Source organism: Amycolatopsis sp. lyj-90 (genome assembly GCF_046549035.1).
Lineage (GTDB): Bacteria > Actinomycetota > Actinomycetes > Mycobacteriales > Pseudonocardiaceae > Amycolatopsis.
In genome coordinates, this window is record NZ_JAJPWP010000016.1 from 1 (window position 1) to 56,745 (window position 56,745).

A 56,745-nucleotide genomic window follows, 5' to 3' on the forward strand; every position below is an offset into this window, starting at 1 on the left:
CCGCGACACCTGGACCAACAACCACCCCCACGCCACCACCAAAGCCGCACTCCGAGCACTCAAACGACACCTCACCAACACCATCTACCAAGCACTCAAAACAGACTTGACATAGAAGCTTCTTTCGCAACTTTCAACGTTGCGAAAGTGGCTTTCGCAACACCTGTCTTGAGGTTGGAAGCCAAAGGGCGGCACCTTACGGCTCACGACCGCTTGGGAAGGTCCGCTTCTCTTAGCGAGCGCAGAACGCCGTGTCCAGCGCCTTGACGAGATGCGCCGACGCCCCGTCCGGCAGCGGGTCCATGTTGGCGACGACGTTCACTCGCTTCCCGTGCGGAACCGCCCCCGAGATGTTCGCGAAGCCGCGGAGATTCCCGCCGTGGCCCCAGAAAGTGCCGCCACAGGACAGCGGGACCGACGCGATCCCGAGTCCGTACGCGGCGCCGGGGATGCCCAGGTTCGCGGGAACGGTCCGCTGCAGCTCCGCCTGCTGTGCCCGGGGCAGAAGACGGCCGTCGGTGAGCGCGCCGTAGAAACGGTTCAGGTCTTCACCGGTCGAAACGATGCCGCCGGAAGCGCCGGCGAGCGACGGGTCCATTTCGGTGTAGTCGACGAGACCGGGCGCGTAGCCCCTGGCGTGCGGTGACGGCAGGCGCTCGTCGCCCCGCGGCGGCAGATAGGTGTCGCGCAGGCCGAGCGGCTTGGCGATCCTGCTCCGGATCTCCGCGGCGACCGAACGGCCGCTGAGCTTTTCGATGAGCATCCCGGCGATGACGTAGTTCGTGTTGGAGTACGCCCACTTCGTGCCGGGGTCGAAGTCCGGCGGATGCGCGAGGCCGACCGCCAGCAGCTCTTCGGGTTCGGCGCCGCGATGACGCCATTCGTCGACGTCGAGGTCGCGCACGTAGTTGTAGAGCCCGCTGGTGTGCTGGAGGAGCTGCCGGACGGTGATCTTGGTGCCGTCGTTGCCGTTCCCGCGCACGAGACCGGGCAGATACCGGTCGATCGGCGTGTCCAGCCGGACCTTTCCTTCGGCCACCAGTTGCAGCACCACCACGGCGACGAACGTCTTGGTGACACTGGCCGCCCGGAACTTCGCGTCGCGGGGGAACGGTGTCCGGGTTTCGACGTTCCCGACGCCTTCGCGCTCCGACCACGTCCGCCCGGACGCGCTCGTCACCGTCGCCTGCGCGCCCGGGACCCCGTCTTGCACCAGCGTCTTCAGCGCCTTGTCGACTTCGTCGCGCGGTCCGGTCACGGCGAGCGCCGGTGCGGCGGTGGTGGTGGCCAGCAGTGCGATCAGCGAGCCGACGGCGACGATCTTCTTACCTGGCAAGGTTTTCCGCATGATTCAAAGTTAGGGAGGCCGCGATCTGGCGGCCATGGGGCAGGCCCCCACCCCTCAACGGGGGCCTGCCCCACCTCGTCAGCGGAGGCGCAGAGCGCGCTTCAAGGTGCCGAAGAGGTCGGTCTGGTTGGTCAGTCCGACGATGTTCGCCGCCTGCGGTCCGTAGCCCGCGACGCGGATCTGCGTGCCGGTGTGGTCCTGCGACGAGCCCGGCATCCCGGTGCCGTAGTTGATCGTCATGTTCGCGCCCTCGTTGGTGACGAGGGTGGCGGTCTGGCCGGGGCTGACCGTGCCGTTGCCGATGATCTGGCTGGTGTGACCGTGGTCGCCGGTGACGATCACCAGGGTGTCGGGGTTGCTGCGGGCGTAGGCGAGCCCGGCCGCGACGGCCTGGTCGAAGTCGATCGTCTCACCGATCTGGCCGCACGGGTCGGCGGCGTGGTCCTGCTTGTCGATGCTCGCGCCCTCGACCTGGAGGAAGAAACCCTTGTCCTTGCGGCGGTCGTCGAGCAGCGAGATCGCCTTGCGGGTCTGGTCGGCCAGCTTCGGCTGCGTCTTGGGCAGCGCCGGGTTCGGGGTGCAGCGGGTCGGCGGGGTGCCGCCCTGCTTCGCGGCCGGACCGGTCCAGTTGACCGGCAGGTTGCCCGAGGCGAACAGGCCGAGCAGCGGCTTGCCGGGCTTGGCCGCGGCGAGGTCGGCCGCGGTGTTCACCACCTGGTAGCCCGAGGACTTCGCCTGGTCCAGCACGGTCTTGCCGGCGAACTTCCCGGCCTTCACCTGCTGGTCGAAGTACTTCGCGCCGCCGCCGAGCAGGACGTCCGGCTTGGTCTGGACCAGCTGCTCGGCGATGGACCCGGCGCCGCCGTTCTCCTTGGCGTTGGCCGCGCACTTCTTGCTGGTCTCGTCGGGGCCCTTGCAGTCGCGGTTGACGACGTGCGCGCCGAGCACCGCGGGGGTGGCGTCCTGGACCTCGGCCGTGGTGACGTCGCCGGTGCGCAGCCCCGAACGCTTGGCGATCTCGAGGATCGACGGGACCGCGTTGCCGTACGGGTCCACGGAAATCGCGCCGTTGTAGGTCTTCACGCCGGTGGCCCACCCGGTGCCGGAGGCGGCCGAGTCGGTCACGTAGTCGGGCTTCGACGGGTTGTTCTTCTCGACCGCGTACGTCGTGTAGTCACCGGTGAGCGGCAGTTCGTCCATCGCGAGCCGCCCGGCCGCGCCGCGTTCGTAGTTGCGCGCCGAGGTGATCTCGGACTGGCCCATGCCGTCGCCGATGAACAGGATGACGTTGCGGGCGCTGCCGCCCTTGATCGCGGCACGCACGTCCTGGGTGCGGTCGCCCTGCGCGGCCGCGAGGCGGGCGTCGTCGCCGGCGGCGAGCGCGGCGGGCGCCAGCGCGATCAGCGTGACGCCGAGCGCCCCGCCCGCGAGCCATTTGCGCCGTCCGGTGAACAGCGAAGCCATCGAAAATCTCCTTGGGATTACTGAGGATCAGGGCAGTCCCATTAGTCACCGCGCATGTGTGCGGCCGGGGATTTCCGGGTGAACACGGGAAGAACAGCGGCCGTCCGCTAGCGCAGGCTGTGACCCGGTGCGACGATGCCTGTCTCGTAAGCGAACACGACCGCCTGGCTGCGGTTGGCGGCGCCCAGTTTGCCGAAGATGTTGCCCACGTGGGTTTTGACGGTTTCGAGACTGATGACCAGATCGGCCGCTATGTCCACATTGGACATCCCGGTGGCGATGAGGCGCAGCACCTCGGTCTCCCGTTTCGTCAGCGAAGACGGACGGGGCGCGAGGCCCGACGCCGCCGGGCGTGCGGTGACCAGCCGCCGGATCGCGTCGGGGAACAGCAGCGTCTCCCCGGCGGCGATGGTCCGGATGGCGTGCGCGAACTCCTCCTTGCGCGCCCGCTTCAGCAGGAACCCGCTCGCGCCCGCCAGCAGCGCGTCGTAGATGTAGTCGTCGTTGTCGAACGTGGTGATCACGAGGACCTTCGGCGGTTCGGGCACTTCGGCCAGCACCCGCCGGGTCGCCTCGATCCCGTCGACGCCGGGCATGCGGACGTCCATCAGGATCACCTCGGGATGCGTCCGCCGCACCAGGTCGACCACCTCGCCGCCGTCGCCCGCCTCGCCGACCACGGTCAGATCGGGCTGGTTGTCCAGCAGCGAGCGCAATCCGGCGCGCAGCAACGGTTCGTCGTCGACGATCAGGACCCGCAGTGTCATGAGCGCGACCGTAGCGGGATCGTGGTGACCAGGCGCCACAGCGGTTCCCCGTCGATGGCGGGGCCCGCGACGAGTTCGCCGCGCAGCGCCTCGACGCGTTCGGTGAGCCCCGGCAGCCCGTTGCCGCCACGGCCGGACACGACCGCCTGCTCCATGAGCGGGTTCACGATCTCGATCCGCAGCGCGTCGGCGAGGACCGCGACCCGCACGGTCACCGGACCGGGGTGGGCGTGGCGCAACGCGTTCGTCAGTCCTTCTTGGACGATCCGGTACGCCTCCCGCGAAAGCGTCGCGGGCAGTTCGGCGGCGGGGCCGGTCAGCTCGTAGTCGATCACCGCTCCGCCGGATCGCGCCCGCTCGGCCAGCGTCGCGACTTCGATGAGGCGTCGTTCGGGTTCGCGGGACGACCGGTCGTCGCGCAGCAGGCCGAGCACGTGGTCGAGGTCTTCGAGCGCCGCCCGTGACGACTCCTCGATGGTGCCCAGGGCCTTGCGCACCAGCTGCGGTTCGGAATCGACCAGTTCGGCGGCCGCGGCGGCCTGGATGGTCGACGTCGTCAGCGTGTGGCCGATGGAGTCGTGCAGCTCGCGGGCCAGCCGGTTGCGCTGCTCGAAGTGGTTCGCCCGGACCTCGGCCGCGGCGACGCGCTCGGCGGCCGACGGCCCCAGCAGCGCGACCGCGCTGTACTGGAAGAGCTTGGTGAACCCGGCGAGGACGTACGCGATCACCACGAGGGTGAAGAACGCGATCGGCAGTGTCCACGCTCCGGCGACGCCGGGCTCGATCGTCACCTGCTCGCCGAAGATCGCGATGGGACTGCCGCCGCCTCCCGCCCACACCAGGGCCAGGACGACACCCAGGAACAGGAAGCAGCCGAGGCCGAACAGCACCCAGCCGAGCAAGGTGTGCACGAGCAGCCAGCCCGCCGAGCGCCAGCGCTCCGCCCAGGCGACCTTCGTGTTCGGCAGGGGCGAGGCGATCCGGGTGCCCAGCATCTGGTTGGAGAACCAGATGCCGACCCGCCGCATCGGTCCCGGCAGCCCGGCGAGCCCGACCAGCAGGCCCATCGCGAGCATGCCGTAGACCATCTTCGCCGTCGTGTCGCCCGGGGTGAGGACGGCGGGGATGATCGCGATCGGGAACGGGATCGCCGTGATCGCCATGCCGAGGAGCCCGAACGGCACGCTCCGGTAGCTGCCGATCCGCACCAGGGGTTTCAAGGGGTTGACCATGACGGGAACGCTATTCGGCGCCGCGTGCGCGCACCTCCCACTGCGGTGCCATTTCACGTCATCCTCAAGTCCTCCGACGACGGTCACAGCCGGTTAGCGGGCGTTAGCGGCGTCCTCCTACACTCGGGCGCGTGGCTCACCGACCTTTGATCGCACCCAGCATCCTCTCCGCGGACTTCGCCCGGCTCGGCGACGAGATCCGCGCCGTCGCGGGGGAGGGGGACACCCGCGCGGACTGGGTCCACGTCGACGTCATGGACGCGCACTTCGTGCCGAACCTGACCCTCGGCCTGCCCGTCGTGCAGTCGCTGATCAAGGCCACCGACGTCCCGATCGACTGCCACCTGATGATCGAGAACCCCGACAAGTGGGCCATCGGGTACGCCGAGGCGGGTGCCTACAACGTCACCGTGCACGTCGAGGCCGCGCACGACCCGATCGCGCTGGCGAAGAACCTCCGCGCCGCCGGGGCGAAGGCCGGCCTGTCGATCAAGCCGAACACCCCCATCGAAGACCACCTCGACACCCTCAAGCACTACGACACGCTGCTGGTGATGTCGGTCGAGCCCGGCTTCGGCGGGCAGTCGTTCATCGCGAGCGTCCTGGACAAGGTGCGCACCGCGCGGCGCCTGGTCGACACCGGTCACCTCAAGCTCGTCGTCGAGATCGACGGCGGGATCAACGCCGACACGATCGAGCAGGCCGCCGAGGCCGGTGTGGACTGCTTCGTCGCCGGTTCCGCCGTCTACGGCGCCGAAGACCCTGGTAAGGCTGTCGCGGCGCTGCGCGAGCAGGCGGCCCGCGTCCGCGGCTGATCCCGCCTCTTGATCCGCCATCGGGTCAGGAGAAGGAATCGGCCCGAGTGGGTGTTGGATGGGGGGAGCACCGTTTCCAGCGACGGTGCGACGCAGGAGGAGGGCAGCAGGAGTGTTCACCGGCATTGTCGAGGAGCTCGGCGAGGTCACCGCGGTCGAGCAGGTCCCGAACGCCGCGCGGCTGACCGTACGGGGGCCGCTGGTGACCAGCGACGCCGGTCACGGCGACTCCATCGCGGTGAGTGGCGTGTGCCTCACCGTGGTCGCGGTGGCGGGCGGTGAGTTTACCGTCGATGTCGTGCACGAGACCCTGCAGCGCTCCAGCCTCGCGAAGGTGAACGTCGGCGACGTCGTCAACCTGGAACGCGCGACGCCGGCGGGCGGCAGGCTCGGCGGGCACATCATGCAGGGCCATGTGGACGGAACCGGCGTCTTCCTCAAGCGGGACGAGCAGGGACTCACCTCGTTCGCCCTGCCGGGCAGACTGGCCAGGTACGTGGTCGAGAAGGGGTCGATCGCGGTCGACGGCATCTCCCTCACGGTCGCCGCGGTGACCGACGAGGAGTTCTCCGTCGCCCTGATCCCGACCACGCTCGAACTGACCACCCTCGGCCGGAACCAGCCGGGTGACCTGGTGAATCTCGAGGTCGACGTGGTCGCCAAGTACGTCGAAAAGCTGGCCATGCCGCACCTGCGCACGCAGGGGGACAATGGCGGTACGGAGGAGCGGGCGTGAGCGAGACGAGTGCGATTCCGGGGTCGGCTGATCTGACCCCCTGTGGAGGCGGGGTGGCCGTGAACGCCGATGCCATCGAGGCGGCGATCGCCGACATCAAGGCGGGCCGTCCGGTCGTCGTGGTGGACGACGAGGACCGCGAGAACGAAGGCGACCTGATCTTCGCCGCGGAGAAGGCCACGCCGGAGCTGATGGCCTTCATGGTGCGCTACACCTCGGGGTACGTCTGCGTGGCGCTGACCGAGGCCGAGGCGGACAGGCTCGACCTGCCGCCGATGTACCACACGAACCAGGACCAGCGCGGCACCGCGTACAGCGTCACGGTCGACGCAGCCGAGGGCATCACCACCGGCATCTCCGCGGCCGACCGCTCGCACACCGTCCGCCTGCTCGCCGACCCGGCGTCCACGGCGTCGGACTTCCGGCGTCCCGGTCACGTGGTCCCGCTGCGTGCCAAGCAGGGCGGCGTCCTGCGGCGGCCCGGGCACACCGAAGCCTCCGTCGACCTGGCCCGCCTCGCCGGGCTTTCGCCGTCCGGCGTGCTCTGCGAGATCGTGTCGCAGAAGGACGAGGGCGACATGGCCCGCCGCGACGAACTCGAAGTCTTCGCCGCGGACCACGACCTCAAGATGATCACCATCGCCGACCTGATCGCGTACCGGCGGCGGACCGAGAAGCAGGTCGAGCGGGTCGCCGAGGCGCGCATCCCGCTGGCGGCGGGCACGTTCCGCGCGGTCGGGTACGACAGCCTGCTCGACGGCATCGAGCACATCGCGTTCGTCTACGGCGAGATCGCCGACGGCGAGGACATCCTGGTCCGCGTGCACTCCGAATGCCTCACCGGCGACGTCTTCGGCTCGCTGCGCTGCGACTGCGGCCCGCAGCTGGAAGCGGCTTTGGAGGCCGTCGCCAAGGAAGGCCGCGGCGTCGTGCTCTACATCCGCGGTCACGAGGGCCGCGGCATCGGGCTGCTGCACAAACTGCAGGCCTACCAGCTGCAGGACGCCGGCGCGGACACCGTCGACGCGAACCTGCAGCTCGGCGTCCCCGCCGACGCGCGTGACTACGGCACCGGCGCGCAGATCCTGTGCGACCTCGGCGTCCGCTCGATGCGACTGCTGACGAACAACCCGGCCAAGCGCGTCGGGCTCGAGGGGTACGGCCTGCGGGTCAGCGGCCGGGTGTCGCTGCCGATCTCGCCGAACCCGGAGAACCTGCGCTACCTCAAGACCAAGCGGGACCGGATGGGGCACGACCTGTCCCAGCTGGAGCACTACGACCAGGTCGGCGCCGAGGTCGACAAGGGCAACGGAGGTGGCACGCGGTGAGCGGCGAAGGCCGTCCGGACGTCGAACTCGACCTGTCCGACTGTAAGAACATCCGGCTCGGGATCGTGGCCACGCGCTGGCACACGAAGATCACGAGTGCCCTGCTGGACCGCGCCCTCGAGGCGGCCAAGGCGGCCGACCTGGAGGAAGAGCCGACCGTCGTCCGCGTCGCGGGCGCCGTCGAACTGCCCGTCGCCGCGCAGGCACTCGCCCGCACGCACGACGCCGTCGTCGCGCTGGGCGTGGTCGTCCGGGGCGGGACACCGCACTTCGAGTACGTCTGCGACGCGGTCACCGCGGGCCTGACCAGGGTGGCGCTCGACGAGAGCACCCCGGTCGGCAACGGCGTGCTCACCTGCGATACCGAACAGCAGGCCCTCGACCGGTCCGGCCTGCCCGGCTCCGTCGAGGACAAGGGCTACGAAGCGACCGTCGCCGCACTGGACGCCGCGCACGCCTTGCGGAACCTGCGCCAGCCGTGGACCGAGCGGGGCTTCGTGTGAGCGTCGAGGCGGATGTGATGACAGAGTCCGAGGTCGTGGTGGTGCGGCCCCGCCGCGCCATGGTGATGTGCTCGGTTCTGGCGGTGATCCTGCTGGCGACGTTCGTGGTCGTCGCGGTCCTGCTGCGCGGCTCGGACACCGGCGTGATCTTCCAGCCGTCCGACCAGGCGGCGATGATCGGCATCGGCGTCCTGCTCGCCGCGGGCACGATGCTGTTCGCGACCGCGCGCGTGAAGGCCGACGCCGACGGCATCGAGGTCCGGAACGTGCTGATGACCAAGAAGTTCGCGTGGAGCGAAGTGCTTTCGGTGAGCTTCCCCGACGGCGCTTCGTGGGCGCGGCTGGAACTTCCGGACGACGAGTACTACTCGGTCATGGCCGTGCAGGCGGTGGACCGGGACCGCGCGGTGGCCGCGGTGCGGGCGCTGCGGCGGCTGCACAAGGCGGCGTGGAACGGCTGACGCCTTTCCCGCCTTCTCCGGCGTGCTATGAAAGGCCCGTTACTTGCAAAATTTGCAAGTAACGGGCCTTTCATAGCGTTCGGGACCTTCAAAGCGCGAAATCCACCACGACCGGAGCGTGATCCGAGGGACCCTTCCCCTTCCGCGCGTCACGGTCCACATAGGAATCCGTCACCCCGCCCGCGATCCGGCTGTCGGCGTACACGAGGTCGATCCGCATTCCCTTGTTGTTCGGGAAGTTCCCGGCCCGGTAGTCCCAGTACGTGAACGGGTGGTCGTACTTCAGCGGCCGCGGGAACACGTCGGACAACCCGAGGTCCCGCAGGGCCGCGAGCGCCTTCCGCTCCGGTTCGGTCACGTGCGTCGATTCGGCGAACACGCCGATGTCCCAGACGTCCGCGTCGGCGGGCGCGATGTTGAAGTCGCCGAGCACCGCGAACGGCAGCCCGCGCGACTGCTCCTCGCGCACCGTCGCCTCCAGTGCCGAGAGCCAGGCGAGTTTGTAGTCGTAGTGCGGGTTCTCGAGGTCGCGCCCGTTGGGCACGTACACCGACCACAGCCGCACCCCGCCGCAGGTGGCGCCGATGGCGCGCGCGTCGGTCTTGTCCTCGAAGGTGGGCTCGCCGGTCAGCCCGCGTGTGACGTCCTCCAGCCCGACGCGGGACACGATGGCGACGCCGTTCCATCGCCCGATGCCGTACGCGGCCGTCTCGTAGCCCGCCTCCCGCACGGCGTCGAACGGGAAGGCGTCCGTGCCGCTCTTGAGTTCCTGCAGGCACAGGACGTCCGGTTGTACCGAGCCGAGCCACTCCAGCACCCTCGGCAGCCGGGGCCCGATCGAGTTCACGTTCCAGGTCGCGATCCGCATGCCCGCGAGCGTCCCACACCCCACCGACACGTCCACGCGAAAGGGCCCCTCCGAGACGGGTCGCGTCTCGGAGGGGCCCCACCGGGGTGTGAGGTCAGACCCCGGCGGTCGTGCGGATCCAGGAGCGGGCCGAAGCGACGCTGCCGTAGTTGTTGGTGCCGCGGGTGTTCGAGCCGCTCTGGTTCTGCACGGTCGAAGCGACGCCGACCTGGACGCCGTTGGAGACCTGGGGGCCGCCCGAGTCGCCCTTCCACGCCGAACCGTTGATGCCGACGCTCTGGATGGCCGGGCCGCCGTAGGCGTCGGACGAGCTGCCGCTGACGCGGACGTTGGCCACCTTCAGCGCCGAGGCGGGCGGGCCGGTCGGGGTCTCACGGCCCCAGCCGTAGAGCTGGTTCGTGCTGCCGACCGACGGGTTCGAGCTGGCCAGGGTGATCGGCGTGACACCGGCGTCCGAAGCCAGGTGCAGCAGCGAGATGTCGGAACCGGCGGGCGAGGACACCTTGCGGTCGACGGCGATCACGCGGCCGCCCTGCAGGGCGTTGCTGCCGACGCGGACACGCATGCCGCTGCCGTCGGAGTCGAGGCAGTGCTTGGCGGTCAGCACCCAGCGCTGGGCGATGACACTGCCGGAGCAGTTGAACCCGTCCCACTGACGGCCGGGGGTGTTGACGTAGACCTGGGCGCCCCAGCTCACGGTGGGGGCGGTGCCGCCGCCCACGATGTTGGGCTGGACACCGGTGGGGGTGCCCGCGGAGGCGACCGCGCCGGCGGTCATGGTGAGGGCTGCGGCGGCGAGGGTGGCGGCGCCCAGCGTACGAAGACGGCTCACGGTGCAGGAGTCCTTTCGAGCGTCATCTGACGAAGAACCGAGTGAAGTGGAACTGGGACGGAAAGTAATCACCCTGTTCACCCGCTAGGAACCAACGAACGTCGGTTCCGGCCGAATACCCGACTTAGGTCGGTATGGGTGGCGAAAGACTTACCGGATCGTGGGAACGGCCACTCGAAGGATTGACCGGAGCCGGTCTAAGGGCGGGGGCCCGTAAGACTGTCGGTGCTGCCCCATAGGCTTGACGGCGTGGCTGACCCGACCACCTACCGTCCCTCGCCGGGGAGCATCCCGGACGCCCCTGGCGTGTACAAATTTCGTGACGCCACGAAGAGGGTCATCTATGTCGGCAAGGCGAAAAGCCTCCGCAGCAGGCTGAACTCCTACTTCGCCGACATCACGGGCCTGCACCCGCGCACGCGCCAGATGGTGACGACGGCGGCGAGCGTCGAGTGGACCGTGGTCGGCACCGAGGTCGAGGCACTCCAGCTCGAGTACAACTGGATCAAGGAGTTCGACCCGCGGTTCAACGTCCGCTATCGCGACGACAAGAGCTATCCGATGCTCGCCGTCACGATGAACGAGGAGTACCCGCGCCTGCACGTCTATCGCGGCGCGCGCAAGAAGGGCGTGCGGTACTTCGGGCCGTACGCGCACGCCTGGGCCATCCGCGAAACGCTCGACCTGCTGCTTCGCGTATTCCCGGCGCGCACCTGCTCGGCAGGCGTCTTCAAACGGCACGGCCAGATCGGCAGGCCCTGCCTGCTCGGCTACATCGGCAAATGTTCCGCGCCCTGCGTCGGCAAGGTCTCCGCCGACGAGCACCGCGGCATCGTCGAGGACTTCTGCGACTTCCTCGCCGGCCGCACCGACGCGCTGATCCGCCGCCTGGAACAGGAAATGGCGGCCGCGTCCGAAGAGCTCGAGTTCGAGCGCGCCGCCCGGTTGCGCGACGACCTCGGCGCGCTCCGGCGGGCGATGGAGAAGCAGGCGGTGGTGCTCGGCGACGGCACGGACGCCGACGTCGTCGCCTTCGCCCACGACGAACTCGAGGCCGCGGTCCAGGTCTTCCACGTGCGCGGCGGCCGGGTCCGCGGCCAGCGCGGGTGGGTGATCGACAAGGCCGAGGAAATGGACGTCAAGGACCTCGTCGACCATTTCCTCACACAGTTCTACGGCGAAGAGGCCGAACGCGCGGACGATCCCGAACTCGGGTCGCCGGTGCCGCGCGAGGTGCTCGTCCCCGAACTGCCCGCGGACGCGGAAGCGCTCGGCGAGTGGCTTTCCGGGCTGCGCGGTTCGAGGGTGAGCCTGCGGGTGCCGCAGCGCGGCGACAAACGCGCCCTCGCCGAGACGGTGACGCGCAACGCCGGCGAGGCCTTCACCCAGCACAAACTGCGCCGCGCCGGTGACCTCACCGCGCGGTCGGCCGCGCTCGCGGAACTGCAGGACTACCTGGCGCTGGAAACCGCGCCGCTGCGCATCGAATGCGTCGACATCAGCCATATCCAGGGCAGCGACGTGGTCGCGTCGCTCGTGGTGTTCGAGGACGGCATCCCGCGCAAGTCCGAGTACCGTCGCTTCGCCCTGCGCGAGGCCGCGGAGGAAGGCGACGTCGCGTCGATCGCCGAGGTCGTCCGCCGCCGCTTTTCCCGTTATCTCAAGGAAAACGCCGAAGCGGTCGACCCGGATCGTCCGGGCATCGACCCGGAGACCGGTAAGCCGCGCAAGTTCGCCTACGCGCCGAACCTGCTCGTCGTCGACGGCGCGGGCCCGCAGGCCACCGCGGCCGCGGACGTCCTCTCCGAACTGGGCGTCACCGATGTCGCCGTCGTCGGCCTGGCGAAGCGGCTGGAAGAAGTGTGGCTGCCGGGCGATCCCGATCCGGTGATCCTGCCGCGCACCTCCGACGCGTTGTATCTGCTGCAACGGCTGCGCGACGAGGCGCACCGATTCGCCATCCGTTACCACCGGGAGAAGCGGTCCAAGCGGATGCAGGTGTCCGCATTGGACGGTGTGCCGGGACTGGGGCAAGCTCGTCGTACCGCGCTGATCAAGCATTTCGGCTCGGTGAAGAAACTCCGCGAAGCAAGACTCGAGGAGATCGAGGCGGTGCCCGGCTTCGGCAGGCGCACCGCCGAAGCGGTCGTCGCGGCGCTGGCAGGGGAGCCGGCGCAGACGGCGGGGGAGTCCAGTACGTGATCGGGGAAAGGACCATCGTGAGTGCGCAAGAAGAAGGCCGCGGTTCCGGAATGGAGGTCGCGGTCGTCTCAGGACTGTCCGGAGCAGGCCGCAGTACCGCCGCGAAATGCCTGGAGGACCTGGGCTGGTTCGTGGTGGACAACCTGCCGCCCGAGCTGATCGCCACCATGGTCGAGCTCGGCGCGCAGGCGCGGGGCGCGATCACCAAGGTCGCCGTGGTGATGGACGTGCGCTCGCGCGCGTTCACCGACGACCTGGCGTCGGTCATCAAGGATCTCGACGCCCGCGGGTACAAGCCGCGCGTGCTGTTCCTGCAGGCCACCGACGCGGTGCTGGTGCGCCGGTTCGAGGCCGTCCGCCGCGGGCACCCGATGCAGGGTGACGGCAGGCTCGCCGACGGCATCACCGCCGAGCGCACGCTGCTGGAGCCGCTGCGCGAAGAAGCCGACCTCGTGCTCGACACGTCGTCGCTTTCGGTGCACGACCTGCGCGCCAAGATCGAGGACGCCTTCGGTTCCGAGGCCAGCACGCAGACTCGCGTCACCGTGCTCTCGTTCGGGTACAAGTACGGCCTGCCGATGGACGCGGACCTGGTGATGGACGTCCGGTTCCTGCCGAACCCGTTCTGGATCCCGGAACTGCGCGACCACACAGGTCTCGAAGGCGAAGTCCGCAACTACGTGCTCAGCCAGGAAGGCGCGGACGAGTTCCTCGACCGCTACCACCAGCTGCTGCGCCTGATCGGCGCGGGCTACAAGCGCGAGGGCAAGCGCTACCTGACGCTGGCCGTCGGCTGCACCGGCGGAAAGCACCGCAGTGTCGCCATTTCCGAAGAACTCGCCCAGCGTCTGTCCAATGAGGACGGTATGGCCGTGAAGGTGGTGCACCGCGACCTTGGCCGCGAGTGAGCCGCGAGCGGTCGCACTGGGTGGCGGGCACGGCCTGCACGCCACTCTCACCGCGTTGCGCCGGGTGACCTCGCAGGTCACCGCCGTGGTCACCGTCGCGGACGACGGGGGCTCGTCGGGCAGGCTGCGCCGGGAACTGGGGCTGCTGCCGCCGGGTGACCTGCGGCAGGCCTTCGCCGCGTTCGCCGCCGAAGACGGCGGAACCCTGTGGGCGGAGGTGTTCCAGCACCGCTTCGGCGGTGACGGCGCGCTCGCCGGGCACGCGGTCGGGAACCTGCTGCTGGCCGGATTGTTCGAGGTGCTCGGCGATCCGGTCGCGGCGCTCGACGAGGCGAGCAGGCTCATGGGCATCTCCGGCCGCGTCCTGCCGATGTCACCCGAACCGCTGGAAATCCAGGGTGAGGTTTCGGGTCTCGACGTCGAGAACCCCGAGGCGCTCCGGCGGATCCGCGGTCAGGTGGCGGTGGCGACCACGCCCGGTCAGGTGCACCGGATCAGCCTGCACCCGGCCGGACAGGCCGACCGGCCGCCGCGCGGATGCCCGGAGGCGATCGAAGCCGTGCTCGGCGCGGACGTCGTCTTCCTCGGCCCGGGGTCGTGGTTCACCAGTGTGCTGCCGCATCTGCTGGTGCCGGATCTGCACGACGCGCTGCTCCGGACGGACGCCACGAAGGTGGTCATCCTCAATCTGATCCCCCAACCGGGGGAGACGGCGGGATTCTCTCCGGAGAAGCATTTGGACGTACTCTTCGAACACGCCCCGCGATTGCGGGTGGACGCGGTCATCGCGGATCGGGACTCGGTGCCCTCACCAGCCCGGTTGCGGGACGCGGCCGGGAAACTCGGCGCGCGGGCGTTGCTGGGGGCGGTGGCTGACCCGGTCGTGACGGGGCGGCATGATCCTGATGCGCTCGCGAGCTGTATGCGGGACGCTCTCGGTCTCACCGGGGGAGGAGCTGAAGGTATGGAGGGGCAGCGATGGCGATGACCGCCGCCGTGAAGGACGAGCTGAGCCGGCTTGAGATCACCAAGATCGGCCCGCGCCGCGCGGAGGTCGCGTCGATGCTGCGATTCGCGGGCGGGCTGCACATCGTGGCCGGCCGCGTCGTGGTGGAGGCCGAACTCGACACCGGATCGGTGGCGAGGCGGCTGCGCAAGGAGATCCACGAACTGTACGGACACCAGTCCGACGTCCACGTCATCTCTTCCAGCGGGTTGCGCAAGGGCACGCGGTACGTCGTCCGGGTGGTCAAGGACGGTGAGGGCCTCGCCCGGCAGACCGGCCTGATCGACCAGCGCGGCCGCCCGGTGCGCGGACTGCCCGCCGCTGTCGTGTCCGGTGGCGTCGCCGACGCGGAGGCCGCCTGGCGTGGCGCCTTCCTGGCGCACGGTTCGCTCACCGAACCCGGCCGCTCGTCGTCACTCGAAGTCACCTGCCCCGGCCCCGAGGCCGCGCTGGCGCTCGTCGGCGCCGCCCGGCGGATGGGCATCCAGGCCAAGTCGCGCGAGGTCCGCGGCGCGGACCGCGTCGTCGTGCGCGACGGTGACGCCATCGGTGCCCTGCTGACCCGCCTCGGCGCCCACACGAGCGTGCTCGCGTGGGAAGAGCGGCGGATGCGCCGCGAGGTGCGCGCCACCGCGAACCGGCTCGCGAACTTCGACGACGCCAACCTGCGGCGCTCGGCCCGCGCGGCCGTCGCGGCGGCGGCCAGGGTCGAGCGGGCGCTGGACATCCTCGGCGAGTCCGCCCCGGATCACCTGCTCGCCGCGGGCAAACTGCGGCTGTCGAACCGGCAGGCCTCGCTCGAAGAGCTGGGCCAGCTGTCCGACCCGCAGATGACCAAGGACGCCGTCGCCGGCCGCATACGCCGCCTGCTGGCGATGGCCGACAAGAAGGCGAAGGAACAGGGCATCCCGGACACCGAATCCGCCGTGACCCCGGACATGCTGGAAGAAGACGAAGCCTGACCCACCCCTCGCGTTTAGTCCTCTAGTTGCGATAGATGCACACGCGATCATCGCAACTAGAGGACTAAATGCGAGGCTCAGGGCTCTCGGGGGCGCCAGTGAGCGAGCTGTTCCCGGACCTTTTCCGTTTCCGGATGCCGATCGCCCCGGACCTCGAGCGAGTCGTCGAGGAGTAACGCCCACTCCGAGAGCGCTTCGGTGATCTGACCGGCTTTGGCGCGAACCAGCGCCTGGCCGAATCGGAGATCGAGGACGTCGGGATGCCGGTCGCCCAGTCGTTCCCGCGCTTCGGCCAGCAACTGTCCGTACTCCAGCACCGCTGAGGGCGCGTCCTCGGTCAGTGCGCTCCAGAAAGCGATGTTGTGCCGGACGTGCATCACGATCACGTCATCGCCCAACGCGTTCTTCGCCCGTGGCAACAGTTCCCGGCTCAAGCGCAGAGCTTCCGCGCCATCGCCGGTCTTGCCGGTCGCCACGGCGAGGAAATGCCGGGCATGGATCGTCTCGCGGTGACTCGGGCCCAGTGTGCCGGTCGCGTCCTGGACCAAGGTCTCGAAAGTGGCGCGAGAATCCTCCGGGCGGCCCAGCTCGCCCAGCAGATGACCGACGTTGTTGCGGAGGCTCAGTACGTCTTCGTCGCCCGCGCCCACCGCTTCGACGGCGACCGGCAGCAGGGCCTCGAACCGCGCGAGCGCCCCGGTCAGGTCACCCGCCTTGCCTACCCAGGTCGCGTGCCGGGCCTTGCACCGCAAGGTGATCCGGTGCGTCTCCCCGAGTTCCCGTTCCGCCCGCCGGGCCCACGCCGCCCAGCTTTCCCGGTTCTCCACCGGGATCCCCGACGCCCGGCGCTCCACCGAGGCGAGCGCGTCCTCGTGCAGCCCGGCGAGCCACAGGAACTCGGCTTCGTTGGTGGCCGCATACGCCTGTTCCAATGTCGGCTCCTCGTCCCCGGCCGCCGGTTCCACGTCCGCGGTCGCGCCCGCCAACCGGGCATGCAGAGGGGGCGTCACGTCGGGCTGGGGACCGGTCCACAGGACGGTCTCGGTCGGCAGTCCGGGCTGCGTCCGGCGGATCGCGGTGCGGAGACCGGCGAGGACGTCGCGGACGTGCACCGCCTTGGCCGGGCCGCCGCTCGCGGCGCTCGCCTCGGTCAGGATCGAGATCGGGATCGGGCCGCGGTCGGCCGCGAGGCACAGCAGGTCCAGCAGGACCGCCCGCTCGGGCCGGGGTGAGGGCAGCGAGCCGGTGTCCTCATCGGCCTCCGGCCACTGCTCCTCCAGGCCGACGCTGATGAAGGTGACCGTCGAGTCGCCGAGCCGGACCACGTCGCGGTGCGCCAGCTCGGCGTTCAGGACCCGCCGCTTGTTGACGAAGGTGCCGTTGGCGGAATCGAGATCGGTCAGCCACGCGGTCATGCCGTCCCAGCGGATTTCGCAGTGCATCCGGGAAACACGCGAGTCGCCGAGGTGCAGCGTGGCGCGACGGCTGCGGCCGAGTGTCGTGAACCCGTAGGAGAGTTCGTGATGAACGGTCGCCTTGCCGGGGACGTCGGCGATCAGCGTCGCGGGGGTGAGTCTCGGCGAAGTCGGCGAGTCGTCTCCCTGCTGAGACCGGATCTCGCGCGCCGGTCGTGGTGCGGGCTTGCCGGGCCGGTCCGACGGCCGGATCACCGGATGCGGGACGGGCAAGGGGATCAGGCGGACCACGGTTGCCCCCGGAAGGTCCTCCGGGGTCCGCGTCGCCACCACCGTCTTGACCCACGGCAACTTCGGATCGGTGGACAGGCTCCGCAGGAGGCCGGTCAGGCGCGAGGCGACGTCGGGGTCGAGATCGTCCAGGCCGTCCACCGCGATCCGCACCGGGCTGGCGGTCCACTGTGGAGTGATCGTCTTCAGCGGGCCGAGGATCGCCAGATCGAAAGCGCTTGCGCCGCTTCGCGTGCTGTCATCGAGGCCGTTCAGGAACTTCTCACGGGACTCGGCGAACCACGGGACCGTGTGCTCGAGCTGGCGGGCCAGTTCCCGCGCGATCCGTTCCGCGGTCTGCCCGCGGGCGGCGAACAGGACGGCGTGCAGGAAGTCCGGCGGCACATAGGATCCGGCCACGGACGGCCGGGCGAGCGCGGCCAGCATGGCCGACTTCCCCGCACCGGCGCCCCCGGCGATCGTGACCAGGCGGGCGCCGGTGAGCAGATGCCCGACGGTCTCCCCGAGTTTCGGATTCTGCCGGTAGCCCGCGGTCAGCCGTTCGATGTCGGGAGCCGCGGGGTTGCCCGCCAGCGGCGAACGGCGCCACGCGGGGGAGGAGTTGAGCGCGAGCCACAGTCCCTGATCGGCGCCGATCACCTCGCGGGTGCCGTCGAATCCGAGGTGGACGGCGGTCTGCGCCGGGCACAGGCCGGTGATGACCCGCTTGAGATCCGCGCAGCGGACGTGCTCGCCGAAACTCGTGTGCCCCGAGCGCAGCACGGTGACCAGCGAGCGGCTGAAGCAGCCGTTGGCCGCCACGCGATCGTCGGACGCGGTGAGCAGGTCGAACCGCCTGCCCGCTTCGCCGACGATCCGCAGCCATCGCCTGCCCGCCTGGATCGCGCCGATGCCCGCGTGGCACGTGTCAAGCAGGATGACCAGGCCGTCGAGCGTGGAGTAGCGGCCGAGCAGTTCCTTGATCCGCTGGGCGAACAGGAACGACTTCCTGCTGTCCACCGGCAGGCTGGTTTCCTTGGTGAGGAAGTAGAAGTCGTCGTCGGCGTATTCGCCGTGCCCGACGAGCGACAGGAAAAGCGTCGCCTCGTCCTCCGACGCGCGTTCGAACGCCTCGGCGAGTGCGTCGTCGAGTTCGACCATCGTCGGGTCGACGAGCAGGCCGCGGCCGTCCGCGAGCGCGGGGACACAGCCGCCGATCCCGGGATCCTGCAACGCCGCCGAGACCTCGCGTCCGACGTCGGGGAGGAAGGAAAGCAGGTTCAGCGAATCGCATTGCGACGCGACGACCAACGATCTCCGCTCTCCCACGGAGATCACCTTGTCGCATCGGCGGTGCACCGGCAAGCACTTCGGCGATACTGGTCGCATGGCTCGGATCGTTCTGGTGCACGGCATCGCCCAGGAACAGAAGTCCGCGGACACCCTGGAGGCGGAATGGCTGCCGAGTCTCGCGGGCGGCGCCCGGCTCGCCGGCGACCCCGCGCTGGCCGACACCCTGTGGCGCGACGCCCGGCCGGGCGACGCCAGGATGGCTTTCTACGGCGACCTTTTCCTCCGCGACGGTCAGCAGGGCGGCGATGACGAACTGACCGCCGAAGAGTGGTGGCTCGCCGAGGCCCTGGCGGGGGAATGGCTGCGGAACGCGGCGATTTCGGCGTCCAGAGAGACGGATCGGGACAGGGCGAAGGCCGAACTGGCGCGACTGGGCGGAACCTCCGAGGAGTACCAAGGTGTGCGCGCCGCGGCCCGGCCGGTGCTGAACGCGCTGGTCCGGCTGCGGCCGTTCGCGAAGCTCGGGGTGGCGTTCGCCGAACGTGTCGTGGTGAAGGCGCTCAGGCAGGTGACGCTGTATCTCACCGACGAGACGATCCGGAAACGCGTGCAGGAACGGGTCGCCGAGCACCTCGGCCCGGAGACCGAGGCGATCATCGGGCATTCGCTCGGTTCGGTCGTCGCGTACGAGGCCGCCCATCTGCACGGCCGCCCGCTGCCGTTGCTGCTCACCCTGGGCTCGCCGCTCGGGCTGCGCACGGTGGTCTACGAGCGGACCCGCCCGCAGCCGCCGTCCGTCCCGCCCGGCGTCGCGCGCTGGGTGAATCTGGCCGACCGGGACGACCTCGTCGCCGCGCGTCCGGACCTCACGCCGCTGTTCCCCGGCGCCGACGGTGTCCTGGACAGCGGGTACACCGTCGACAACGGGGCGAAACCGCACGAGGCGGCGTTCTATCTGGCGAAACGCCGGACCGGCGAAGTCCTTTCCGCGGCGCTGGCCTAGACGCTCACCGCCCTGGCCTCCGCGGGCTGCCAGCCCGGAGGGCCGAACACGTAGCCGAGTTTGTCCCGCCACGATCCGGCCGCGCGGACGTCACGCAGGATCGAGCCGTACTCGTGGAAGCCGACCTTGAGCAGGTTGTGGGACTCGACGTTCTTGGTCAGCCCGTAGGTGGGCCGCTTGCCCTCGGGGACGAAGCTGCCGAACATCCGGTCCCAGATGATCAGGATGCCGCCGTAGTTCGCGTCCAGGTACTCCTGGTCGCTGCCGTGGTGCACACGATGGTGTGAAGGAGTGTTGAACACGTACTCGAACCAGCGCGGCAGCTTCCGGATCTTCTCGGTGTGCACGAAGAACTGGTAGACGAGGTCGATCGACAGGCCGGTGAGGATCATCCACGGCGGGATGCCGGCGAGGGCCAGGATCGACCAGAACGGCAGCTGGAAGTACGGGGTCCACTTCTGCCGCAGCGCCGTCGAGAAGTTGTAGTGCTCACTCGAATGGTGGACCTGGTGGCCCGCCCACATGATCCGGACGCGGTGGCTCGCCCGGTGGTAGGCGTAGAAGACGATCTCCTGGCCCAGCAGCATCAAGACCCAGGTCCACCAGTCGTGCGGGCTGAACTTCACCGGCGCCAGTTCGTAGAGCGCGGCGAACACGAACAGCATCGCGATACGGAAGACGCCGTTGATCACGACCGCCACCGCGCCCATGGACATGCTGGTCCGGGTGTCCTTGACGCTGTAGCCGATGACGTTGTCGTCGTGGCCCAGCACGTGCAGCGCGAGGATCTCGATCGCGACGAACAGCAGGAACACCGGTGTCGCCATCAGCACCGGGTCACTCAGATGGGCCAGAAAATCCGCCACCGCACCGCACCCTCTTCCAGTCTCGCCGTCGAGATCTGACCTTTAGGTAACTTACCCTAGGGTCATTTACCTCAGGGTAAGATAACCGCCGTGACAGAAGCAAGGGCCGTCGGCACGAAGGGCATGCCCCGCGAAGAGCGGGAGACGCAGATCGTGCGCGCCGGTACGGAGGAGTTCGGCAAGAACGGGTACGCCGGGGCGTCGATGGTGGAGATCGCCCGCCGGGTCGGTGTCACGAAACCCTTGCTGTACCAGTACTTCGGCTCGAAGGACGGGCTGTATCTCGCCTGCCTGCACCGGGCGGGGGACAGGCTGACCGAAGGGGTCGCCGAGACGATGGCGGCGGAGGGGGAACCACCGGAGCGGATGCCGCTCGCGGTGCTTTCGGCCATCTTCGAGACGTTCGACAACGACCGGTACGCCTGGAAGCTGCTCCGCGATCCGACGGTGCCCTCGACCGGGGAGATCGCCGGGGTCGCGGTCGACTACCGCTACCGGCTCGACGGGTTCGCCCTGATCGGCGCGGCCCAGCTGATGCGCTCGCGCGGGCTGGACGACGAACGCGACATCGAGGCGATCGCCCAGGTGTGGACGGGGGTGGTCGATTCGCTGATCAGCTGGTGGATCGAGCAGCCGGATCAGGACGCCGCGGCGATGACCGAGCGGTGTTCGCGGATCATGCGGAATCTGTTCGGCTGGTGAGCGCCGAAACCGCGGCCTCGCAGTCGGTGAAGGCGAGCGGCGGGCGGTCGGTCAGCGGGAACCAGGCGTACTCGGAGTTCTCCTCCGACAACACGATTTCCGCGTCCGGCGGGAGTTCGCAGGTGAAGGCGAGCCCGATGGTCCGCCATCCGGTGTCGCCGTAGACCGACGGGTACGACCCGGCGAACCGGAGGTTCACGAGTTCGCAGCCGATTTCTTCGAGTCCTTCGCGGACCAGGTTCTGTTCGGCGCTCTCGGCGCCGGAGAGGAAGCCGCCGACGGTGTCCCAGCTGCCCTTCTCGGGCTCGTGTTCCCGGCGCAGCAACAGGATCCGGTCGCCGTCGAGGATGAGGCCGACCGTGGTCGGCAGCGGGTTGTCGTACTTGGTGAAGCCGCAGGCGGGGCATTCGGCGTGGGTCTCCTGGCCGTGCCCGGCGAGCCGCGTCCGCTCGCCGCAGCGAGGGCAGAACGTCCAGTCCTTCACCGGCCGAAGCCTAGCGGCCGGTGAAGGACCCGGACATCAGGAACTCACGGGTTCGGTGAACCGATCAGAACCACCACTGGTTCTTGGCGCCCGCGACGTAGTCCCACAGCTGCACGACGCCGCCGTCACGGCCCGCCGTACCGAGGTCGGAGTCGAGGTAACGGCCGCTGCGCACGTTCTGCAGGCGCAGGAAGCCCTCGGGGTTCTCGGTCACGGTGAACCACTGGTTCGAGCCGCCCGCCACGTAGTCCCAGAGCTGGACCTTGGTGCCGTTGCGGTTGATCGAGCCGAGGTCGGCGTCCAGGTAACGTCCGTTGTGGACGTTCTGGAAGCGGTAGTGCCCCTCCGGAATCTGGGTGATGTACCACGCCTGGTTGGCCGGAATGGTGTTGTCCGGGTTGATGATGCAGGTCCAGAGCTGGACCTTGGTGCCGTTGCCGTTGATGGTGCCCAGGTCCGCGTCCAGGCAGCGGCTTTCGTCGGAAGCCGGGCCGAGCAGGTACGCCTGCTGCTGCGCGCTGAAGCCGGCACCGCGGACGTTCGCGGGACGCAGCGACAGCTGACCGAGATCGACGCGCTCGTCCGCCTGGGCGGCGGGCGCGCTGAACAGCGCCGAGAACCCGGCGAGGACGGTCATGGACACGAGGAACCGCTTCAGGTTACGCATTCTTCTCCCCAGTTCGCCGCAGGTGTCTCAACTGGGCCCCGACCAGGACAGCCTGCTTGACCATGATCCTGCCGGTCCGCTGACGCCGCGTCAACGAGGTTGTTTCCCACGAAAACGCCACCCCGCCGGGAAATCCCGGACGAGGTGGCGATTCCCGGCTCGGGTGGATACGGGCGGGGTGTCCGGCGCCGCTCCGGACACCCCGCCCGCGACTCAGGACGCGGCGTTGGAATTGCCGCGCAGTTTGACGTTGGCCGTCGAGGCGTTCTTGATCGCCGTCTCGATCTGCGCCATCGTCGAGGACGAGGTCAGGCCCGGCACCGTCGCCGTGTTCAGCGCGTAGAGCGTGAACGTGTAGGGATGGCTGGAGCCGCCGGGGCAGGGGCCGAAGTACTTCTGCGCGTTCGCCCCGCTGCCCATGGCCTTCTGCTTGGCGCCGTTCTGGTTCGGCACGGCGAAGCCCGAGCCCAGCCCTTCCGGGAGCGACGTGGCCGACGCCGGGACGTCCCAGATCGCCCAGTGCAGTTTGTTCCCGTTGTTGGCCACGTCGGCGAAGACGACGGCGTACCCCTTGGCGCCGGTGGTCCCGGCACCCCACGCCAGCGGCGGGGAGGTGTCCTGGCCCGCGGTGCCGTCGCCGGCGCAGGTGTACTTGGCCGGGATGGACGCGTTGTCGGCGAACGCGGAACTGGCCAGCTTGAACGCTCCCGGCTGCGAGGAACCGGGGAACTTCAACCGCACCACCACGTTGTCGATCCCGCTCGGCGTGCCGCCGTTCTTGTCCGCGTTGGTCGAGGTGACCCACAGGCCACCGTCCGGGGTCTTGGTGACCGAGCGGAGCCTGCCCCAGCGGCCGGAGAACAGCGACTGCACCGGGCCGACGCCGGTGCCCGCCGCGTTGATCTGGGTGGCGAAGAGCTGCTCGCTGGTGACGGCCGCGACGTAGACCCAGTCGTTGACGATCTCGATCCCGCTCGGCCCGCCGGAACTGGTCGGCCAGGTCTTCTTCGGCGCGACAGTGCCTCCGCAGGAGCCGTCGGTGCCTTCGCACTGGGGCCAGCCGAAGTTGCCGCCCTTCTGGATCAGGTTGAGCTCGTCCAGCTTGCCGTCGCCGAACTCCGAGGCCCACAGCTGGCCGCGGGAATCCCAGGCGAGGCCCTGCGGGTTGCGGTGCCCGAAGCTCCAGACGTACCGGGCGTTGCCGCCGGTGGAGAAGAACGGGTTGTCGCCCGGCGCCGAACCGTCGGGGTTGACGCGCAGGATCTTCCCGTTGAGCGAACCCTTGTTCTGCGCGGTGTCCTTGTTCTGCCCGTCGCCCGCGGTGACGTAGAGCTTGCCGTCCGGGCCGAAGCGGATCCGTCCGCCGTTGTGGTAACGGTTCTTCGCGATCCCGGTGAGCACCGGCGTCGACGTCGAGGACAGCGTCCCGTTGTCGTAGGTCATCTTCACGATCCGGTTGTCGCCGGAAGCCGTGTGGTACAGGTAGATCGCGTGATCGGTGGCGTAGTTCGGCGAGATCGCGATGCCGAGCAGCCCGCCCTCGCCGTTGGTGCCGACAGCGCCGGGAACCTTGCCCACCGTGGTCTTCTGGCCCGACGGGGTGATCCGCAGGATCTCGAACCGGTCCCGTTCGGTCGCCAGCGCCGTGCCGTCCGGCAGGAAGTCGACGGACCAGGCGAGGTCGGCCTTCGTGATGTCCTTGTCGTACTCGGGAATCCCGCCGCCCGCGTTGCCGCTCGTCTTCGCGGTCAGTGCGTTGCTCGCGCCGGAAGCATTGCCGTCGAGGTCACGCGCCTTCACCGTGAACGTGTACGACGTGTTCGCCGTCAGCCCGGTGATCGTCGCTTCGAGCGAAGGTGTCGTCGCGACCTTCGTCGTGCCCTGGTAGACGTCGTAGCCCGCGATCGTGCCGCTGTTGTCGGTGGAAGCGTTCCACGCCAAGGAGACACTGTTCGCCGTCACCGACGTCGAGCGCAGGTTGCCCGGCACGGTGGGCGGTGTGGTGTCCCCGCTGGACGGTGTCGTGAACTGCACGACATTGCTTTGCTGCGAAGGGTTCCCGGCCGCGTCGAAGGCGCCGACCGAGATGTCGTAGGCCGTGTTCGGCTGCAGGTTGTCGACGGTCGTGGTGAGCGTGTTCCCGTCGACGGTCTTGAGGACATTGCCGCCGCGCATGACGTCGTAGCGGACCACGCCGACGTTGTCGGTCGCGGCTTCCCAGGTGAAGGTGGCGCTGCGGGCCTTGACGTCCTTGGCGGCCAGGTTCTTCGGCGGGGTCGGCGCTTCCGCGTCGAGCACTCCGCTCGCGGTGAGCTTGTCCGCGTTGGGCCCGCCGTTGGCGGTCGTCGAGGTGGTGCGGATCCTGTTGGCCCCGGCGGCCAGCGTGACGTCCTTGGTGACGGTCTTCCAGGTGGTCCACGCGCCGGTGCCGGGGAAGGAAAGCGTTCCGGAGGCGGTGCCGTTGACACTCAGCGAGACCGGCCTGTCGACCGTGGTTCCGTTGGCATAGCGGAAAGTCAGCGTCTGGGTTCCGGCCTGCGCGGCGTTCACCGTGTACTCGACATAGCTGCCGGCGACGTTGTCGAAGTTCACGAACCCGGTGCCGGAATAGCCCGCGTGGTTCGCTTCGACGGCGCCCTGGGAGATGGTCGCGAGTTCGGATTCGTGCTCGGTCGGTGCCGCGCCGGCGGGCAGAGCCGGCAGGACGGCGAAGGTCATCGCCGTCGCGGCGGCACACGTGAGAAGCGCGCGCCACGGTGGTCGGGGTGCCACTGGAGCCTCCATGCGTGAAGTCGGGGTCGGGAGGGTGCAACGGCGGACCGGGCGGACCCGGCGGGGGAGTGGGAGTTTTAGTTAGGAAACTTTCCTATCTATGGTTCAGATCACACACCAGCGGGTGCTTCGTGTCAATAGTCGACGATGACACTCACGGAACGTGATGCCCGGCGTCGCGGTCAGCGGGACGGCGACCCCTTTTGACCGCGTTTAGTCCTCTGGACGCGGTAGTTGCGTGTGCAAGTACCGCATCCAGAGGACTGAACGCGGAGAAGAGAAGGTGGCGTCAGCCGGCGATGTCCGCCCGCGCGATCACCTTCACGATTTTGGCCCGCACCAAGGACTCCTCGGGCACCGCGTTGCGCTTGCCGTAGGCCTCGGCCTGGTCCTCGCCCATGTACCGGCCACCGAGCCTGGTCGCCCATTCGAGCATCTCGTCGTAGTCGTGGTGCAAGACCGCCTCGGCGGTGAACTGCACATACGAGTACAGCGGCTTCTGGTCGTCGACGGCCAGCGAGAGCTGCGGGTCGCGCCGCAGCGCCTTCCCCTTGAGGGTGTCCGTGCCGGTGGTGAAGATCAGCTCGTCCCCGTCGGGCCCCTCGTTCAGCAGGAACCAGACGGGCGTCACGATCGGCGCGCCGTTGGCGCGGACCAGGCCGAGCATGCCCGTGCGGGTGCCCCGGCTCGCGAAGTCCCACCATTCGTCCCGGCTCATTTCACGCATGGATCAGACGCTACCGGGGCGCGCGGTGGCGAGCAGCCTCGGTCACCCGGGGGTGGACGCTGCCCGGACCCCCGGTCACCGGGCAGCGTCCCGGCCCGGCTACCGGCAGCTGAGCCGGGTGATCTTGACGACCTCGTCGTCGTGGATGCGATGCCAGGTGCCCGATCCGTAAGCCGCCCCGCCGTCGTAGTCCTCACCGCCCCACCGGTTGACGATCGTGCGCAGGTGCGCGGTGCAGCCGACCGGGATCCGGACGCCGTCGATGTCGGTGCGCGCGCCGGTCCGTCCGCCCGCGCTCAGCGGCGTGGTGTCGGTGTAGATCTGGCCGTTGAAGTTCTTGGACACCGTGACGACGCGCGGGGTGTCGTTGAAGACCCCGCCGCACCAGTTCACGACCGGGGTGCAGTTGCCCGCTTCCGACGCCGAAGCCGGCGTCCAACCCAGGCCCGAGACGAGCAAAGCGGCGGCCGCGGCCACCGGAACGAGTGAACGTTTCATGGTGAATTCCTCCCTGATCGGTTGTCCGACACCTCCACGACAGCAGCCGGGAAGGCCGTCTGAACAGGGAAAACGGTGTCGCGCCGTGTCCCGGTTTGTCCCGCGACACCGTGGCCGGATGCGTCAGACTGGTCGGTGGGGAGGGGGTGGACCATGTCCACTGCGGAGAAGGACTTCGGCGCACGACTGCGCGAGGTGCGCGGAAAACTCACACAGGAATGCGTCGCCAAACGGTCGGTGCTCGGCCAGGATGCGCTGACCCGGCAACGGGTGTCCAACATCGAGAACGGCCTGCTGCCGACCGCCGGGCAGCTGCGTTGCTATCTGCGAGGGTGCGGGAAGCCGGAACTGTTCGAGGAGTTCGAACGGATCCGAAGCGAGGTGGCGGCGAGCCCGCCTGCCCGGTCATGGCGAAGACGCGCGATCCGGGTGGGCTCGGCGGTGGCCGCCGTGCTCGCCGCCGCGTCCGTCGTGCTCGTGCTGTCCACGGACCGCTCCAGCCCGGTTCCGGCGGCCGTCGTTGCTCCGGAGTGCGCGGAGGGCTTTCTCTGCTTCTGGCCGGAACCCGGCTACGGCGGGGCCAAGGTGCAACTCCCGCCCGACTGGGCCGGGGACGGCCGCCAGTGCGTCCCGCTGCCCTTCCCCGCGAGGTCGATGGCGAACCGCAGCGCGGAACGGCACTGGGGCTACGCCGGGCGGGACTGCGCCGGGGGCGACCGCACGATTCTGCAGCATCGCGGGGGCACCGAGCCCTCGATCCTGATCCAGTCCTACATCCACACCTGAGCTCCGCCCGGTCACCCGAGCGGGGTCACGGGGGCGGCGACTAACCTGGCCTGCTGTGCGAGACGACGAGCTGACCGGGATGGGGCTGGCCGACGAGGGGCTGACCCGCCGCCTCAAGGCGCTGGCCTGCACCGCGCCCTTGCACGACCTCGACGCGCGCAAGGCGAAGCTGGACTGGGCGGACGCCACGATCTACCAGATGGCCGAGATCGCGCTGCACACGATCGACCAGGTCACCGTGTCGATGGACTTCGACACCGGCGCCGACCACGAACAGGTGATCGTGCGGCTCCTGCCGTTCGTCGCGCTCCAGGCGCCGGGCCGGACGCCGGACGAGCACGCCAAGGTCGCGCGCTGGGTGCTCGACAACCTGATCAACGTCGGCACCACCGATCGCGGGTTCCGCCGGGTCTACGGCTCGATCGGCCCAGGCGGCGGCTACCAGCGGCGGCAGTTCGACTTCAAGCTGCTCGTCGAGCTGGCCGCGCCCGACGGCGAGGTCTACCTGCGCGCCACCGACGAGGCGATCAACGTGCTCGTCGGCGCGCTGGACACCGATGTCGAGTCCGCCCAGATCGCGGCCGAGGTCAAACTCGAGAACCTGATCAACCGCGGCCGCCTCGCCGACGCGAAGCTCGCCGCCGAACAGGCTCGCTACCGCACCGTCCAGTACGGCGAGACGCTGCGCGCGAAGCTCGACGCCACCCGGCGCGACGTGCGCGCGGTCGACTGGGAGCGCGAGGTCCCGGACCTGCTCGACCAGGCGTTGTCCCATATCGAGTCCCGTTTCCGCGCCGAGAACGCGATCCTCAAGAACATCACCGCGTCCCGCGACGAGACCGAGGACCTCGACCGCAAACGCCGCGCCGCCGAACTCGTCGACATCGTCGGCGACTGCATCCGCCGCCACACCCGGCTGCAGTCACGGCTCGCCGACGCCGGAGCGGTGTTCCGCGCCGAACAGGACCGCCAGCAGTTCTCCGGGCCGCCGCAGCGCGCGACGATCGACCTGTTCGGCCAGCTCCTGATGCCGACGCTGGGCCTGCCGATCGCCGACGCCGTCGCGCCCGCCGAGTCGTTCTTCCACGCCGGGGCCGGGATCTCCCCGCCGACCGTGCCGTCGCTGTCCTCGCTGGTGTCGCTGCTGCTGCGGCCGGCACCGGAACGCGACCAGCTCGTCGGCGAGATCCCCGAACCCGAGCTGATGCCCGCCGACGTCACCGACAAGTTCGGCGACGAGCAGTGGCGCCTCGCCGACGACCTGCTCGACCTGCCCGAGGTGCCACGAAGACTGTCCGGGCTGCTCGAAGAGGCGCGCCAGATCGATCCGAGGCTGCCCGCCCTGGTCGCGTTGCGGGCGGTGCACGCCTACAGTCCCGAGGTCGGCGCCGCGCTCCGGCTGGGGGAGCGCCAGGTACTGCTGGCCGTCGACGACGGCACTTTGCTCGAAGACCCCGAGTTCGGCGGAGCGGATCTGCTGCTTTCGTCGGCCAGGGTCGATCGTGAAGACCAAGAAGAGGAGGAGGTCGCGTGACGACGGGGTTTTCTACAGGGGACGTCGAAAACGCGGCCCGGCTCGTCTCGTTCGGCATGCGCCCGAAGCAGTTGCCCTCGCGGGACGTCGTCTACGGCGACCTCGTCCGGCGCTACGGCGAGGACAGGGCGTTCAAACAGCTCACGCATGCCGTCGCGGCCGGGCTCGGGCTGATGGTGCTGGAGGTCAACCTCCAGGCAGGCGCCGTGCTGGCGGCGACCGACGAGTCCGTCTTCGAGATCAAGATGGACAGCTACGCGCGGCAGAGCAAGATCCGCGAACGCCGTGAGACCGAAAAGGTTCTGCACGGGCTCATCCACCTGGCCACCGCCGCGCTCGGCTACCCGCGCCCGGACGACCTCGCCAACGACACCTACATCGGCCGCGTCAGCGTCGAGCAGGTGGACGCGATGGTGCGCGAGGCGTGTCGGATCCTCGACGAGCGCGCGGCCGAAGCCGAGTCGAACAACGACCCGCTGGCCGACGCGCCCGAACTCGAACAGGCCTGGCGCGCCTACGCCCGGCGTCCCGCCGCCGCGGCGACCAAGGACGGCAGGCTGGCGTCGGACACCACCCGCGGCATGGTCGCGCGCGCTCTGCGCTTCCTCGCTGATCAGGGTTTTCTCGTGCAGGTCAGCGGGGAGCAGGGCGGGACCTACCGCACGACACCGCGCTATCAGGTGCAGGTGCGCGAACTCGCCGCCGACGCGGCCTTCGACGATCTGCTCGCGCTGAACGTCGTCTCGGTCGCCAACGGCGGCGGGACGCTGCGCGCGGCCGCGTCGGACACGCTCTAAAGGGACGGCGGGCGGAGCAGCAGTGATAAGCGGAAATCAGCCGACAGGAAGCCGCCCCGGCCGCAGGCCCCGCTATCGCGGCGGCAGGGCGCCGGGTAGCGCGGCATGGGTATCGACGGGAACCAGCGCCCTGGCGACGCGATCGCGGTCGCGGGTTCTCGGATAAGGGGACGGAATCGATGTACGAGCTTTCGCGGGTTCGCCTGCACTCGGTGGGCCCGTCGGGCGCGCGGTACCAGGACGTCGTGCTGGACTTCAGCGGCGTCGGCGCGGCCATCACCGCGCCCAAGCAGGACGCGCTGTTCAGCGCCGGGATCCATCTGGCGGGGGAGGGGCCGCCGCGGCGCCCGTCCCCGGCGAGCGTGCTGTTCCTGGAGAACGGCGGCGGCAAATCCGTCCTGATCAAGCTGATCTTCTCGGTCATGCTGCCCGGCCGCCGCCAGGTCGTCGGCACGACGAACACCAAGGTGCTGGAGAAGTTCGTCGCCGCCAAGGACGTCTCGCACGTGGCCTTGGAGTGGCTGCAGGTCGAGACCGGCCACCGGGTGATCACCGGCAAGGTGTCGGAATGGCGCGGGCACGTGGTTTCGGCGGATTCGGAGAACCTCGTCGACTCCTGGTACTGCTTCCGTCCCACGCCTTCGCTCGATCTGGACTCGCTGCCGCTGACCTCGGACGGCAGGCTGCTGACGATGTCCGGTTTCCACGATCAGCTCGACAAGGTGCACGGCGGCGAGCCGGAACTGGAGCTGTTCTGGACTCGGCGCCACCACGAGTGGACGTCCCGGCTGGACGGCCTCGGTCTCGACACCGAGCTTTTCCGGTACCAGCGCGCGATGAACGCCGGTGAGGGCGAGGCGGCGGACGCCTTCGCGTTCAGCACCGACGAGGCGTTCGTCGAGTTCCTGCTGCGCGCGGTGCTTTCGGAGGACGAGCCGAAGGACCTCGCCGAGGTCGTCTCGACCTACGCGCACAACCTCGCGCAGCGCGGGGATCTGCTGTCGGAGCGGGACTTCGTCGCCGGAGCGCTCGAACTGCTCGCGCCGCTGGCCGAGGAGGAAGGCGTCGCCGCCGCGTCGCGGAAGCTCGCCGACGCGGCTCGCGCCGAGATGCGCGCGCTGGCCGGTCAGGTCGCCGCTCGCGACAAGCTGGAGAACGAGCGGCTGAGCGGGCTCGATCAGCACGTCGACGAGGTGAAGTCCGCGGAGAAACTGGCCGAGGGCGATCACCGCCGTCTCACCGCCGGCGTCACCGAACTTCGGCGCCTGGTCGGGAAACTGCGGCTGGACGAGGCCCAGGAGAGCAAGAAGCGGGTCGACGGGGAACTGGCCGAGGCCAAGACCGCCGCCGAGGCCTGGCGTGAATGCGCCACCGTGCTCAACCACCTCAACGCCGCCCGCAAGGCGCGCGATTTCCGCGAACTGGTGGGGAATCGCGAGCAGAAGGCGCAGCCCGCGCTGCAGGCGCGCAACACCGCCGCGGCCGCGCTCGCCAGGGGACTGCTGGCGCTGGCCAAGAACGCGACCGAGCAGGCCTCGAAGGCCGAAGCACATGTCGGTGCCCTGCGCGCCGAAGCGGAGAAAGCCCAAGCCGAACGTGACGAATCGGCCAACCTCGCCGCTTCGCGCCGCGCGGAAGCCCGCGGACTGGGCGCGAGGATCGCGGAGATCCGTGAGGAGATCGCGGAAACCGTCCGTGCCGGTGTGCTCAAGGCCGGTGCCGACGTCGCCGAAGCGGCGCGCGCGGCCCGGACCGAGGCCGAGACGACCGCTGCCGAACTCGTCCGCCGGGAACAGGAACTCGAGCGGGTGGCCGAGGATCTGCGGTCCGCGCAGGCCACCGTCAACGACGCGCACCGGCTCGCCGGGTCCACGAAGGACCGGCTGGAACGCGCCGCCGAGGAACTGGACCGGGCCAACCGGCGCACCGACGCGCTCGCCGTCGAACCCCGGCTGACCGAACTCCTCGGCGCGGACGACGTCGCGCTGGAGACGGATCTTCCGGTGCTGCTGGAGCGGCTTCGCGAGGCAGGTTCGACCGCGGAGAAGGAACAGACCGCGTTGCGGATGGAGGAATCCGTCGACGAGCGCGCGCTGAACGCCCTCGGCTCCGGTGGTCTCCTCCCCGCCACCGAAGAGGTCCAGGCCGCGTTGGACGCGCTGGAAGCCGCCGGGATGAACGCGTGGTCCGGCTGGCGGTATCTGTCCACTTTGGACAAGAAGCGGCGGGCGGCCGTGCTGGCCCGCGCGCCCCAGCTGGTCTCGGGGATCCTGCTCAACGAACCGGAGCAGGTCCGGCTCGCCGAGAAGGTGCTGGCGGAGCGGCGGTTGCTGCCCACCACGATCATCCCGGTCGCCACCACCGGGGCCACCACGACCGACCGCCTGCCGGGCGAGGCGGGCATCGAATTCCTCGTCCCGCCCAATCCGGCGATGTACGACGAGGAAGCCGCCGACGCGGAGCGCGAGGCCATCGCGCTCCGGCACGCGGAACGGCAGCGCCGCCTGGAAGCGCTGGCGACGTCGCTGGCCGACGACAGCGCGCTGTCCTGGAAACTCAAGACCTGGCGCGAGGACTACCCGCCCGGCAGCATCGCGACGCTGGCCGAGCAGTCGCAGAACGCGCGCACCGCGCACGAGACCGCGCGGACCGCGTTGGACCAGGCGGAAAAGGAGTTCCAGCGCCTCGGTGAGAAGGCGACCGGGTTGCGGGAGCGCGTTCCCGAGTTGCGCACGGCGTCGGCCGAGGCGGGGGAGCGGGCCCGGGGCCTGGAGGCGCTCGCCACCCGCGTCGCGAAGATTCCCGAGTGGACGGACGACGTCGAGCGGGCTTCGGAGACCGCCGAGCGGGCCGAGTCGACGGCGTCCGAAGCCGCGGCGAAGGCATCCCGGCTGCGCGAGCAGGCCGGTGAGGAACAACGCACCGCCGACGGGCACCGCCGCACGGCGACGACCGCGAAGTCGGAACTGGCCGAGGTGCCGGGATCGAGCGACGTCACCGAGGACGATCCCACGCCCGCCGAGCCGGTGGACGCGTTGCGGCGCACCTTCGCGTCCGCGTCCGAGGCGTACTCGAAGGTCGAGGTCGGCAGCGATCTCCGGGCCGAACTCGACCAGGCGGAGAGTGTCGAGGCGTCCGCGCGGGCGGCCGTCGAGGCACTGGACGACGCCGTCCGCGAGCGGGCCCTGACCTTGCTGGAGACGCCCGACGGTTCCGACGCTTCGGCACGGGCGGCCGCGCAGGCGCGGGCGAACCGCGCGGTCGCGGTGCTGGAGGACGAACGCACCGAGATCGTCGGCCTCGTCGCGACTCGCAAGGCGGAACTGAGTCAGCTCCCGGAACACCCTTCGGCACTCGCCGCGATCTCGTCCGACGCGCGGCCGCAGGACATCGAGCACGGTCTGGCGCTGATCGACGACGCCAGCCTCGAAGTCTCCGCCGCCGCGCGGAAGTGGGAGGAACTGCAGGAACGCCGTGCCGCGGCCGAAGCGACGCTGGAGTCCGCGAAGACGTCCGCGTCCGGCTTCGGCCTGCTGGCCGAGTCGATGGCCCATCTCCTGTCCAAAGAGGACGACGCGGCGGCGTTCGACGGCGACGTCGAATCGGCTCGCACCAAGCACTCCCGGCTCAACGCCGCGCTCACCGAGGCGCAGGACGCCGCCGATGCGGGCGATCGCCGGGTGCGGGCGGCGGCCGACCAGCTCGCGCAGTACGCCACGGACAAGCGGTTCGAGAAGCTCAGCACGCCGGTGCGGCAGCAGGTGATCTCGGTCCGCCGCGATCAGCTGCCCGCGCACGCCGCGGAATGGGCGGAGGCGTTGCGCCCGCGGTTGCGCACGCTCACCGACGATCTCGCGCAGATCGACCGGCACCGCGGCGGCATCATCACCCGCCTGCAGGGCATGGTCGATGGCGCGCTGCGCACTCTTCGCGCGGCACAACGGGTTTCGCGGCTGCCGGACGGTCTCGGCGATTGGTCGGGCCAGGAGTTCCTGCGGATCCGTTTCACCGAACTCGAAGAGAACGTGCTCGCCGAGAAACTGGGCGAGGTCGTCGACGAGGCCGCGGTGGGGAAGACCTCCGACGGCCGGGACGTCAAGCGGGACGGGCTTTCGCTCGTGCTGCGCGGCGTGCAGGCCGCCGCTCCCAAGGGCTTCCGGGTCGACATGCTGAAGCCGGACTCCGTGCTGCGGACCGAACGTCAGCGCGTTTCCGAGATCCGGGACGTGTTCTCCGGCGGGCAGCAGCTGACCGCGGCGATCATCCTGTACTGCACTTTGGCGGCACTACGGGCCAACAACCGCGGCAAGGCCCGCAACCGGCACTCCGGCGTGCTGTTCCTCGACAACCCGATCGGCCGCGCGTCCGCCGGGTACCTGCTGGAGCTGCAGCGGGCGGTGGCCGAGGCGCTGGGTGTCCAGCTGATCTACACGACCGGCCTGTTCGACGCCGGCGCGCTGAGCGAGTTCCCGCTGATCGTGCGGCTGCGCAACGACGCGGACCTGCGGGCGGGGCGGAAGTACCTGTCCGTCGACGCGACCATCCGCAACGCCACCGACGAACTCGGGGAGCCGGACGGCGTCGCGCGGCTTTCGGCGACGCGGCTGTTCACTCGACCGGCCGAGGAGCCGGAAGCGGAGGAAGAGACGGCCTGACCGCGAGGTGGCACAGGGTGGCACCGAGGGGCACAGGATGTTAGAATTGTTTCATGAGCGTTCAGCATGAGATCTCCCAGCGTGATCTCCGGAACCGGTCCGGCGAGATCATGGACGCGGTCGAGCACGGTGAAACCTTCACCGTGACCCGCAGCGGCTCGCCCATCGCCCAGCTGGTTCCGCTCTGTCGCCGGCACGCCGTTTCCCGTGAGCAGTTCGCCACCGGCTCGGCGAACGCCCCACTCATCGACCCGGACAGGTTCCGCGCGGACCTCGACGACGCTTTCGAAGGTGAGGCGGACGATCCCTATGGCCGCTGAGGTTCACGGCCTGCTCGACACGAACATCCTCATCCTGCGCCGGACGATCGATCACGCCCAGCTGCCGGATTCGATGTCGATCAGCACGATCACGCTCGCCGAGCTTTCGGCCGGACCGCATTACGCCGCGGACCCGGCCGAACGGGCCCGGCGCACGGATCTGCTGCAACGGGTGGAATCGGAGTTCGATCCGTTGCCGTTCGGTACCGAGGCGGCCCGCATCTTCGGCCGGGTGTCGGCGTCCGTGCTCGCGATGGGCAGGACACCCCGGCGGCGAGTCGCCGACCTGATGATCGCCAGTGTGGCCATCGCGCACCGGATGCCGCTCTACACCACGAATCCACAGGATTTCGAAGGCCTGAAAGAACTTCTCGACGTCGTTCCGGTCACCCGGCCGGCTTGAGCGCCTCCCGGGCCGAGGCGCGGTACTGCCCGGGAGCCTGGCGTCGTGCGCGCCGGAATGCCCGGCTGAACGCGTACACCGACGTGTAGCCGACAGAGTGGGCGATGGTGTCCACCGTGTCGTCGGTGTCGCGAAGCCGGACCGCGGCCAGGTCCATCCGCCACTGGGTCAGGTATTCGCCGGGGGTGCGGCCGGTCGTTTCGCGGAACCGGCGGGTCAGCGTGCTGCGCGAAGTCGCCAGTTCCGCCGCGAGGACGTCGGTGGTCCACGGTTTCGCCGGGGCCTCGTGGATCTTGACCAGCGCCACGCTGATCAGCGGGTCGCCGAGGACGCCGAGCCAGGTTCCCCGCGTCTCGGCCGGTTTCTCGGTGCGCCACGCGCGGAGCAACTGGACGAGCAGGATGTCGACGAGCCGGTTGAGGACGAACTCGGTGGCGATCTGGGGACGGGCCAGTTCCCGCGACAGCAGGCGGACGGTGTCGTCGAGGCCGCCACCGCCGTGGTCCGCGCGGATGTGCACCAGTTCCGGCAGGGTGGCGAGCACCTGGATGGACACCGCCGGGTCGTAGTCGTAGGACGCGCCGAGGATGTGGGTCTGCACGTCCCCGGAGCCGAGACGCAGTACCCCGCCGCACTTCCGCGCTCGCTCCGCCGCCGTGCACAGCTGGGGGATGATCGGGGCCTCCGGCGTGCTGCGCAGGGTGTGCTCCGACCCGTTCGGCAGCAGGACGACGTCGCCGGGCATGAGCTGGCGCGGCGGGTGGCCCGCCACGTCGAGCCAGGCCGTCCCGCAGGTGACGGCGTAGAAGGCGGCACCGGCGATCCGATGCCAGAGGATCCCCCACGCGCCGGACGCTTCGATCCGGGCTCCGGCGGCACCCCGGACGCCGCCCACGGCGAGTGTCTCGGCCAAAAGGTCCATGTCGTCGAGGGTAGTGCGACAGACGGACAAGTTCGTGGCTGTTTCAGGCATCGATACGGTCACTGGGTGCGTCATACGATCGGGGTCATGGCAGAAACGATCGACTTCGACTTCGACGAAATCAACCGCGGTGTGATCGCCGAGTTCCGCGAGAAGGGCGGCAAGGCGGGTGGGATGTTCGAGGGCTTCCCGCTCGTCCTCGTCCACCACACCGGCGCGAAGTCCGGCACCCAGCGGATCGCGCCGCTCGTCCCGCTCCTGGAGGACGACCGGGTCTACATCTTCGCCAGCAAGGGCGGCGCCGACGACAACCCGGCGTGGTTCCACAACCTGGTCGCCCACCCGGACACCAAGATCGAGCTGGGCACCGAGACCTTTCCGGTCCGCGCCCGGGTGCTGACCGGCCCAGAGCGCGACGACGTCTACGCCCGGCAGTCCGCTCTCATGCCGCAGTTCGCCGAGTACCAGAACAAGACGAGCCGGGTCATCCCGGTCTTCGAACTGGAACGGGTCTGAGGGCGCCGCTGGTCGAGAGTGGCGATTCGGGTTCTGGCGGACCCGTATTCGCCTACCCGCTGGATTCGGATGTCATCTTGGTGAGCGTGTAGCGCTTGTTCTGGATGGTGATGTGGGCGAGCGGGGAGGATTTGGGACGGTGAACGTCCCAAATCCTCCCCACTCGGCTGGTCAGCCGCGAGACCGGAACCCACGCGTCCCGGAGTTCTGTCGGGACCCGGTGGTAGAACCGGTCCGTGACCCTCAAGATCGACGTCCGCCAGCGCCGCGCCCGCCTCGCCGTGCGCCATCGCCTCGCCATGCCCGCCCCGTCGGTGCGGGCCGCGGCGGACGCGGTCGTCGCGTTGCACGCCACAGACCCGGCGACGGTCCACCTTTCGGCGTGGGCGCGGGTCAGGGGAGACGGTGTCGCGGAACTGGAGAACGCGCTCTACGAAGAGCGCACGCTGGTGCGGATGCTCGGCATGCGCCGCACGGTCTTCGTGGTCGGACGGGAGAACGTGGCCCTGGTCCAGGCGGCGTGTTCGGCGGACATCGCCAAGAAGCAGCGCCGCCTGCTCGAGCAGCACCTCGGCAGGCAGGGGCATCCCGAGAACGTGCCCGATCCGGAGCGCTGGCTGGCCGACGTCGAGGACGCGACCGAGCGCGCACTCCAGGCTCGCGGTACCGCGACGGCACAACAGCTCGTCGAGGACGAGCCCCGGCTGAGGCAGCAGCTCATCATGGCGAAGGGAAAGCCGTACGAGGCGATCGCCAACGTGACCAGCCGGGTCCTGTTCCAGCTCGCGGTCGACGGCCGCATCGTGCGCGGGCGCCCGCGCGGGAGCTGGATCAGCAGCCAGCACTACTGGGCCCCGATGGCCGACTGGCTGCCGCAGGGCATCGCCGAGTGGGACGCCGACGAGGCCAGGGCAGAACTCGCCCGTAAGTGGCTTCACGCCTACGGCCCGGCACCGATCGCGGACCTGCGATGGTGGACGGGCTGGACGGCAGGCCAGACGAAGAAGGCACTCGCGGCCGTTCAGCCGATCGAGGTCGACCTCGACGGTGTTCCCGGCGTGGTGCTCGCCGACGACCTGGAGCCGGTCGCGGAGCCCGGGCCGTGGGTGGCGCTGCTCCCGTCGCTCGACCCGACGTCGATGGGGTGGATCGAGCGGGACTGGTATCTCGGGCCGCACCGCGCCCCGCTGTTCGACGGCACGGGCAACATCGGGCCCACCGTCTGGGCCGACGGCCGGATCGTCGGCGGCTGGGCCCAGCGTCCGGACGGTGAAGTCGTCCACCACTTCCTGGAAGACGTCGGCTCGGACGTCGAACGGGCCGTCGAGGCGGAGGCGAACCACCTGGCCGGGTGGTTCGGAGAGGTGCGAGTCACGCCACGGATGCGCACCCCGCTGGAGCGACGGCTAGCACAACGAAGCTGAGAGTTTTCAGCAGACGTCCTGGTGGCGAACCACTTAATCGATTCTTGACCTGACCCACCGAGTGGTGGAAGTCTCGTCAGGGCAAAGAGGGTCGCCCGAGCACGCACGCTAGGGTTGCGCCCGAGTAAAGGACGTCTTACCGGGGCGATCCCGGACGAGTCTCTAGGGAGTGGCAGCAGTGACGGTTCGCGTAGGTGTCAACGGCTTCGGCCGCATCGGCCGCAACTTCTTCCGGGCCGTGCAGGCCGCCGGTCACGACATCGAGGTGGTCGCGTTCAACGACCTCGGCGACGTCGCCACGATGGCCCACCTGCTGAAGTACGACTCCATCCTCGGCCGCTTCCCGGGCGAGGTCAGCGTCAGCGACGAGGGCATCGTCGTGGACGGCAAGACGATCAAGGCCCTCGCCGAGCGCGACCCGGCCAACCTGCCCTGGGCCGACCTGGGCGTGGACGTCGTCGTCGAGTCGACCGGCTTCTTCACCAACGCCGACGCCGCGAAGGCGCACCTCGCCGGCGGTGCGAAGAAGGTCATCATCTCCGCGCCCGCCAAGGGCGAGGACCTGACCGTGGTGCTGGGCGTCAACGACGACAAGTACGACGGCTCGCAGAACATCATCTCGAACGCCTCCTGCACCACCAACTGCCTCGGCCCGCTGGCCAAGGTCCTGCAGGACTCGTTCGGCATCGAGCAGGGCCTGATGACCACCATCCACGCGTACACGCAGGACCAGAACCTGCAGGACGCGCCGCACAAGGACCTGCGCCGCGCCCGCGCCGCCGCGCTGAACATCGTCCCGACCTCGACCGGTGCCGCCAAGGCCATCGGCCTGGTCCTGCCGGAGCTGCAGGGCAAGCTGGACGGCTACGCGCTGCGTGTCCCGATCCCGACCGGCTCGGCCACCGACCTCACCGTCACGCTGACCAAGAGCGCGACCCTCGAGGAGATCAACGCCGCGTACAAGGCCGCAGCCGAGGGCCCCCTGGCCGGCATCCTGCGCTACAACGAGGACCCGATCGTTTCGGCCGACATCGTCACCGACCCGGCGTCCTGCATCTACGACGCGCCGCTGACCAAGGTCATCGGCAACCAGGTCAAGGTCATCGGCTGGTACGACAACGAGTGGGGCTACTCCAACCGCCTCGCCGACCTCGTCAAGCTCGTCGGCAACAAGCTTTCCTGACCGATGGCGCTGAAGAATCTCGAAGACCTGCTGAGCGAGGACGTCTCAGGCCGGTTCGTACTCGTACGATCCGACCTGAACGTCCCGCTCGACGGGGACAAGATCACCGACGACGGCCGCGTCCGCGCGGCCCTGCCGACCCTCAAGCGCCTCGCCGAGGCGGGCGCGAAGGTGGTCGTCACGGCGCACCTCGGCCGTCCCAAGGGCGAGCCGGACCCGAAGTTCTCGCTCGCGCCCGTCGCCGCGAAGCTCACTGAGCTGCTCGGCGTCGACGTCCCGCTGGCCAGTGACCTGGTCGGCGACTCCGCCAAGGCCACCGTCGCGGGCCTGACGGACGGTCAGGTCGCCCTGCTGGAGAACGTGCGTTTCGACGCGCGCGAGACCAGTAAGGTCGAGGCGGAGCGCCAGGAACTGGCCGCCGAGCTGGCCGCGCTCGTCCCGGGCGGCGCGTTCGTCTCGGACGGCTTCGGCGTCGTGCACCGCAAGCAGGCCTCGGTCTACGAGATCGCGCGGGCGCTTCCGGCGTACGCGGGCGGTCTGGTGCTCGCCGAGGTCGACGTCCTCAAGAAGCTCACCGAGGACCTCGCGCGGCCGTATGTCGTCGTGCTCGGCGGTGCGAAGGTGTCGGACAAGCTGGCGGTGATCGCCAACCTGCTGACCAAGGTCGACAGGCTGCTCATCGGCGGCGGCATGGCGTACACCTTCCTCAAGGCCCAGGGCCACGAGGTCGGCAAATCGCTGCTGCAGGAAGACCAGCTGGAGCAGGTCGCCGGGTTCCTCGCCGAGGCGGAGAAGCGTGGCGTCGAACTGATCCTGCCGGTGGACTTCCTCGCCGCGACGGGCTTCGCCGCCGACGCCGAGTTCGACGTCGTCGACGCGTCGGCCATCCCGGCCGACCGCATGGGTCTCGACATCGGCCCGAAGTCGCGCGACCTGTTCGCGGGCAAGCTGGCCGACGCCGCGACCGTGTTCTGGAACGGCCCGATGGGCGTGTTCGAGTTCGAGTCCTTCGCCGGCGGCACCCGTGCCGTGGCCGAGGCGCTCGTCAAGAGCGACGCCTTCACCGTGGTCGGCGGTGGCGACTCCGCCGCGGCCGTGCGGCAGCTCGGCCTCCCCGAGGACGGCTTCTCGCACATCTCGACCGGCGGCGGCGCGTCGCTGGAGTACCTGGAGGGCAAGGAACTGCCCGGAGTCGCTGTGCTGGGAGAGAACGACTAGTGGCGCGCAAACCGCTCATCGCCGGCAACTGGAAGATGAACCAGAACCACCTCGAAGCCATCGCGCTGGTTCAGAAGATCGCCTTCGCCCTGCCGGAGAAGTACTACGCGAAGGTCGACGTCGCGGTCCTGCCGCCGTTCACCGACATCCGCAGCGTCCAGACGCTGACCGACGGCGACAAGCTGTCGCTCACCTACGGCGCCCAGGACCTGTCGCCGCACGACTCCGGTGCCTACACCGGTGACGTGTCGGGTGTGATGCTGAAGAAGCTGGGCTGCAGCTTCGTCACCGTCGGGCACTCGGAGCGGCGCGAGTACCACGGCGAGTCCGACGAACTCGTCAACAAGAAGGTCAAGGCCGCGCTCAAGCACGGCATCACGCCGATCCTGTGCGTGGGGGAGAAGCTCGAGGTCCGCGAGGCCGGCGAGCACATCGCCCACACCACGACCCAGCTGGTCGAGGGCCTCAAGGGGCTCAAGAACGAGCAGGTCAAGGACGTCGTCGTCGCGTACGAGCCGGTCTGGGCCATCGGGACCGGCAAGGTCGCGACCCCGCAGGACGCCGAGGAGGTGTGCGGAGCCATCCGCGCCACCCTCGCCGAGAAGTACGGTGCCGAGGTCGCGTCCTCGGTCCGCGTGCTCTACGGCGGCTCGGCGAAGGCCAACAACATCAGTGACCTCGTCGCCTGCGAGAACATCGATGGTGCCCTCGTTGGTGGTGCGAGCCTGGATGGTGACGAGTTCACCAAACTCTGCGCACTCGCCGCGGGCGGGCCCCTGCCCTGATCGGGGCACCAACCGGGTAACCTGTGTATCCGGTCCGTCACACAGCAGTGGACGAGTCCAGGAGTACGGTGTGTTCTGGTAGTCACGAACTATCGGCACGCACCGTTTTCCTGCATTCTCCAAGAGCGCAGAGGATGACATGAAGCTGTTCCTGCAAATCCTGTTGATCGCCTCAAGCTTTTTCCTGGTGGTCGCCGTGTTGCTGCACCGCGGTCGTGGTGGCGGTCTGTCGTCGCTGTTCGGTGGCGGTATGCAGTCGAGCCTTTCCGGCTCGAGCGTGGCCGAGAAGAACCTCGACCGGATCACGCTCCTGCTGGGCGCGGTGTGGCTGATCAGCATCATCGGCCTGGGGCTCCTGCTCAAGGTCTGATCGATCCAGGTGTTTCGGCGTGCCTATGGGGGGCGCGCCGCCGATCCCTATAGGTGTGAGGATTCATGGTTGGCGGTAACGCGATTCGGGGCACCCGTGTGGGTGCCGGTCCTTCGGGCGAATCGGAACGGGGTGAGTCGGCGCCGCGGCGCCGCATTTCCTACTGGTGTGCCAACAGGCACGAGGCGCAGCCGTCGTTCTCGATGGACGCCGAGATTCCCGAAGAGTGGGACTGCCCACGCTGCGGGCTTCCGGGTGGGCAGGACGAGAAGAACCCGCCTGCCGCGCCGCGGACCGAGCCTTACAAGACCCACCTCGCCTACGTGAAGGAACGGCGTTCCGACGCCGACGGCGAGGCCATCCTCGCCGAGGCGCTGGAGCGGTTGCGCCAGCGCCGGGAGATCTAGCCTCCGGTCTTCCAAGGCTGAAGCCCGCGTCCGCGATCCGTCGCCTGGACGCGGGCGTTTGGCATGTCGACGCCAGGTCGGCGGGTGCGCCCCGCCGCCGGAGACGCGGGTTCAGCGCGTCTCCGCCGACCGTCCGGTCACCGGTCGAGCGGGTACCGGGCACGCACCCGGAACCCGCCGTCCTCGGTGTCGGCGGTCTCGAAACTCCCGCCCAGCAGTCGAGCGCGTTCGGCCAGACCGGTCAGCCCATGCCCTCCCGACGGCAGGGACGCACCGGACGTCCGGGCGCGCTCATTGCGTATTTCGACCTTGAGGGAACCGTGCTCGCCCTGGATCCGGATGGTCGCGGTGGCGCCCGGTGCGTGTTTGTGCACGTTGGTCAGGCATTCCTGCACCGTCCGGTAGGCGGCCGCCGAAACCTGACTCGGCAGGAGATCGGGGATCCGCTCGACGGTGAGGTGCACCGGGACGTCCGAGCCGCGGATCAGCCGGTCGAGTTCGTTGATCCCCGGCCGCGGCCCGTCGTCCTCGGAGCCCGAGCGGAGCACGCTCACGAGGGAACGCAGCTCTTCCAGGGTCTTGGTGCTGAGTTTCCGGATGACCAGCGCGGTCTCGAGCGAGCGGGGGTCGGTGGTCTGCGCCTGCAGCGCGCCGGCCTGCATCGCGATCAGTGTGATCTGGTGCGAAACGACGTCGTGCATCTCCCGCGCGAGGCGGGCCCGTTCCTCCGCGCGGACCGCGTCGGCGTGGAAGCGGCGCTCGCGGTCGCGGCTGGCGGCGAGTTCGGAGAGCTTCTGCGAGATCTCGGTCCGCGCCCCGATGAGCAGGCCGATGGCCACCGGCATCCCGGCGACGATGACGCCGTAGATCCCGTCCAGAACGTGTTCACGCCAGCTGAGCTCGACGAAGTCGGCCAGCGGCCACTGGACGAACCGGCAGGTGAAGACGAGCGCGAACCCCGTCCAGGTCTGCCAGTGCATCTGCTTGCGGGTGGCGAGGAAGCCGAGCGCGATCATCGCGGCCAGCTGGGACCATCCCGCGAGGAAGCCGGGGACGGTCACGATCACCGCGAGGAACGGCAGCTTGCGGCGGAAGGCGAGGCCGAGGCACGCGGCGCCGGACAGGTAGATGGAGTACGGCTGGGCCTTTTCGGGGATCACCAGCCACACGTCGAGTGCGGCCAGGAAGATCGCGAGTGTGTCGACGCCCAGCGCGACCAGCGCCGGACGTTTGATCTTGGCGAACGACATGACCCCGGCGGCACGGCGCATCCGCTCGGCGGCGTCCGCTCCGGAGCCGCCCACCGAGATACCTGGCATCGAGAGACCCTCTGTGCTCATCGCTGGCGACCTCACTCGTCTTGTGGACTTGAATGAAGAGACGTGTTCTTCGCCCGATCGGGACGCGCAGGAACGAACAAATGTGCGAATGCTAACGGGTGGATGTACCAGGACGGTAAGTTTCCCCCAGTCGGGCTAGCAACTGTCCGGTCACTGTCCGTTCTGCGGACAAGTGCATGAACGTTCGGTCGGTCGGATCCACACCGGACCACCTGGGCTCGGTGGTCCGCTGATCACTTCGACGGATGCCGGCGCCGGTTCTGACGCCAGTGATGCCGGTTTTTGATCTTCGTCACGTTTCGTGGTCGCACGGTGACCCTTCCGTGCGTCCTTCCTGACCTTCAGGGTAGAGAAGAGAGACCCTCCCGGACTTCCGCCATCGACTCTTGAACGATGCAGATCCTCTGGCGCCCGTGCGCTGGAGGTGCCGTGCCGGTCGTGGGCCGGGGCGTCGGTATACGAAGTCGGCCTGCTGAGGGCTCCCGGTGGGCGGGCTTCGGTCGGCCGCATCGCCCTGCCGGCGCGCTGGCGAAATCGGCGCTCGATCGCCGACTATTCACCAAGTCCCCTATTTGTCCATTATTTGTCTTTTTTTCGATGATCTGTGCCAGAAATGGTGTCGTGAAACGTTGTGCTTCCTTTCGGAATCGCCTGGCCGGATGGCGTAACGTCGGAACGGGATGGGCGATTCCAACGACAAGTCACGAGAACGCGGAGGTGAGTGCCGTGCAACGGAAATGCCGGCAATGCGGTGAGCCGGCGCAGCCGGGTGCCGAATCCTGTTCCGGCTGCGGCCGCCCGATCGCCTTCGGCGGCGATGATGACGGCTCTTCTGCTGCCCCGTCGTCATCTCCGCGGATCTTTCTGACTCCGCCCGCTGTTCCGAGGCTGGAACCGGAGGTCGATTCCCCGTCTCCGCGCAAGGTGAAGGCAAAGGTGCCGATCCTGATCGGGCTGGTCGTCGTCGCGCTCGTCGCGGTGATCGGTGTCGTGGCTTTCGTTCTCGCGCCGTCCGGGCAGCTCGCCGGGAACGTCTCTTCCGGTTCCGCGCCCGCCACCGTGAGATCCGAGCGGAGTGAAAGTCCGGCGAACGGCTTTCCCGCGGGCGGATCATCAGCGTCCCCCACCTCCACGTCCACATCCATGCCCTCGACCGTGGCCGATCGGACGGACGGTGAGGAAGCGGCACGCGCTTCGCTGCGAAATAGGGCGGAGAGTGACCTCTCCAGAGCGGAATCGTTCGTCGGCTCCTGGCTGCCCCAGGTGTCCTCGAAGCGTCCGGGTCTCACCGCGAACGGGGTGACCTTCGATCATCAGAGGATCTGGACGGACTTTCTCCGCAGTCTGGAACGGTATCCGGACGCTCTCCTGGTCCGCTCGGGGGACTTCTCGAGCTTCCGGCAGGGAGACTTCTGGATCACCTTGGTGCCGGCCCCGCACTCCAGCGGTCCGGCCGCGAACGGCTGGTGCGAGTCCGCGGGAATAGGCCGGGACGGCTGCTACGCGAAACGCCTGGCGCACAGTGGCGGTTACGCGGAGAACACGCTGTTGCGCAAATGAGTACCACCAAAGCGCCCCGGTGGGACCGGGCCATGGAAGCGGACGTTCCGACCGTCCGCTTCCATGGTTTCGGCTCAGCCGGCGAAAACGGTCAGCCAGGTGAGGATCAGCTCGATGACGGCGTGGGTCTGCATGGGAAGAACACCTCCTTTCCCATTTTTTCGTGGACCACCTTGCTGTGATCCACTGTCGAGATCGGGGAGGGTGACTCCGGGGATCCGGAGTGGTCGCGGCCGACCGCGGAACCCGCCACCGCGGCGATCACCACCAGGAAGAACGCGAATTTGAGCATGGTGGAGACGGGGATGAGAAGCTTCATGGATGTTCGCCTTCCAGGAATGGTGTGCGATACCCGCGCGGTTCGAATTCCGACGCGTTTTCCCTTTTCCTTCGTTGAATCTATTTTCGCCCGGCCGCGATGAATCGGGCAGTGGTTTCCCGTTCTGCCGGTGTAACGGAAACACCCGGCCGGTCGACGGTGTGACCGTGCTTCACCGGTGAGAATCGTGCGGCCGGAGCGGGCCGATGTGGGAGAGGGGCGAGATGGAGAGCGACCTGGCCGAGGAGCTGAAAACGCTGCGGAAAGGGCGAGGCGTCCTCGCCGACCGGATAGACCAGCGCGTGGGTTCCGCCGTTCGTGTGCTGTGCGGAATCACCGAGGGGGTCTCTCCCGCCGAGATCCGGGAAAAGATCGTCGTCACCCTGCGAGAGCTGATCGAAGCGTTGCCACCGGACCTGCGGGATCCGATGCTGGCCGCATTCGCTCTCGACGAGGCCGTGCAGTACCCGCTCTATCAGGAACGGATCGCGTTCGCGGCCGAACGGCTCGGACGCGAACAGCGCACCGTCCGGCGGCGGATCGACGAAGGCATCGCCAGACTCGTCGAACTCGCCGAGCGGCGGCGGGATTCCGTGCTCGAAGCCGCCACCGGCCCCGGTTGGCACACCACGGACCTGCGGACCTTGGTCAATCTGGAACTGCCGTCACCGGAGGCGTTCGAGTTCCGGCAGGTGGTCGCGGAACGGGACGGCCTGACCGCCCTGGAGCTGGCGCTGACCGTGACCGCGACGCCCGGGAGCGAACCGGGTCACGAGCAGCCGGAGGCCGACATCGATGTCTTCGCCGGTGGCACCCTCGTGACCACCGGCAGGGAGGCGACCGATCGAGTCGGGTTCCAGCTCGCGTTGCCGAGGACCTTGGCCAAGGGGGAAGTTCACGAATTCGTCTTGCGCTTCCGCGCCCCCGAGGGCAAGCCGATGTCACCGCATTACGTGTGCGTGCCCAAGGGTCGTTGTGACGTCTACCGGCTGCAGGTGCGGTTCGGTCCCGGCCGCCCTGCCGGGGTCTGGCGTCTCGATGGGGTCTTCCAGCGTGATCTCGATGATCCGATGGCGACTGGCGAGCCGATTTCGCTGGACGAGGCGGGCGAGGCGAACACGGAGTTCAGGCGGCTTCACGCCGGGCTCGCCTACGGGATCCGCTGGCAGGGACCGCAGGCGAGCCCGGGTGACGCTCATGCGGAATAGAGTGCCGCGGTCAGGCTGGGCTCGATCGCGCGGACGGAGGAGTGCGAGTTCCAGCGGCGCAGGGTGACGGCGAGCCGCTGGACGTCGGACCGGATGGTCGCCGAGCCGACCATGGCGGTGTTGCCGAGCAGTTCCCGGGCGAGTTCGCAGGAACGATCGAGTTCACCCGAGGCGGCGTGAGCCAAGGCGAGCCGGACACCGAACCGGGTACGCGCGCGGATCGCGTCGGCCGGGATGTCGCGAATCGCGCGATCGAGGACCTGGGCCGCCTCGGCGGGCCTGCCGAGATCGTAAAGGCACCAGCCCGTCACGACGGCGACCGGATCGGATATGTGCGACGTGCCGATGGTCGGCCCGTCCTGACCCGATGAACGTGCGACGGCGAACTGCTTCGTGGCCGAATCGAGGGCTCGCATGCAGGCGTCGTAATCGCCGACGAGAGCGTGTCCTTGCGCTTCGCGTTGGGCCGCGAGGGCGAGGACGCGGGGTGAAAGAGCGCGATGCACCTGTGCTCGGCGGGCGAGTTCGACCGTCGCTTGCCCTTCGCCTTGGTAGAGCGTGACCAGCGCCCGGCGGACCATGGCGTAACCCGCGGTCTGTGTGTCGCCCACCGCGGTCGCGACATCGACGGCCTTGTCCGTCCACCACGCCGCGGCAGCCTCGTCACCCGCCTCCTGTGCCATCCAGCCGGCGAACTCGGCCGTGCGCGCCGTCAGCAGCGCGACGTCCTTCGCTGTCGAGCCATGGGCGCTCTTCGCCAGTGATCGCAGGGCCTGCGCCTGGCCGATCAGCATCGGCAGGACCGTTGTTGGCGCCGCAATCTGCCCCAAGTCTCTCGCGGCGTCGTGGAGTCGCCGGTGGTGTTGCAACTGTTCGTCCACGTTGGCGGCGACGGGCCGGGCGACGGAGGGCAGGCCGAGTCCGGCGAGGATCACCGCCCCGCCCACGAGAACCTCGCGCCGTCCGAGCGGTGTGAAGGAGGAACCGCCGCCGGGAGTCATCATCATCAGCCAGACTTCCTCGTCCTCGCGGTCATGGCGGACGATCTCGGTGCCCGATGACGCCTCAGGGGTCATCATCGTGATCAACGCCCCCTTCGCGTCGAGTTCCGCGTCGCAACGGCGCACGAACTCCATCGAGGGGGACTGGGCACCGGTTTCGATCCGGCTCACATGACCTTTGCTGTAGTAGAGGCGGCGCGCCAATTCGGTCAGGGACCAGCCTTGTGCCGTGCGCAGCGTCCGCAGTCGGACGCCGAACGGTTCCGGGAGCAAGTTCATGGACGCTCCGCCTCTCCTCGGGACGATCGTCTGTCGTCCTGCTGTCGATTCTGCGGCCACCGCGCCTCGCCGATGCGCGATCTCTCGTTCGCCGCCGAATAAGACAACAGGAAACGGTGTCGTCGACACCGGCGCTCATCGTATTCGTTTCTCTGCCGTCCGGCGAGTGTCGTAAATATTCGACTTGACTTATCGTGGTGCCCGCTGGACAGAAACTTGACAAATAATGGACAGTGACCAAAAGGAAACAGGAAACGTCCGGTTTACCCCCAAGTAGGGCTTGTCAAGAGGCCGTTCGTCTGCGAAAAATCTCTTTCAGCTCAGCGGAACGTGTCCGTATGGGTGCACTGGCGGGGGAGAGGTTCACCCCGAGGGTCGGGCGAGAGGTATTCGAAAGTGACGCAGATCTTCCTGAATTACCGGTCGGAGGACGACGAGGCATTCGGCGTCGCCATGCTCGATCAGGCACTCTCGGACAGGTTCGGTGACGACGCGGTGTTCCTGGCGTCCAAGTCCGTCGAGCTCGGTTCGGCCTGGGAAACCGACATGTTCGAGGCGGTGAAGGAGTCTTCGGCACTTCTGGTGATCATGGGCCGCCGGTGGCTCGACGCCAAGGACGAAAACGGCGGCCGCCGGATCGACGACCCGAAGGATTTCGTCCGCCGTGAAATCCTCACCGCGCTCGAACTCGGCAAGAAGGTGATTCCCGTACGGCTGGCCTGTAAGCGTTTGAAGGCGGACGACCTGCCCGAAGAACTGCGCCCCTTGATCAGCCGCCAGGATATCGAGGTCCGGTTTCGCAACTACCGCGTCGATGTCGAACTGCTCGCGCAACGACTTCGTCAGGAATTGCCGGAACTACGGAAGGTGGCGCCGTCACGGACCGCCGACGGCCACGGACGGAAGCCCGTCGATTCCGTAACCCGGATCGGCAATCAGTTCAACGGGGCCTTTCACTTCCGCGACTTCAACAACTACGGACCCGCCGACTGACTTTCGGTGAACAGTTCCCGCTGAACCTGGAGCCGCATCAGTGAGTGACGAGAAGCCCGGCGACACCCCGCCCAAGCCCGCTGCCAAACCTGCTCCCAAACCCGAGACCCCCGCCCCGAAGCCCGTCGCCGAAGAATCGTCCGCGAACAAGGCTTCTCCGCCGCCGGACACCGAGAGCTCCCAGACTGCGCTGCGCGACGAGGTGTTGCAGCGGGTGCGGAGCGAAGCAATGGACCTGGACCCGGTGAAGTTCGGCCGGATCATCGCCGAGGGCGCCGACCGGCTCGACGGCGCCGTCACGGTCAACGTCTTCGAAGGCGAGTTCTCCGTAGACGGCGACTTCTTTGCCGGAGACAGTGCGAGCAGAGGTGGTCGCCGCTCGTCGGGGAGGCGGTCGGGTCACGTCAGGCTCGAGCCGGCCAAGGTGGTCGAAGAGATCGAATACTTCGTCGCGCCGATCGGGTTCGAAGAAGGTGTCGACATCCTCGTCGCTCGCAGCCTGCTTGTGCTGTCCGGCCCTGCGCGCACCGGGCGCCGGACCCGGGCCTTCGCGACGCTCACCGAGGTGATGAAGCGCGTGGGGCGAGAGCCGGAATTGATCCTGTTGGACGGTTCGGTGCTCGGCAACATGACCTGGCGGGTGCCGCGGAGTGGCCACGTGTTCGTCTTCGTCGACAGGGAAGGCAAGGGTGGCAAGTTCGGTGCCGAGTCAGTGACGGACGCCTGGCTGCAGTACGCAGCCGGGCAGCTGGCCGAACACGAGAGCTACCTCGTGGTGATCACCGGACCGGTCCGCGGACAACTGGCGACGGCGCCCAAACGGGCGGATTTCGTCCTCGAGGATCTGGAACTGCCCGATCCACTCGAGATCGTCCGGCGCCGCGTCAGTGGCGAGCTTCTGTGGGATCTCGAAGACCTCGATCGGCGCCTGGCCGACACCGAACTCGATGAGCTGCTTCACGAACGTGGCGATGATCCTCGGTTCGCCACTCGCGCGGCGGCCGTGGTCAGCGAAGCTCTCCGCACGGAGGCAGATCTCGCGGAAGCGGTGGCGAAGCTGAGCAATCCCGAGGAGCAGGTCCGGGAGTGGCTGGAGCGGGACCCGGAGCCGATGGAGGTCGCGTTCGTCCTGGCGACGGCGGTGCTCGAAGGAGCGAGCTATCTGAGCGTCGCCGATGCCGCGGTGACCCTGTTCCGGGCGCTGAGCGGTATCTCGCGCTCGGGGACACCGCGATATCAGAGGCGGCTAGTTGCCGAGTGGAACTGGATCGAACGTGTCGGGAGTCCCGGGGACGGCGCGTTGCTGCGTTTCAAACGCGCGCGGCTACGTCCGGTCGTGCTGGTGCGGGCGTGGTTCGAGTTCGACGGCGCCCGCGCGAAGTTGTTCGAATGGCTCAAAGGGCTCGCGGAGCACACGGATGTCGAGGTCCGGGCGAGGACCGCTCAGGCCGTTGGGATCCTGGCCGCCCACGACTTTGAACACGGGGTACACCGGTACCTGCTGCCGTGGGCCGCGGCCAAGTCCGTGCCTCTTCAGCAGAGCGCGGCCTACGGGCTGAACGTCGCGGGCACGTACGGCCAAGGGCAACACGCCGAGCGTGCGTGGTCCTATGTGGAGCACTGGAAGGACTTCCTCACGTCGGGAGACGTGCCCGACAATCTGGTCGTGACCGCGGGTTTGGCGGTCGGAGGCAGGCTCGGCGTCGACGATCCGCGCCGGGCCCTGCGCGTGCTGAAGACCTTGGTCCACGAAGGCGACTGGCCTCTGGTCCAGGCCGTCGTCGTGAGCACTCAGACGTTGCTTGAGTCGGGACGCGACGAAGAAGTCCTCGAAGCGTTTCTCGAATGGACGGACGACTCACCGGAGGAAGAGTCGGTGGTGAAGGTCCTCACCATGTTCGCGTTCGCCGTCGCGCCGGACGACAGCCCGGACGAGCAGCCGCTTCTCATGCGGGAGGCGGGGCGGCATCGGGACGCGCTGCCGGAACTGTGGGGCCGTGCGCTCGCCGCCAAACCGGTCCGGAAGCTCGCGATGGATTCACTGCGTACTTGGGTGCGCGTCGCCGACGCCGACAAGGCCGTACGGGACACGGTGCTCGACGTGATCGCCGGAATCGCGGACCGCAGCGTCACCGACTACGACCGATTGCTCCACACCCTGCACGAATGGGCGCTCGATCCCGACGATCCCTCGGACGCGGCCGCCGATTTCCATGATCTGTTGCTCGAAGCCGGAGAGGAAAGCGCATGAGCCAGACCTACGATCCGATCCTGGCGGTGGTCCAGCCACGCAGGCTTCGAGTTGGTGCCCCCCTTCGCGGTCCCTCCATCGGGTCGGCCCTGGTGCTGGAACGCCTCACCGGCGTGCCGGTGGTCGTATGGCCGACCGAACGGGTTCCCGACGCGCGGACCGGACACTACCGGCGCATCCACCATGTCGACGTCGCCAACAGGGGCCTGGAGCTGACGGTGAGGGCGCCCAGTTCGGATCCGGCCTTCCCGTTCAGCGTCACCTTGCGATTCTCCTGCCGTATCACGGATCCGGTGAGCATCGTGAAGGACAACATCAGGGACGTGACGGCCGCCCTGGCCCCGTCCTTGTCGGCGATCGTCCGCGAGACGGCGTCCAGGTTCGACGTGCTGCACCCGAGTGACGCCGAAGCCGAGATCGCGCGGCGACTCACCATGGCTCACCCCACGTCGACCGTGGAGCTGACCGGTTTTTCGGCGAGCGTCGAAATGGTCGACACGGAAGAGATCGTGACCGACCGGAGGAGGAACCGGGTCGGGGAACAGAGCCGCACCGCCATGCGGCCGGTCGCCAACGGGGGCAGGGAAGAGATGCTGGCGCACATCATGGGGATGACGGGCGGCAACCCCATGCCGTTGCTGGCGCACGAAGACGAGAGGAACGACGCCGAGACCCAAGCCAAGCTGGCCGCGCTGAGCATCCTCATGGGTCAAGGCAACGACATGGAGGAGTTCAACACCTCCGAGATCAGCAAGCAGGCCTTGGACGAGTTCTACCGAGGCAAGGACCTGTTCCCGGTGCGGCCGCGCGGCGTGCGAGAGCGCATCGGGCGCTCTCGAGCCGCGCTGAAGGGCGGCCCCATCGTCGAAGGGGGCCATCCGGACGGCAAGGCGAAGGACAGCGACGGCAAGGCCGATCCGCCGCCGAAGTCGAACGGTTCGGGTCCGAGCTGTGAGAAGGACAAGGACTCCGGCAACAGCAAGCCGCGGCACTCCGATGACGACCGGTGACGGCGGCGCGCTGATGGACGTCCTCCCGGGTGCGAGAGGGACGGACAGGGTCTGGAATCACGTCGAAGCGGGCTTCGCCGCGCTGGCTTTGCGGTCGGGTGATGTTCGGGGACACGGCGGGGGCGCCGATCCGCTCGTGCTGTTCCATCGCCCCCGGGGGCGTGGGGTGGCGGCGGTGTTCGACGTTGGCGAGAGGCAGGCTCCGGACGTGCCCGCTCGGCTGCGGGCCCTGCTCGAAGAGGGGTTCACCACCGGCGGTCGCACCGAACCGGCCCCGGAGTCTTTGACGACCTTCGCGGGGATCACCTTCGACCTCGCTGGCAGCGAGGTGTCCTGGACCGTGCACCAGGCGGGTGATGCCCGGTGCTACGCGGCCGAACCGCGGAGTGGTCTGCGACCTGTGAGCGGGGGTGGTCCGAACGGTTCGGTCCAGGTCTCCACGTGGACAGGGCACGAGACTTCGCCGTGTGTCCTCGTCTGCGTCAGCAAGGGATTCTTCGTCGCGGGCGGGACGCCGCCCGGGTTCGAACGGCTTCTGTGGGAGACGTTGCTTTCGGCGCAGGACATCCTTCACTGGAGTGGCTTGCTCGCCGACCGGACACGCTCCTTCGCCGGGAGCGGCGCTTCGGTCGTTGTGGTCGCGCTCGGCTTCGAGGACTTCGCCGCGCTACGGGCGAGTTTCCGGGAGCGCGCCGACTTTCTGAACCCTGTTCCGGAGCAGGGGAGAGCGTGATGAGGGGCCGGAAGCCGTACTGGCGACCGGAGCAGGGCCCAGGTTACGACCTGCGCCAGTACCAGGGCAGCCGTCCGACGGGGCTGGTCGCGGTGACGGCCTGGGATCACCCGATACCGGGCCGTCCCTCCGACGCGACCGGCCCGGACATCCGGCTGGTCCGGCAGGGGAGCCGGTTGCTCGTGGAGGAGCTGGGGGCGTCGCCGTCCACTTCGCTGCGGTTGCAGATACCGCTCGGATCGTGTGTGGCGGCGAGACTCGCGGGCGAACCCGGTCTTCCCGGTGAAGCGCTGATCCGGCTCACCCTGGTCGTGCGGCTCGGGCGGGCACCGGCCTTCAACCTGCCCCTGTGGTTCGCGTCGCGGTCGCAGGCTTTCTTGCGTGGTCTCGTCGACGAGATCACCGCACAGGCGGGGCGGCCTCCACCGGGAGTGCGGGCCTCGCGCCGATCGGAGCCCGCACGGGCGCCGTCTCATCAGGACTGGGTGGTTTTCCGGGCGGCGGCGCCACCCGTGACGCCCCCGGCGAGCAGGTAGGGAGGACGAATGAGCCAGGCGACAGGTACCTGCGTCTCGTGCGGTGTCCGGGACGCCGTCGACGGTCATCGATGCCAGGAATGCCGACAACCGGCCGGAAGCCGGCCGGGTGTTCTTCCGGAGTTGCGGCGGCAGACCGCGTTCGAACGAGCGACGATCACGTTGACCCCTGCGCCTTCACCGAGGGCTGACCTAGTTGTGGAGGAACCGAAACGGCTTCCCCTGATCCGGCCGCCGTCGGGACGCATCGTCCGCCTTGCTCTCATCGGGCTGTTCCTGGGCGCCGGAGGCTTCCTGCTCCTGACCTACTGGGACGACCTGACCGAGGTGACGAAGACTCCCGTCCCGGCGTCCGCTCCGGACAACGTGGCGGCGCCTGCCGTGGTGGCGGACGGGCCGGGCAAGAAGTCCTGTCCGGCGGCGGTGGCCAAATGGCTGCCCGGCGGCGGTGGCGGGGCCGTGCTGGTCGCGCGGCACAACGCGGACAGGTTCGTGGTCACGGTGTGCCAGGGCACGGACGGCCAGTACCACTACGACGGTCTGGTCAGAGGGGCCGAAGCCACCTCCAAAACGCACATCAGTCTTCCCGCGACGTCCACCGGAACCGGATTCGTCGCGCGGAACCAGGGCTTCCGTTACGAGCTCACCGCCTCCGAGCTCGTCCTGAGCAACAACGGCAAGGAGGTCTCGCGATGGCCGTTGAAACCGGCGCAACCCTGAGCGGTCATCGTGGGCGGTGCGCGTGAAGACCCCCTTCTCGAGGGGGGAAGGGGGCCTTCACGCGCAAAGAGAAGGTCAGCCCGCAGGCGTTTGATAGACCTTCGTCAGCTTCGAGGCGGAGCCCCGGTCCAGCAGCCAGAGCGTGCGACGGCTGCCGCGTGCTCCCGCCACCGGGATCTGGACCTCGCCCGCACCGGCCAGCGCCTGTGCGACGGCGTCCGCCTTGGCGTCGCCGCCGGTGACCAGCCAGATGTCCTGCGCGCGACGGATCGCGGGCAGGGTCAGCGAGATCCGGGTCGGCGGCGGCTTCGGGCAGTCGCGGACCGCGACGACCGAACGCTCCTTCTCGTGCACCGCGGGGCTTTCAGGGAAGATCGAGGCGGTGTGCCCCTCCCCGCCGAGGCCCAGCAGCATGATGTCGAAAGCCGCGTCGTTGGCCGCCAGGACCTCCGCGTAGGCCGCGGCTGCGGCATCTACGTCGTCGCCGAACTCGCCGTCGGAGGGTGCCATGGCGTGCACCCGCTTCGGGTCGAGCGGGACGTGGTCGAGCAGGGCCTCTCGGGCCTGCTTCTCGTTGCGCTCGTCCGAGTCCGCCGGGACGAAACGTTCGTCGCCCCAGTAGAGGTCGAGACGCGACCAGTCGATGGCGTCACGGGCGCTGGAGTCGCGCAGTTCCCGCAGGATCGCGATCCCGGTGCCGCCGCCGGTGAGCACCACCGAAGCGGAGCCCTTGGCGGCCTGGACGTCCACGATCCGGGTGACCAGCCTGGCCGCCGCGGCGGCGGCCAGGAGGTCCGGGTTCCGGTAGACGACGACCTCGGTCTTGCTCATGAGGCGCTCTTCTTCGCGGCGACAGGGGCCTTCTTCTTGGAAGCGGCCGGAGACGCCTTCTTCGCCGGAGCGGCCTTGACCGCGGTGCCCGACGAGATCTTGGAGAGCCCGTTCAGCGAAGCCTCGTAGACCTCGTCCGGGTCGAGCCGCCGCAGCTCCTCGATCAGGCAGTCCTTGTTGTCCCGCCGCTGCAGGGCGATCCGCCGCGTCGGCTGGCCCGGCTGGGTCAGCGTGCCGACCCGCCCGTCCGGCCGGTGCAGTTCCACCGGGCCGGAACGCCGGTCCAGCGTCACCGAGATGATGCCCGCGGCGCCGGTGCTCTTGACCCGCTTCACCGGCACCTTGAGGTACTCGGCCAGCCAGCCCGCGAGCAGTTCGGTCGACGGCGAGTCGGCCTCGCCGGTCACGGTCGCGCCGGTGATCTTCTCGTGCGGCGGAAGGTCCAAAGCGGACACCAGCTGGGCGCGCCAGCTGGTCAGCCTGGTCCACGCCAGATCGGTGTCACCCTCCACATAGGACTTCGCCCGGGTGGTGAGTGCTCTTATGGGCGACTTTTCCGCGGCGGAGTCGGTGATCCGGCGCTGGGCCAGCTCACCGAGCGGGTCCTTGGCCGGAGCCTTCGGGCCGGTGCCGGGCCACCAGGTGACGATCGGCGCGTCCGGCAGCAGCAGCGGCACGACCGCGCTCTGCCCCTGCGAGGCGAGCGGACCGTAGAGCCGCAGGACGATGACCTCGCTCGCGCCGGCGTCGCCGCCGACCCGGATCTGGCCGTCGATGCGCGGTGCCGCGGTCCGCGCGCCCTTGGCCACCACGATCACCCGCGAGGGGTGCTCCCGGCTGGCCTCGTTGGCGGCTTCGATCGCTTCTTCGAGCCGGTCGTCGTCGTCGGCCACTATGACCAGCGTCAGCACCCGGCCGAGTGCCACCTGCCCGCCCTGCTCGCGGATCTCGACGAGTTTCTTGTTCAGCTGCGACGTCGTGGTCGACGGCAGGTCGATGATCACGGACGCCTCCAGTTCCGGCCGGTACGTTCCAGCATTTCGTCCGCTGACGGCGGTCCCCACGAACCGGGCGGGTACGCCTCGGGCGCGCCCTTCTTGGCCCAGTGGTCGAGGATCGGGTCCAGGATCTCCCAGGACAGCTCGACCTCTTCGTTCACCGGGAACAGCGACGGTTCACCGAGCAGCACGTCCAGGATGAGCCGCTCGTAGGCCTCCGGCGAGGACTCGGTGAACGCGTGCCCGTAGCCGAAGTCCATGGTGACGTCGCGGACCTCCATCGTGGTCCCCGGCACCTTCGACCCGAACCGCAGCGTGATGCCCTCGTCGGGCTGCACCCGGATCACCAGCGCGTTCTGGCCCAGTTCCTCGGTCGAGGTCGAGTCGAACGGCAGATGCGGTGCCCGCTTGAACACCACGGCGATCTCGGTGACCCGGCGGCCCAGCCGCTTGCCGGTGCGCAGGTAGAACGGCACGCCCGCCCAGCGGCGGTTCTGCACCTCCAGCGTCACCGCGGCGTAGGTCTCGGTGGTCGAGTCCTTCGCGAAGCCGTCTTCCTGCAGCAGGCCCGGCACCTTCATGCCGCCCTGCCAGCCGCCCGCGTACTGCCCGCGGGCGGTGGTCTCGTCGAGCGGGCCCAGCGGCTTCGTCGCCGAGAGCACCTTGACCTTCTCCGCGCGCAGAGCACGCGGAGCGAACGAGACCGGCTCCTCCATCGCGGTCAGCGCGAGGAGCTGCAGCAGGTGGTTCTGGATGACGTCGCGCGCGGCGCCGATGCCGTCGTAGTACCCCGCGCGGCCGCCGAGACCGATGTCCTCGGCCATGGTGATCTGCACGTGGTCGACGTAGTTGGCGTTCCAGATCGGCTCGAACAGCTGGTTCGCGAAGCGCAGCGCCAGCAGGTTCTGCACGGTCTCCTTGCCGAGGTAGTGGTCGATGCGGAACACCGACTCCTCGGGGAAGACGTCGTTCACGATCTCGTTGAGCTCCTTGGCGCTCTTGAGGTCGCGGCCGAACGGCTTCTCGATGACCACACGGCGCCAGGTCTCCTCACTCGCGTCGGCGAGGCCGGAACGGGCGAGCTGCTTGGTCACCACCGGGAACGCGCTCGGCGGGATCGACAGGTAGAACGCGGTGTTGCCACCGGTGCCGCGCTCGGCGTCGAGGTCCTTGACCGTCTGCGCGAGCCTGTCGAAGGCGTCGTCGTCGTCGAAAGTGCCCTGCACGAAACGGATGCCTTCGGCGAGCCGGTTCCACACCGACTCCTTGAACGGCGTCCGCGCGTGCTCCTTGACCGAGTCGTGCACGAGCTCGCCGAAGTCCTGGTGTTCCCAGTCCCGGCGGGCGAAACCGACCAGCGAGAACCCGGCGGGCAGCAGCCCGCGGTGGGCGAGGTCGTAGATCGCCGGCATCAGCTTCTTGCGGGCGAGGTCACCGGTCACGCCGAAGATCACCAGGCTGGACGGCCCGGCGATCCGCGGCAGCCGCTTGTCGCGCGGGTCGCGCAGCGGGTTGCT

At 68.9% G+C, this 56,745-nt stretch carries 52 protein-coding genes (1 of these 52 only partly in view); 33 read left to right on the forward strand and 19 right to left on the reverse strand.

Translation table 11 applies throughout. The features are described 5' to 3' along the window. Nucleotides 1-232: 232 nt before the first annotated feature. The 4 genes from ACLJPX_RS41680 to ACLJPX_RS41695 all read right to left on the reverse strand — a co-directional run bounded on the left by ACLJPX_RS41680 (nt 233) and on the right by ACLJPX_RS41695 (nt 4,811). The gene (locus tag ACLJPX_RS41680; protein WP_410605699.1) at nt 233-1,348 is read right to left on the reverse strand and encodes a serine hydrolase domain-containing protein; all 1,116 of its coding nucleotides are present in this window, start codon (nt 1,346-1,348) and stop codon (nt 233-235) included. Nucleotides 1,349-1,426: 78 nt separating this feature from the next. After that, on the reverse strand, nt 1,427-2,812 hold the full coding sequence (gene phoA, locus ACLJPX_RS41685) for an alkaline phosphatase (protein ID WP_101606749.1): 1,386 nt from the start codon (nt 2,810-2,812) through the stop codon (nt 1,427-1,429). A 107-nt stretch (nt 2,813-2,919) separates the two neighbouring features. Then, complete coding sequence (locus ACLJPX_RS41690) at nt 2,920-3,579, reverse strand: response regulator (protein WP_410605700.1); 660 nt, start codon at nt 3,577-3,579, stop codon at nt 2,920-2,922. Next, nucleotides 3,576-4,811: a sensor histidine kinase gene (locus ACLJPX_RS41695; protein ID WP_410605701.1), complete on the reverse strand. Its 1,236-nt coding sequence runs from the start codon at nt 4,809-4,811 to the stop codon at nt 3,576-3,578. Before ACLJPX_RS41695 ends, ACLJPX_RS41690 begins: the two co-directional genes overlap by 4 nt. A 146-nt stretch (nt 4,812-4,957) precedes the next feature. Here ACLJPX_RS41695 and rpe point away from each other — a divergent pair, with 146 nt between their 5' ends. From rpe to ACLJPX_RS41720, 5 genes are all read left to right on the forward strand, one after another. After that, the gene (rpe, locus tag ACLJPX_RS41700; protein ID WP_410605836.1) at nt 4,958-5,626 is read left to right on the forward strand and encodes a ribulose-phosphate 3-epimerase; all 669 of its coding nucleotides are present in this window, start codon (nt 4,958-4,960) and stop codon (nt 5,624-5,626) included. 112 nt (nt 5,627-5,738) lie between these two features. Then, entirely contained in the window at nt 5,739-6,362 is a 624-nt protein-coding gene (locus ACLJPX_RS41705) for a riboflavin synthase (RefSeq protein ID WP_101606753.1), read from the forward strand. Nucleotides 6,363-6,415: 53 nt separating this feature from the next. After that, nucleotides 6,416-7,690: a bifunctional 3,4-dihydroxy-2-butanone-4-phosphate synthase/GTP cyclohydrolase II gene (locus tag ACLJPX_RS41710; protein ID WP_410605837.1), complete on the forward strand. Its 1,275-nt coding sequence runs from the start codon at nt 6,416-6,418 to the stop codon at nt 7,688-7,690. Then, on the forward strand, nt 7,687-8,193 hold the full coding sequence (gene ribH, locus ACLJPX_RS41715; protein ID WP_101606755.1) for a 6,7-dimethyl-8-ribityllumazine synthase: 507 nt from the start codon (nt 7,687-7,689) through the stop codon (nt 8,191-8,193). Before ACLJPX_RS41710 ends, ribH begins: the two co-directional genes overlap by 4 nt. 17 nt (nt 8,194-8,210) lie before the next feature. Then, nucleotides 8,211-8,654 (forward strand): PH domain-containing protein, encoded by a 444-nt coding sequence (locus tag ACLJPX_RS41720; RefSeq protein ID WP_410605702.1) that lies wholly within the window; start codon nt 8,211-8,213, stop codon nt 8,652-8,654. An 88-nt stretch (nt 8,655-8,742) separates the two neighbouring features. Here the strand turns inward: ACLJPX_RS41720 and ACLJPX_RS41725 are convergent, their stop codons facing one another. Continuing rightward, complete coding sequence (locus ACLJPX_RS41725) at nt 8,743-9,522, reverse strand: exodeoxyribonuclease III (RefSeq protein WP_410605703.1); 780 nt, start codon at nt 9,520-9,522, stop codon at nt 8,743-8,745. Nucleotides 9,523-9,616: 94 nt separating this feature from the next. Continuing rightward, a complete protein-coding gene (locus ACLJPX_RS41730; protein WP_101606756.1) occupies nt 9,617-10,354 on the reverse strand; it encodes a S1 family peptidase in 738 nt (245 codons plus the stop codon). Nucleotides 10,355-10,603: 249 nt separating this feature from the next. On the opposite strand from ACLJPX_RS41730, the gene uvrC reads away from it, so the two are divergent. The 4 genes from uvrC to whiA are packed head-to-tail and all read left to right on the forward strand — an operon-like array spanning nt 10,604 to nt 15,432. Then, nucleotides 10,604-12,556: an excinuclease ABC subunit UvrC gene (gene uvrC, locus ACLJPX_RS41735; RefSeq protein WP_410605704.1), complete on the forward strand. Its 1,953-nt coding sequence runs from the start codon at nt 10,604-10,606 to the stop codon at nt 12,554-12,556. Between the two features lie 50 nt (nt 12,557-12,606). Further along, a complete protein-coding gene (rapZ, locus tag ACLJPX_RS41740; protein ID WP_101606758.1) occupies nt 12,607-13,464 on the forward strand; it encodes an RNase adapter RapZ in 858 nt (285 codons plus the stop codon). Continuing rightward, nucleotides 13,451-14,452: a uridine diphosphate-N-acetylglucosamine-binding protein YvcK gene (locus ACLJPX_RS41745; RefSeq protein ID WP_101606759.1), complete on the forward strand. Its 1,002-nt coding sequence runs from the start codon at nt 13,451-13,453 to the stop codon at nt 14,450-14,452. The genes rapZ and ACLJPX_RS41745 overlap by 14 nt, the downstream gene beginning before the upstream one ends. After that, nucleotides 14,443-15,432, forward strand: coding sequence for a DNA-binding protein WhiA (gene whiA / locus ACLJPX_RS41750; protein WP_061980674.1), 990 nt, complete (start codon nt 14,443-14,445; stop codon nt 15,430-15,432). The genes ACLJPX_RS41745 and whiA overlap by 10 nt, the downstream gene beginning before the upstream one ends. 77 nt (nt 15,433-15,509) lie before the next feature. On the opposite strand, the gene ACLJPX_RS41755 is transcribed toward whiA, so the two are convergent. After that, entirely contained in the window at nt 15,510-18,446 is a 2,937-nt protein-coding gene (locus tag ACLJPX_RS41755) for an FHA domain-containing protein (protein WP_410605705.1), read from the reverse strand. 58 nt (nt 18,447-18,504) lie between these two features. Here ACLJPX_RS41755 and ACLJPX_RS41760 point away from each other — a divergent pair, with 58 nt between their 5' ends. Continuing rightward, entirely contained in the window at nt 18,505-19,413 is a 909-nt protein-coding gene (locus tag ACLJPX_RS41760) for a hypothetical protein (RefSeq protein WP_410605706.1), read from the forward strand. Here ACLJPX_RS41760 and ACLJPX_RS41765 read toward each other — a convergent pair. Beyond that, the gene (locus ACLJPX_RS41765; protein WP_410605707.1) at nt 19,410-20,279 is read right to left on the reverse strand and encodes a sterol desaturase family protein; all 870 of its coding nucleotides are present in this window, start codon (nt 20,277-20,279) and stop codon (nt 19,410-19,412) included. The genes ACLJPX_RS41760 and ACLJPX_RS41765 overlap by 4 nt on opposite strands. A gap of 90 nt (nt 20,280-20,369) precedes the next feature. Between ACLJPX_RS41765 and ACLJPX_RS41770 the strand changes: the two genes are divergently transcribed. Continuing rightward, nucleotides 20,370-20,981, forward strand: a complete 612-nt coding sequence (locus ACLJPX_RS41770) for a TetR/AcrR family transcriptional regulator (protein WP_410605708.1) — start codon at nt 20,370-20,372, stop codon at nt 20,979-20,981. Here ACLJPX_RS41770 and ACLJPX_RS41775 read toward each other — a convergent pair. The 5 genes from ACLJPX_RS41775 to ACLJPX_RS41795 all read right to left on the reverse strand — a co-directional run bounded on the left by ACLJPX_RS41775 (nt 20,956) and on the right by ACLJPX_RS41795 (nt 26,129). Continuing rightward, a complete protein-coding gene (locus ACLJPX_RS41775; protein WP_410605709.1) occupies nt 20,956-21,465 on the reverse strand; it encodes an NUDIX domain-containing protein in 510 nt (169 codons plus the stop codon). The two genes, ACLJPX_RS41770 and ACLJPX_RS41775, sit on opposite strands and share 26 nt — an antisense overlap. A gap of 64 nt (nt 21,466-21,529) precedes the next feature. Then, nucleotides 21,530-22,132 (reverse strand): RICIN domain-containing protein, encoded by a 603-nt coding sequence (locus ACLJPX_RS41780; RefSeq protein WP_410605710.1) that lies wholly within the window; start codon nt 22,130-22,132, stop codon nt 21,530-21,532. A 213-nt stretch (nt 22,133-22,345) separates the two neighbouring features. Continuing rightward, entirely contained in the window at nt 22,346-24,850 is a 2,505-nt protein-coding gene (locus ACLJPX_RS41785; RefSeq protein ID WP_410605838.1) for a PQQ-dependent sugar dehydrogenase, read from the reverse strand. A gap of 343 nt (nt 24,851-25,193) precedes the next feature. Beyond that, a complete protein-coding gene (locus ACLJPX_RS41790; RefSeq protein WP_410605711.1) occupies nt 25,194-25,631 on the reverse strand; it encodes a PPOX class F420-dependent oxidoreductase in 438 nt (145 codons plus the stop codon). A 99-nt stretch (nt 25,632-25,730) separates the two neighbouring features. Continuing rightward, nucleotides 25,731-26,129 carry a hypothetical protein gene (locus ACLJPX_RS41795; protein ID WP_410605712.1) on the reverse strand — a complete coding sequence of 133 codons (399 nt, stop codon included), beginning with the start codon at nt 26,127-26,129 and terminating at the stop codon, nt 25,731-25,733. Between the two features lie 153 nt (nt 26,130-26,282). On the opposite strand from ACLJPX_RS41795, the gene ACLJPX_RS41800 reads away from it, so the two are divergent. The 6 genes from ACLJPX_RS41800 to ACLJPX_RS41825 all read left to right on the forward strand — a co-directional run bounded on the left by ACLJPX_RS41800 (nt 26,283) and on the right by ACLJPX_RS41825 (nt 34,624). After that, a complete protein-coding gene (locus tag ACLJPX_RS41800; protein ID WP_410605713.1) occupies nt 26,283-26,915 on the forward strand; it encodes a peptidase inhibitor family I36 protein in 633 nt (210 codons plus the stop codon). 79 nt (nt 26,916-26,994) lie between these two features. Next, nucleotides 26,995-28,449, forward strand: a complete 1,455-nt coding sequence (locus ACLJPX_RS41805) for a hypothetical protein (RefSeq protein ID WP_101613081.1) — start codon at nt 26,995-26,997, stop codon at nt 28,447-28,449. A gap of 56 nt (nt 28,450-28,505) precedes the next feature. Then, on the forward strand, nt 28,506-29,246 hold the full coding sequence (locus tag ACLJPX_RS41810; protein WP_101613082.1) for a hypothetical protein: 741 nt from the start codon (nt 28,506-28,508) through the stop codon (nt 29,244-29,246). Nucleotides 29,247-29,425: 179 nt separating this feature from the next. Next, entirely contained in the window at nt 29,426-33,901 is a 4,476-nt protein-coding gene (locus tag ACLJPX_RS41815) for a hypothetical protein (protein WP_410605714.1), read from the forward strand. A 53-nt stretch (nt 33,902-33,954) separates the two neighbouring features. Continuing rightward, nucleotides 33,955-34,221 carry a type II toxin-antitoxin system Phd/YefM family antitoxin gene (locus ACLJPX_RS41820; RefSeq protein ID WP_101606770.1) on the forward strand — a complete coding sequence of 89 codons (267 nt, stop codon included), beginning with the start codon at nt 33,955-33,957 and terminating at the stop codon, nt 34,219-34,221. Next, nucleotides 34,211-34,624 carry a type II toxin-antitoxin system VapC family toxin gene (locus tag ACLJPX_RS41825; RefSeq protein WP_101606771.1) on the forward strand — a complete coding sequence of 138 codons (414 nt, stop codon included), beginning with the start codon at nt 34,211-34,213 and terminating at the stop codon, nt 34,622-34,624. The genes ACLJPX_RS41820 and ACLJPX_RS41825 overlap by 11 nt, the downstream gene beginning before the upstream one ends. On the opposite strand, the gene ACLJPX_RS41830 is transcribed toward ACLJPX_RS41825, so the two are convergent. Then, on the reverse strand, nt 34,608-35,546 hold the full coding sequence (locus tag ACLJPX_RS41830) for an AraC family transcriptional regulator (RefSeq protein WP_410605715.1): 939 nt from the start codon (nt 35,544-35,546) through the stop codon (nt 34,608-34,610). The genes ACLJPX_RS41825 and ACLJPX_RS41830 overlap by 17 nt on opposite strands. 87 nt (nt 35,547-35,633) lie before the next feature. On the opposite strand from ACLJPX_RS41830, the gene ACLJPX_RS41835 reads away from it, so the two are divergent. The 7 genes from ACLJPX_RS41835 to ACLJPX_RS41865 all read left to right on the forward strand — a co-directional run bounded on the left by ACLJPX_RS41835 (nt 35,634) and on the right by ACLJPX_RS41865 (nt 41,449). Next, on the forward strand, nt 35,634-36,062 hold the full coding sequence (locus tag ACLJPX_RS41835) for a nitroreductase/quinone reductase family protein (RefSeq protein WP_410605716.1): 429 nt from the start codon (nt 35,634-35,636) through the stop codon (nt 36,060-36,062). A 236-nt stretch (nt 36,063-36,298) separates the two neighbouring features. Next, nucleotides 36,299-37,486: a winged helix DNA-binding domain-containing protein gene (locus tag ACLJPX_RS41840; RefSeq protein ID WP_410605717.1), complete on the forward strand. Its 1,188-nt coding sequence runs from the start codon at nt 36,299-36,301 to the stop codon at nt 37,484-37,486. Nucleotides 37,487-37,664: 178 nt separating this feature from the next. Further along, complete coding sequence (gene gap / locus ACLJPX_RS41845; RefSeq protein WP_101606776.1) at nt 37,665-38,669, forward strand: type I glyceraldehyde-3-phosphate dehydrogenase; 1,005 nt, start codon at nt 37,665-37,667, stop codon at nt 38,667-38,669. A 9-nt stretch (nt 38,670-38,678) separates the two neighbouring features. After that, nucleotides 38,679-39,887: a phosphoglycerate kinase gene (locus tag ACLJPX_RS41850; protein ID WP_410605839.1), complete on the forward strand. Its 1,209-nt coding sequence runs from the start codon at nt 38,679-38,681 to the stop codon at nt 39,885-39,887. Beyond that, on the forward strand, nt 39,887-40,672 hold the full coding sequence (gene tpiA, locus ACLJPX_RS41855) for a triose-phosphate isomerase (protein ID WP_101606778.1): 786 nt from the start codon (nt 39,887-39,889) through the stop codon (nt 40,670-40,672). Before ACLJPX_RS41850 ends, tpiA begins: the two co-directional genes overlap by 1 nt. Nucleotides 40,673-40,811: 139 nt before the next feature. After that, the gene (gene secG, locus ACLJPX_RS41860) at nt 40,812-41,042 is read left to right on the forward strand and encodes a preprotein translocase subunit SecG (protein WP_005152283.1); all 231 of its coding nucleotides are present in this window, start codon (nt 40,812-40,814) and stop codon (nt 41,040-41,042) included. A gap of 65 nt (nt 41,043-41,107) precedes the next feature. Further along, nucleotides 41,108-41,449 carry an RNA polymerase-binding protein RbpA gene (locus ACLJPX_RS41865; RefSeq protein ID WP_026467877.1) on the forward strand — a complete coding sequence of 114 codons (342 nt, stop codon included), beginning with the start codon at nt 41,108-41,110 and terminating at the stop codon, nt 41,447-41,449. A gap of 137 nt (nt 41,450-41,586) precedes the next feature. Here the strand turns inward: ACLJPX_RS41865 and ACLJPX_RS41870 are convergent, their stop codons facing one another. Continuing rightward, on the reverse strand, nt 41,587-42,789 hold the full coding sequence (locus ACLJPX_RS41870; protein ID WP_410605718.1) for a sensor histidine kinase: 1,203 nt from the start codon (nt 42,787-42,789) through the stop codon (nt 41,587-41,589). Between the two features lie 936 nt (nt 42,790-43,725). Here ACLJPX_RS41870 and ACLJPX_RS41875 point away from each other — a divergent pair. From ACLJPX_RS41875 to ACLJPX_RS41885, 3 genes are all read left to right on the forward strand, one after another. Further along, nucleotides 43,726-44,349 (forward strand): hypothetical protein, encoded by a 624-nt coding sequence (locus ACLJPX_RS41875; protein ID WP_410605719.1) that lies wholly within the window; start codon nt 43,726-43,728, stop codon nt 44,347-44,349. A 32-nt stretch (nt 44,350-44,381) separates the two neighbouring features. After that, a complete protein-coding gene (locus tag ACLJPX_RS41880) occupies nt 44,382-44,531 on the forward strand; it encodes a hypothetical protein (protein ID WP_410605720.1) in 150 nt (49 codons plus the stop codon). A 361-nt stretch (nt 44,532-44,892) separates the two neighbouring features. Further along, nucleotides 44,893-45,876: a hypothetical protein gene (locus tag ACLJPX_RS41885; protein ID WP_410605721.1), complete on the forward strand. Its 984-nt coding sequence runs from the start codon at nt 44,893-44,895 to the stop codon at nt 45,874-45,876. Here the strand turns inward: ACLJPX_RS41885 and ACLJPX_RS41890 are convergent. Then, a complete protein-coding gene (locus tag ACLJPX_RS41890) occupies nt 45,864-47,156 on the reverse strand; it encodes a helix-turn-helix domain-containing protein (protein ID WP_410605722.1) in 1,293 nt (430 codons plus the stop codon). The two genes, ACLJPX_RS41885 and ACLJPX_RS41890, sit on opposite strands and share 13 nt — an antisense overlap. Before the next feature lie 396 nt (nt 47,157-47,552). Between ACLJPX_RS41890 and ACLJPX_RS41895 the strand changes: the two genes are divergently transcribed. The 6 genes from ACLJPX_RS41895 to ACLJPX_RS41920 all read left to right on the forward strand — a co-directional run bounded on the left by ACLJPX_RS41895 (nt 47,553) and on the right by ACLJPX_RS41920 (nt 53,399). Continuing rightward, a complete protein-coding gene (locus tag ACLJPX_RS41895; RefSeq protein WP_410605723.1) occupies nt 47,553-48,149 on the forward strand; it encodes a toll/interleukin-1 receptor domain-containing protein in 597 nt (198 codons plus the stop codon). Between the two features lie 40 nt (nt 48,150-48,189). Further along, nucleotides 48,190-50,400, forward strand: a complete 2,211-nt coding sequence (locus ACLJPX_RS41900; protein ID WP_410605724.1) for a hypothetical protein — start codon at nt 48,190-48,192, stop codon at nt 50,398-50,400. Next, on the forward strand, nt 50,397-51,410 hold the full coding sequence (locus tag ACLJPX_RS41905) for a hypothetical protein (protein WP_410605725.1): 1,014 nt from the start codon (nt 50,397-50,399) through the stop codon (nt 51,408-51,410). The genes ACLJPX_RS41900 and ACLJPX_RS41905 overlap by 4 nt, the downstream gene beginning before the upstream one ends. After that, entirely contained in the window at nt 51,397-52,143 is a 747-nt protein-coding gene (locus tag ACLJPX_RS41910; protein WP_410605726.1) for a hypothetical protein, read from the forward strand. The genes ACLJPX_RS41905 and ACLJPX_RS41910 overlap by 14 nt, the downstream gene beginning before the upstream one ends. Further along, entirely contained in the window at nt 52,143-52,679 is a 537-nt protein-coding gene (locus ACLJPX_RS41915) for a hypothetical protein (protein WP_410605727.1), read from the forward strand. The genes ACLJPX_RS41910 and ACLJPX_RS41915 overlap by 1 nt, the downstream gene beginning before the upstream one ends. A 198-nt stretch (nt 52,680-52,877) precedes the next feature. Beyond that, on the forward strand, nt 52,878-53,399 hold the full coding sequence (locus ACLJPX_RS41920) for a hypothetical protein (protein WP_410605728.1): 522 nt from the start codon (nt 52,878-52,880) through the stop codon (nt 53,397-53,399). A gap of 75 nt (nt 53,400-53,474) precedes the next feature. Here ACLJPX_RS41920 and pgl read toward each other — a convergent pair whose 3' ends face one another. The 3 genes in view from pgl to zwf are tightly spaced (each overlapping or abutting the next) and all read right to left on the reverse strand, a layout consistent with a single transcriptional unit that may run on beyond the window. Further along, the gene (gene pgl / locus ACLJPX_RS41925) at nt 53,475-54,230 is read right to left on the reverse strand and encodes a 6-phosphogluconolactonase (protein WP_410605729.1); all 756 of its coding nucleotides are present in this window, start codon (nt 54,228-54,230) and stop codon (nt 53,475-53,477) included. Continuing rightward, nucleotides 54,227-55,234: a glucose-6-phosphate dehydrogenase assembly protein OpcA gene (opcA, locus tag ACLJPX_RS41930; RefSeq protein WP_410605730.1), complete on the reverse strand. Its 1,008-nt coding sequence runs from the start codon at nt 55,232-55,234 to the stop codon at nt 54,227-54,229. Before opcA ends, pgl begins: the two co-directional genes overlap by 4 nt. Beyond that, nucleotides 55,231-56,745: the 3' portion of a glucose-6-phosphate dehydrogenase gene (gene zwf / locus ACLJPX_RS41935; RefSeq protein ID WP_410605731.1), read on the reverse strand. It continues 15 nt past the right edge of the window; only the last 1,515 of its 1,530 coding nucleotides appear in the window; the start codon falls outside the window, past its right edge — the gene reads right to left on this strand; its stop codon occupies nt 55,231-55,233. The genes opcA and zwf overlap by 4 nt, the downstream gene beginning before the upstream one ends.

What these genes read in the sequence shown, in the direction of transcription:
- ACLJPX_RS41885 (WP_410605721.1), top strand. Translation starts at nt 44,893, where the DNA reads ATGGAGAGCGACCTGGCCGAGGAGCTGAAAACGCTGCGGAAAGGGCGA.
- ACLJPX_RS41805 (WP_101613081.1), top strand. Translation starts at nt 26,995, where the DNA reads ATGGGGCTGGCCGACGAGGGGCTGACCCGCCGCCTCAAGGCGCTGGCC.
- ACLJPX_RS41880 (WP_410605720.1), top strand. Translation starts at nt 44,382, where the DNA reads ATGGAAGCGGACGTTCCGACCGTCCGCTTCCATGGTTTCGGCTCAGCC.
- ACLJPX_RS41865 (WP_026467877.1), top strand. Translation starts at nt 41,108, where the DNA reads ATGGTTGGCGGTAACGCGATTCGGGGCACCCGTGTGGGTGCCGGTCCT.
- phoA (WP_101606749.1), bottom strand. Translation starts at nt 2,812, where the DNA reads ATGGCTTCGCTGTTCACCGGACGGCGCAAATGGCTCGCGGGCGGGGCG.
- ACLJPX_RS41680 (WP_410605699.1), bottom strand. Translation starts at nt 1,348, where the DNA reads ATGCGGAAAACCTTGCCAGGTAAGAAGATCGTCGCCGTCGGCTCGCTG.
- rapZ (WP_101606758.1), top strand. Translation starts at nt 12,607, where the DNA reads ATGGAGGTCGCGGTCGTCTCAGGACTGTCCGGAGCAGGCCGCAGTACC.
- pgl (WP_410605729.1), bottom strand. Translation starts at nt 54,230, where the DNA reads ATGAGCAAGACCGAGGTCGTCGTCTACCGGAACCCGGACCTCCTGGCC.
- ACLJPX_RS41890 (WP_410605722.1), bottom strand. Translation starts at nt 47,156, where the DNA reads ATGAACTTGCTCCCGGAACCGTTCGGCGTCCGACTGCGGACGCTGCGC.
- ACLJPX_RS41915 (WP_410605727.1), top strand. Translation starts at nt 52,143, where the DNA reads ATGAGGGGCCGGAAGCCGTACTGGCGACCGGAGCAGGGCCCAGGTTAC.
- ACLJPX_RS41825 (WP_101606771.1), top strand. Translation starts at nt 34,211, where the DNA reads ATGGCCGCTGAGGTTCACGGCCTGCTCGACACGAACATCCTCATCCTG.
- ACLJPX_RS41870 (WP_410605718.1), bottom strand. Translation starts at nt 42,789, where the DNA reads ATGAGCACAGAGGGTCTCTCGATGCCAGGTATCTCGGTGGGCGGCTCC.
- ACLJPX_RS41725 (WP_410605703.1), bottom strand. Translation starts at nt 9,522, where the DNA reads ATGCGGATCGCGACCTGGAACGTGAACTCGATCGGGCCCCGGCTGCCG.
- ACLJPX_RS41780 (WP_410605710.1), bottom strand. Translation starts at nt 22,132, where the DNA reads ATGCGTAACCTGAAGCGGTTCCTCGTGTCCATGACCGTCCTCGCCGGG.
- whiA (WP_061980674.1), top strand. Translation starts at nt 14,443, where the DNA reads ATGGCGATGACCGCCGCCGTGAAGGACGAGCTGAGCCGGCTTGAGATC.
- ACLJPX_RS41820 (WP_101606770.1), top strand. Translation starts at nt 33,955, where the DNA reads ATGAGCGTTCAGCATGAGATCTCCCAGCGTGATCTCCGGAACCGGTCC.
- ACLJPX_RS41800 (WP_410605713.1), top strand. Translation starts at nt 26,283, where the DNA reads ATGTCCACTGCGGAGAAGGACTTCGGCGCACGACTGCGCGAGGTGCGC.
- ACLJPX_RS41695 (WP_410605701.1), bottom strand. Translation starts at nt 4,811, where the DNA reads ATGGTCAACCCCTTGAAACCCCTGGTGCGGATCGGCAGCTACCGGAGC.
- ACLJPX_RS41760 (WP_410605706.1), top strand. Translation starts at nt 18,505, where the DNA reads ATGGCTCGGATCGTTCTGGTGCACGGCATCGCCCAGGAACAGAAGTCC.
- ACLJPX_RS41910 (WP_410605726.1), top strand. Translation starts at nt 51,397, where the DNA reads ATGACGACCGGTGACGGCGGCGCGCTGATGGACGTCCTCCCGGGTGCG.
- ACLJPX_RS41905 (WP_410605725.1), top strand. Translation starts at nt 50,397, where the DNA reads ATGAGCCAGACCTACGATCCGATCCTGGCGGTGGTCCAGCCACGCAGG.
- secG (WP_005152283.1), top strand. Translation starts at nt 40,812, where the DNA reads ATGAAGCTGTTCCTGCAAATCCTGTTGATCGCCTCAAGCTTTTTCCTG.
- ACLJPX_RS41810 (WP_101613082.1), top strand. Translation starts at nt 28,506, where the DNA reads ATGCGCCCGAAGCAGTTGCCCTCGCGGGACGTCGTCTACGGCGACCTC.
- ACLJPX_RS41815 (WP_410605714.1), top strand. Translation starts at nt 29,426, where the DNA reads ATGTACGAGCTTTCGCGGGTTCGCCTGCACTCGGTGGGCCCGTCGGGC.
- ACLJPX_RS41835 (WP_410605716.1), top strand. Translation starts at nt 35,634, where the DNA reads ATGGCAGAAACGATCGACTTCGACTTCGACGAAATCAACCGCGGTGTG.
- ACLJPX_RS41720 (WP_410605702.1), top strand. Translation starts at nt 8,211, where the DNA reads ATGACAGAGTCCGAGGTCGTGGTGGTGCGGCCCCGCCGCGCCATGGTG.
- ACLJPX_RS41830 (WP_410605715.1), bottom strand. Translation starts at nt 35,546, where the DNA reads ATGGACCTTTTGGCCGAGACACTCGCCGTGGGCGGCGTCCGGGGTGCC.
- ACLJPX_RS41790 (WP_410605711.1), bottom strand. Translation starts at nt 25,631, where the DNA reads ATGCGTGAAATGAGCCGGGACGAATGGTGGGACTTCGCGAGCCGGGGC.
- ACLJPX_RS41690 (WP_410605700.1), bottom strand. Translation starts at nt 3,579, where the DNA reads ATGACACTGCGGGTCCTGATCGTCGACGACGAACCGTTGCTGCGCGCC.
- ACLJPX_RS41785 (WP_410605838.1), bottom strand. Translation starts at nt 24,850, where the DNA reads ATGACCTTCGCCGTCCTGCCGGCTCTGCCCGCCGGCGCGGCACCGACC.
- ACLJPX_RS41795 (WP_410605712.1), bottom strand. Translation starts at nt 26,129, where the DNA reads ATGAAACGTTCACTCGTTCCGGTGGCCGCGGCCGCCGCTTTGCTCGTC.